We start from the raw sequence: 45,490 nt of genomic DNA, 5'->3' as shown, positions 1-45,490 counted from the left end.
GCTAAGTGCCCGTTTGAGAATGGTCATGGATGGGCGATGCGCCTGATGAGGAGCGCCCCCATGCTGACGTGGATCATGGCTTCGGAAACGTCACAGCGTCGTTCGTAGTCGCGGACCAGGCGGCGCCAGCGGGTCATCCAGCCGAAGGTCCTCTCCACCACCCAGCGGCGCGGCAGAACTTGAAAGCCTTGCTGGTCTGCTAGCTTGCGCACGACCTCGATGACGAAGTCATGGTAGGCTGCAGCACTCATCAGCTTGCCGCGGTCATAGGCGCCGTCAGCGAACAGGTGCTTTAGCCAGGGCCAGCGCTTGCGGATCGCCTTGACGATCTGCTCGGCCCCGGCTGCGTCCTGCACGTCGGCCGCTGTTAGGTTGACCATCAGCAGACGGCCATCGGTATCCACCGCGATGTGGCGCTTGCGGCCCTTGAGGCGCTTGGCGGCGTCAAAGCCACCACCGCCCGGCACATGGGGCGACTTGATTGTCTGGCTGTCCAGAACTCCGGCGGAAGGGCTGGCCTCGCGCCCGACCCGCTCACGATCCAGCATCAGCGCGATGTTGTGCAAAGTGGCGAACAGGAACCGCCGTGCCAGCCGCCGGAACCACCAGTAGATCGTCTGCCATGGCCCGAAATGGACCGGCAGCATGCGCCAGCCACACCCTGACCGTGCCAGGTAGCGGATCGCATTCAGGACCTCGCGCAGGTCAACGCCTGGCCGCCTGCCGCGGGCGCTGCTGGGCGGCAGCAGCGCCCGAATGACCTGCCATTCCTGATCGGTCAGGTCCGTCGGATAGCGGCGCCGCTCAAACCCTGCCTGCCGTGCGCGATGTTCCTTGGTCCACATCCAGCCCATCTGGGCACGCGAGGATGCACAAACACCTCACCCGGAGCATTCTCAAACGGGCTCTCAGCGCGGGATGCAAGGCGAGCGGACGCCTATGGAATGGCAAGTTCAGAGGAGTGGCCGAAGGGGCCGAGAAGCCGGTAATGAACTTTCGCAAGAAGAAGCGCCACGCCAAACCGGCGAACCCCCAGGGTAAAAGCGTGGCCGAGGTTCCCGAGGGAATGTTTTGCTCGGGCTGCCCGCACTACGCTTCCAATCCATTGAAGGCGCCGGACGAGGGTGGCTATTGTCAGCTGCTCAACGTCGGGGACTGGATGCAGGGCGAGTTCCCGCTGTTATGGGATCGCATCAAGATCTGCCACATCAAGACCTTGGATGCGACAGCAACAGAGAAGCGTCGCTACCGCGCCAAAGTCGATGCCTTCAACACCCGCTGGGGCGGCTGGTCGCTGGCTTACGCCAATGACGCGGTCTAGCGGCCCCGGCATGGCCGCCAAGCTGGTTGGAAGAACCGCTCCCCCCGGAAGCGGTAGGCCATGCCGGCCCTGTCTCGTTCGCTCTCAGTGGCTAAGGAAACCTTGTCCAGCCAACTGCCTCACATGCCAGGTGAGGGGGATGAGTCGCTCACGGTGATCAGCAAGGTGGCGCTGCTTGGTGGGGGCTGTATAGGCCGGCGGCTCCGCTTGGTCGTCACGGGAGTGCGGCATCAGAGGAGGGCGCCGCCTCGCATGGGCTGGATGATGCGGCCGGCCGGTGTGGCGCGCACCATGGCGACGCGCTCAACAGGCCGGGCGCAGACACCACATCGCAGCCGGTCAGCCATCGCTTGCAGGCTCTGGTCACCCCAGGCGGTCAGCAGTTCACCGACGCAGAGGAGGCGGTTGGGCGGGCAGGCAGGGTCGCCGTATCGTGTCTGCACCTGCCCAGCCCAGCCAGCGAGAGAGTGGGCTGTCCGGTGCGCCCGGGGGCACGGTGAACGGCTCGGCACGGGGCTACATAGCCGAATCTCCTCTCTTCCCTCCTTGGACGACCTCAACCCTGAACGCGACCCTACATAACGAACAAATATAGAACAAAAGTCATCTAATAGAGCATTAGAGACTGAAACTGAGCAGAGTCTATGTACATTCGGAAAAATATATGTGTATATGCTGCTATATATCTGCATAGGAGTACGCGCACATGCGCACGCTGGTGATTGCCAGCCAGAAGGGGGGCGTTGGCAAGACAACGCTGACCGGCCATCTGGCGGTAGAGGCAGAAAGGCAAGGCGAAGGCACGGTGGCCATGATGGACACCGACGAGCAGATGAGTCTTTCCGGGTGGTTTCGAGTTCGGGAAGCTGAGACCCCAATCCTGGCCCAGCCGATCGAAGGGAACTTGCGAAAGACCCTTGATGCGATGCGAAAGGCGGGCGTTGATCTGGTGATCATCGACACGCCGCCGGCCATCACAGCCTCGATCTCGCTGACTGTTGCATTGGCGGATTTGGTGGTCATTCCGGTGCGCCCCTCACCGCATGACCTGCGCGCTGTAGGGAGAACAGTCGACATCGTCGAGCAACATGGCAAGCCGATGGTGTTTGTGGTGAATCAGGCAAACCAGCGAGCCAGAATAACAGCTCAGGCCGCAATCTCTCTCAGTCAGCACGGTGCAGTCGCTGACACCATCGTCCATTCCAGAACTGATTTCGCGTCATCTATGGCCGACGGTCGGACTGTGACGGAACTCGATCCGACCGGCAAAAGCGCAGCGGAGATCGCGGGACTTTGGTCATTCATCAAGACGCGCTTCGATCGAAAGGAAAGGCGATGAGCCCAAAGGATAAGCCGATCCTCACCGGCGACTTTATTGTCCGGAAGGATTCCATCCCGCAACAGGTAAAGCCACCAGTCGATGCCGGACCCGCCCCAAGGGTTGTTACCTCGATGCGGCTGAAAGTGGAGGACAACGAGTGGTTGCGGGAGATTGGCCACAACCTGCGAATGACCAAGACCGAGTTGATCGATGAAGCGATCTCTCTGCTGAGAGAGCGACATAAGTGAGTATGCGTATATAGCAGCATATACGCGAACAAACATGTATATGTTGCTATATATAGACTGGAAAAACAAAGCTCTAGACGTCAGTGCTCTGCCGAGGAATCATGTGCTCGTCGCTCTATCGTGGGGCGGCGGAATCGAGAAAGAGGTCGCCCCAGCAGAGAACCGCCAGAACAACCCCTTCCTGAAATCATGCCTGTCCCGCCTGCCAGGGCGGAACGAGATCAAACGAGAAGCTCAGATCTCAAGATAGGCACGTGTGTTGAAAGCCGCAAGATTCGCGGAATGGGAAAGCTGTGCCCTGTTGGCGGCCCAGGAGAGTGGGCATGCCTGATGTACGACCGCGCCCGGCGCGGGCCGGATCCGTGCGCGTTGCCGCGTGGCAGCGGCAGATCCTGGGCGATGCGGACCGGCGCCGCATCATGGAGGCCGCGCGCCGTCTGGAGCGGCTGACGCACCGGCCAGGGCTGCATGGCGGCTGTCTGCGCCGCACCGGGATCACCCTCCTCTGGACCCTGCTCTATCGCGGTCCGTCGCGGCATGGCGTCTGCGATCCCAGCCTCGAGCAGCTGGCACGCTGGGCGGGCTGTGCCCGGTCGACCGTGCAACTCGCCCTGCAGCGGCTCGAAGCAGCCGGCATCCTGGGCCATGTCCGGCGCGGCCTGGTGGTCGGCGGCCGCTGGTCGCAATGGACCTCGGCCTATCTGTTCGCCACGCCGGACCGCTGGGCTCCAAGCGATACCGACGCTCGGTCAGTCGAAGTCTCTCCAGTGAAAAAGAAGCTCAGGAAGGCGCGAGAAGAGGAGGGACGAGACAGCCTGCCGGTCGCTGCGTTGCAAGGCTTGGCGGCGAAATGGGGATTGCTGCCAGAGGCGATCAGCACGGCCAATTGGGGCGACCGGCCGGCCTGGCCGGCAGCCTCGCGATAAGCGGACATTTTATCGACAGTACGTCCTGGCGACGTTCCGTGGAGGTGATCGTGCGTCAAGCCCGCATCATTGTCTTGGCTCGACGCTGTCGGATCTGGCGGCCATCAAACGTCGTGCTGCCGCGTATTCCGGGCCTGCTCCGCCTTGGGCCAGAAAGGCTTCCACGGCGAGCTCGGTCATGTGGCCTCCTGAGGATAGGTTGGCCTCGTGCCGCCCCAGGTATCGACCGGAAATCGGATCCTGGAGCAACTACCAAGTGTCGCCATTCGGGCTGCGATAAAGTAGATCAAATGGATCGCTCATGGCTTGGTCCTGATGCTGTGAGAGGCCGTCAGCGAAGCGCGGCACACGCCACGAAGGCGAGCGGAACGCCCCACCGACAGGACCACGATTGGACGGTGGGAGAGGCTCTGAATCCTCTCCCACCCTCGTCGCTTGGCTGCCGTTCAGATCTGCGGCACGCCATAATAGTCGGACACGCGCCTGCCATAGCCGGGCGTCGTCCAGGGTGTTTCGTCCGCCGCATAGCTTGGCGCCCCCTCAAGCTGCTCGCGGCTGACATTCACCACGTAGCCGCCCTGCTGCGGATCGTAGGTCAGGGATTTCCAGGGGTGGCGGATGGTAGCTCTCGCCAATGCCCAGAAAACCGCCGAAGCTCATCACTGTGTAGGACACCTGGCCCGAGTACTTATCGAGCATGACGGTGTGGATCGAGCCGAGCTTGTCGCCCTGTGGGTTGTACATCGAGGTGCCCTCGACCTTGTCCAAGGAAATCAGCCGGTCGGTCTCATCCGCGCCGGCATCGCTGACCTCGCCGGGGCCCGAAAGTGGTGTCTGATCCGACATGGTTATCTCCCTGCTGCTGCCGCCTGCTGAAGGCCGGGACCGACGGTTCGAGGGCTTGCCTGCGCCGTCGTCCTCAATGCGCACCCGGCGCAAGCTGGGCGGTGGGGAAGCGTGAGACGGCAGGACATTTCCGGGTCGATCCTGGCGGATAGGGAACGCCGGGCCCTGCCATTGTCTGCTGCCTTCCCTGGGCCCTGAGCGATAGATGCGACGGGCGGGCGGAGCGCCTCGCAGAAGCAGCCCCAGGCTTCTGCGAGGCGCTCCCAGGCCGGGCGCTGTTCAAGCCTATCCTGCGATAACATCGCCCGCCCTGGCTTGCTGCTCCGCGGAGAAGACCCGATCGCCTTCGCGCCGAAAACGCCGTTTGGCGGCTTCCCCTTCCGGTCCGTTGATCGCCTCGGCGGTGAGCAGCAGGGCACCAAAGATCACGGCGGTTTCTTCCTCGCCGAGCCCGGCCTTGATCACCAAGCCACCGAGCTGGATCTTATTGCGGGTGTCCTGCTTGCGAGCGTCCATGCGCAGACGGCTCAGCTGGCGGTCATGCCGGATCAACTGGCGCCGCAGCCGGCTCACCGGTCTGGCCCAGCCCGGCTCGGAAGAGGTCCCCGCGCAGGGCGAGAGCCTGCGCGCGGCGTTCCCTGCGACCGCGGCAGCGCCGGATCGGGGCGAGCAGCTGCGAGCGGCGTTCGCGCGGGAGCCAACCCGCGAAACCGGACAGGAGGCGGAAGCGCGCCGGCAGGCGCTGCGGCAGCCCGATCCGCCGGCGGTGGAACGCGGACAAGACCGGGACAGGGGGCCGGAGCGGTAGGGCGGGCTGGGCGAGCCATTCCGGAGTGCCTGTCGGCTGGCTGATCGCCGGGCTGGTTTTGGCAATGACGGCGCCATCATCGACGTCTGGACCCGATGCTCACTACATACGCGGCAACAGGATCTCCTCTTGCACCCGGGCACCGCAGGCCACAATATGACTACAGTGGTTACGGAGGCTCCTGTGCAGGAAATCCAGCTTCGCGATGCCAAGGCCACCCTGTCAGCCGTCGTGGATCAGGCGAAGGCCGGGCAGCCTTCGGTGATCACCCGGCATGGTCGCCCCGAGGCGGTGGTGGTGAGCTTCGAGGAGTGGCAGCGCCTGTCCCAGGTGCCTTCTTTCGGCCGTCTGCTGATGGCAGCACCGCTGGAGGAGGACGACCTGCCGTCCCGCCAGGGTGGCCTGCGCGATGCGGGGCTCTAACCCCTGTACCTCGTCGACACCAATGTTCTCTCGGCCGCGGCTCCGACCAAAGCGGTGGCCGCGCCAGACCTCGCAAGCTGGATGGACCGCAACAGCCCCTGCCTTTTCCTTTCGGTTATCACGGTGACCGAAGTGGAGGATGGCATCGCCAAGGCCCGCCGTCAGGGTGCCACCAGGAAAGCCGAGAGGCTGTCGGAGTGGCTCGAGACCGTGCTGCACCTTTATGGCGCCCGGATCCTTCCCGTAGATCTGCCAGTGGCAAGGTATATGGGACGGCTCGCCGATCTGGCCCGGGGCAAGGGCTATGACCCTGGCTTGGCAGACGTGACCATCGCCGCCACTGCCCTGCAGCACGGCTACACCGTTCTGACGCGGAATCTTCGAGACTTCGAACCTCTGGAAGTGCCGGCGCTGGATCCTTTCTCAGCACTGCCCTCAGACTTTTCATAAGTCAGGGTGCCCTGCTGCGATCCACGCCCTGCTACTGCTTCTGATTAGATCCGAGCAGCGGCTCACCACCAGGCCTAGCGTCTTCTTGTATAACAACTATTTTAAGTTGTGCAGTCTGTCGCCTCCAGGCCGTTTGCGCCACCTGCCTTGAGCTTGTCCGCAGGGGATGGCCATCGCCCGCCATCCTCCTCAGCTGGTGAGAGGAGAACCCATGCTGTCACGTCCCGACGAGAAATGGCTGCTGCCCGTGCTGGGGGGGTCGTTTGCGGGAGGGGGCGGAATCCTACGCTAAGGCTTTGGCCAGCGATATTCTCCGGTGAGATTGATGTGTTCCCATCCGAGCGGCGAAACATGGGCCAAGAGATCGGGCGATAGCAGCTTTCCATCGCGTTTCTGGTTTGCAACGACCTCGCCGAGCTTCATGGTGTTCCAGAAGATGATGATGGCGGCGAGCAGATTCATGCCGGCGATGCGGTAATGCTGGCCTTCGGCGGAACGGTCGCGGATTTCACCGCGGCGGTGGAAGCTGATTGCCCGCTTCAGCGCATGATGAGCTTCGCCTTTGTTGAGCCCGATCTGGGCACGCCGTTGGAGTTCGGCATCCAGAATCCAGTCGATCATGAACAGGGTGCGCTCGACGCGACCGACTTCCCGCAGGGCTGTCGCGAGCTCGTTCTGCCGCGGATAGGAGGCGAGTTTCCGCAGAATCTGGCTTGGCGCGACGGTCCCGGCAGCAATGGTGGCGGCGATGCGCAGGATGTCGGGCCAATTGCGCTCGATCATGGCTTGGTTGACCTTTCCGCCGATCAACGCTCGCAGGTGCGCCGGGGCGGCCGACGGATTGAACGCGTAGAGCCGTTTGGATGGCAGGTCGCGGATGCGCGGAGCGAACCGGTAGCCGAGAATGGCACATGCGGCAAAGACGTGATCGGTGAAGCCGCCCGTGTCGGTGAACTGCTCGCGGATATGGCGTCCAGCATCGTTCATCAGCAGGCCATCGAGGATGTAAGGCGCTTCGCTTGCCGTTGCAGGAATCACCTGGGTTGCGAACGGCGCATATTGGTCGGAGACGTGGCTATAGGCTTTCAGGCCCGGGGTATTGCCATATTTCGCGTTGACCAGGTTCATGGCCTCACCTTGCTCTGTAGCGACGAAGAACTGTCCGTCGCTCGAAGCCGACGTGCCCATGCCCCAGAACCGGGCCATGGGTAACGCTGCCTGTGCCTCGACCACCATGGCCAGCGCCCGGTCATAGGCTTCGCCCTCGACCTGCCACCGTCCAATGCGGATCAATTCCCAGAAGGTGTGGGTGTTTGTCGCATCCGCCATTTTGCGCAAGCCGAGGTTGATCCCTTCCGCCAAGATAACGTTCATTAGCCCGATCCGGTCAGCGCAGGGTGCTCCTGTGCGCAGATGGGTGAACGCTTCGGTGAAGCCGGTCGCCGCATCCACCTCCAGCAGGAGATCGGTGATGCGCGTGGGCGGGATCTGCTTGTAGAGATCGAGCACCAGATCTTCGGCGCCTGTCGGCGCGGCGGCTTCGAGTTTCTCGATATGCAGAACGCCGTTTTCAATCGACCCGCCCGGGATCGTGCCTGCGCGAGCGGCACGGCCAAGCTCGCGCAACCGCATGTCGAGGCGAGCTTGCCGGTCTGCCAGCCATTCCTCCGGCCGCAATGGCACAGCGAGACGACCGCCTTCCGCGATGGATTGTGCCGGAACGAGTGCGTGTTTCAGATCGCCATAGCGCCGGGACCTAGTAAGCCAGACATCTCCGGAGCGGAACGCATCGCGCAGATGGAACAGCACCGCGATCTCCCATAGGCGAGCGTCGCCAGCCCTCTGGGCCCGAAGGTGGCGATGCCATTTCGAGCTGGGCCGCAAGAAGCTGGTCATCGCGGCATCGTTCAAACCGGTACGAAGGGCCGTCACCGCTTCCAGAAGCGGCAGTGCAACGGGCGCAGCTCGCAGATCGAGCAGGCGCAACATGCGTGGAGCGTATCGGCGGAAGCGGTGATAACCGTCGAGCACATGATTGAGCGGATCGTCGGCCATGGTGGCGGTCAGCCTGGTTGCCATTGCAACAAGGGTTTTTAAGCCGTCCCACCCTGACCCACTCGCGATGACATCGCCCAGCGGCTGGCCATCATCCTGTGCATCGACCAGGGCGCCCCCGATCTCGGCGAAGGATTTCAGGGTGTCACGCACCACCCCCGCTTCGTCTGCGACCTTTGCATGGCAAATACGCTCCGAAGCACGGTAGAGACGGCCGACGATCCGGTCGTGGGTTTCGACCACTGCGTCGGCCAACATCGCCTGCCATTCCGAGACGCAAACAGCCAAGATCGCAAGCCGCCTGTCCTCCGGGAGATCGCGCATGCCGTCGGCATAATACCGTTCACCCTGCCTGCGCAGACGAGTCACCCGATGGGCAGGAACGCCGGCAAGCAGATCCTCGGGGAGATCGATGCGTTGCAGATATTCGAGCCGGTCGAGCAGCCGGTTGGCCGACGAAGAGTTCGAGCCAGGCTCGAACTGGCGCAGCCACACAAAACGGGTCACCCGATCATCAGCCGTCTCCTCGAGCAATGCCAGCAACTGTTCTCGGATCGACATAGGCAGCCGACTGGCGATCCTCGTCTCGATGCGTCGCTCGGCATCGACGAGAGCCGCGGCACAAAGCCGCTCGATCGTGGATGTCGCGGGAAGGACAGTGCGGGTGCGTCGGCACTCGGCTACGAAGCGACGGGCGATATCCTCGTTCGACACCGCCATCTCGGCTTCTCGGAACAACCATTCCTTCAGCTCGCTCGCACCACGTCCGGAGAAGGTGCGGAAGCCGTAGAGCCCCCGTAACTCGGCAAGATGCTCGTGCCGTGTTTCCTCGCGGGCAGCATAGTCTACGAGATCGTCGGCACCCAGGCCAAGCTGCGCTCCGATAAATTCGATGACCTCTGCAGGGATCAGTTCGCCTGGAGCCAGCACCCGGCCGGGATAGCGCAGGACACACAATTGCAGGGCGAAGCCGAACCTGTTGTGAGCGCGCCGACGCAGCCTGATATGCCCAAGGTCTTCATCACTCAGCGTATAGTGCTTGAGCAAATCCGTCTGTGAAGTCGGCAAGCGCAACAGCGCGTCTTTCTGCCGATCGGTTAGAGTGACGCGACGCGGCATACATGTTCCTTTTTCAAAATCTGATAGCGTTCAAGACGCTTTGTTTATGAAGCTGGTTGAGATACATTTCCAGAGGTCAATGCAATCGTGGCCGAAGCGCCGCCTCAAACCAACGTTTGTGATACATGCTGATCGGATATGCCCGCGTCTCCAAAGCCGATGGCTCGCAGTCTCTCGACCTGCAGCACGACGCCTTGCGCGCCGCAGGTGTCGAACGGGACAATATCTATGATGATCTTGCTTCCGGCGGTCGTGATGATCGCCCTGGCTTGACTGCCTGCCTCAAGTCATTGCGTGACGGCGATGTGCTGGTGGTCTGGAAGCTCGATCGCCTCGGACGATCGCTTGCCCATCTGGTCAACACGGTGAAGGAGCTGTCAGACCGCAAGATCGGCCTGCGGGTTCTGACTGGAAAGGGCGCTCAGATCGACACCACGACTGCGTCCGGTCGCATGGTGTTCGGAATCTTCGCCACCTTGGCCGAGTTCGAGCGGGATCTGATCCGAGAGCGCACCATGGCGGGTCTCGCCTCCGCGAGAGCGCGCGGTCGCAAGGGCGGACGAAAATTCGCGCTCACCAAAGCTCAGGTGCGTCTCGCGCAAGCCGCCATGGCCCAGCGCGATACTTCAGTTTCCGATCTCTGCAAGGAACTCGGCATCGAGCGCGTCACTCTCTACCGATATGTCGGTCCCAAAGGCGAGCTCAGAGACCATGGAAAGCATGTTCTCGGACTTACGTAGCAACTCGTTTCTTTTCGCAGGTTGAGCCACCTCCGCGCTTCATCAGAAAACTGAAGGAACCTCCATTGAATCGAACTAATATTTTTTTTGGTGAATCGCATTCTGACTGGTTGCCTGTCAGAGGCGGAGAATCTGGTGATTTTGTTTTTCGACGTGGTGACGGGCATGCCTTCGCGAAAATCGCACCTGCTTCCCGCCGCGGTGAGCTCGCTGGAGAGCGTGACCGCCTCATTTGGCTCAAAGGTCGAGGTGTGGCTTGCCCCGAGGTGATCAACTGGCAGGAGGAACAGGAGGGTGCATGCTTGGTGATAACGGCAATTCCGGGAGTACCGGCGGCTGATCTGTCTGGAGCGGATTTGCTCAAAGCGTGGCCGTCAATGGGGCAGCAACTTGGCGCTGTTCACAGCCTATCGGTTGATCAATGTCCGTTTGAGCGCAGGCTGTCGCGAATGTTCGGACGCGCCGTTGATGTGGTGTCCCGCAATGCCGTCAATCCCGACTTCTTACCGGACGAGGACAAGAGTACGCCGCAGCTCGATCTTTTGGCTCGTGTCGAACGAGAGCTACCGGTGCGGCTCGACCAAGAGCGCACCGATATGGTTGTTTGCCATGGTGATCCCTGCATGCCGAACTTCATGGTGGACCCTAAAACTCTTCAATGCACGGGTCTGATCGACCTTGGGCGGCTCGGAACAGCAGATCGCTATGCCGATTTGGCACTCATGATTGCTAACGCCGAAGAGAACTGGGCAGCGCCAGATGAAGCAGAGCGCGCCTTCGCTGTCCTATTCAATGTATTGGGGATCGAAGCCCCCGACCGCGAACGCCTTGCCTTCTATCTGCGATTGGACCCTCTGACTTGGGGTTGATGTTCATGCCGCCTGTTTTTCCTGCTCATTGGCACGTTTCGCAACCTGTTCTCATTGCGGACACCTTTTCCAGCCTCGTTTGGAAAGTTTCATTGCCAGACGGGACTCCTGCAATCGTCAAGGGATTGAAACCTATAGAAGACATTGCTGATGAACTGCGCGGGGCCGACTATCTGGTATGGCGCAATGGGAGGGGAGCAGTCCGGTTGCTCGGTCGTGAGAACAATCTGATGTTGCTCGAATATGCCGGGGAGCGAATGCTCTCTCACATCGTTGCCGAGCACGGCGACTACCAGGCGACCGAAATTGCAGCGGAACTAATGGCGAAGCTGTATGCCGCATCTGAGGAACCCCTGCCTTCTGCCCTTCTCCCGATCCGGGATCGCTTTGCAGCTTTGTTTCAGCGGGCGCGCGATGATCAAAACGCAGGTTGTCAAACTGACTACGTCCACGCGGCGATTATAGCCGATCAAATGATGAGCAATGCCTCGGAACTGCGTGGGCTACATGGCGATCTGCATCATGAAAACATCATGTTCTCCAGTCGCGGCTGGCTGGTGATAGATCCCGTCGGTCTGGTCGGTGAAGTGGGCTTTGGCGCCGCCAATATGTTCTACGATCCGGCTGACAGAGACGACCTTTGTCTCGATCCTAGACGCATTGCACAGATGGCGGACGCATTCTCTCGTGCGCTGGACGTCGATCCGCGTCGCCTGCTCGACCAGGCGTACGCTTATGGGTGCCTTTCCGCAGCTTGGAACGCGGATGGAGAAGAGGAGCAACGCGATCTAGCTATCGCGGCCGCGATCAAGCAGGTGCGACAGACGTCATACTAGATATCAAGCGACTTCTCCTATCCCCTGGGAACACATCAATCTTACCGGAGAATATCGTTGGCCAAAGCCTTAGCGTAGGATTTCGCCCTCTCCCGCAAACGACCCCCTGGGGCTCGTCGCCTGCGGCGGCGCGATGGTGCTGGCCTGGACCAAGGCCGCGTCGCAATTGATCCCGCCGGGCTATCGTCTGAACCTGTGGGATCTGGCCCGGGAACACTGGCGCTACACCAACAATTTGGCCGCCTATCTCGACTGGCGCTGGCCGCAGATGATCGAGGGCGGCTATCCGCAGGCCTTCCTCGCCGCGGCGCTGCCGGGAGCGCTGGCCATCGGGCTGCTGGTCGCGGTGACGCGCTGGACCTGGATCGCCATGGTGCAGGCGGCGCTGGGCTGGGCCGTCGGCGGGCTGCTGGGCCTGGGGCTGATGCGCTGGGCGCCGCTGCCGAGCGAGGCGCTGCGCGGCCTGGTCATGCCGGGGCTGGCGCTGCTGCTCGGGGTGCTGGCGCCGCTGTTGCTGCTGCCGCCGCGCGATCCGACGCCGCTGCGCGGCACCCGCATCATGCGGCATAAAGGCAAGAGCTGGCGCGCCGCCAGACAGGCGATACGCAAGGGGTAGACCGCCCTGGCCGGGGTGGTGCTGCATTCCTAGGCGGAGGTGCGGCACCTGGCGGTGATCGGTATCACCGGCAGCGGCAAGTCGGTGGCGCTGCAGGGGCTGATGCAGACCGCCTTCGCGCGCGGCGACCGGCACGTGGTCGCCGATCCGGATGGCAGCGCCCTGCGGCTGTTCCACCGCGAAGGCGACGTGATCCTGAACCCGGCCGATGCCCGCAGCGCGCGCTGGGACATGCTGGCCGAGATCGAGGAGCCGACCGATTACCGGCTGCTGGCCGAGACGGTGGTGCAGTCCGCGCAGGCGGAGGGGGGCAGCGAATGGGTCTCCTGCGCGCGCGAGGTGTTCGCCGCCTGCCTGGAAACATAGCACCGGCATGCGCTGGGTGACACCGAGGCGTTCGTCGCGGCAATGGCCACCGCCGGGCGGGACAAGCTGGCGCAGCTCTGCGAGGGTACCGCGGCGCAGCGCTACTTCGAGACCGGCAACGAGAAGATGCTGGCCGGCATCATGGGCACGCTGGCGCCCGCCCTGGGCAGCCTGCGGCCGCTCGCCGGTGTGCAGGGCGCGCCCTTCTCGGTGCGGCGCTGGATGCGGGAAGGCGGGGGCACGCTGTGGATGCCCTACCGGGCCAAGCAGATCCCGGCGCTGCGCGGGCTGATCTCCTGCTGGATGGGGCTGGCGATCTCCGAGGCGCTGTCGCTGCCGCCCTCGGCGACGCGGCGGATCTGGTTCCATGTCGACGAGCTGGACGCCTTTGCCGATCCGGCGGCGCCGGGGCTGATCCGCGCCTGGCGCGAATTCTCGCCGCGCGAGCTGTACCCCACCGGATATGCGCCAAGCCGCAACGTCCGCACGCTGGTGACGGTGGATGAGCGGGCGGATGGCTGGCACATCTGCTTCATGCAGGATTGGGGCACGCCAGGGCCCAGCGTCACCAACACCGTCGAGCTGCTGGCGACCGCCATGTATCGCGAGGCCTGCGCTATCGCTGAACAGCAGGCCGGCCGCGCTGGCGGCGTGCGTGGTCTGGTGGGGCGGGTCAGGAGCCGCCTGGGTCTGGCACAGCCCGATCCGGCGCGCTTCTGGTTCTACGAGCACACGCCGCCGCGTGGCGACGGCCTGCTGCGGGAAAGCTTCCGTCGCGTGGTGCTGCGCTTTGAGGGGGGCCAGTACCGGCAGTCGGAGTGGCAGTGCTACAAGGTCGTTCCCGCGCTGATCCAGTCGGCCCGGTACGATTGTGCGCGCGAGGCTTCTCAAGGGAAAGGCCAGACACTTCTGCCCAAGCAGAACTAAGGTGGGTCCATAGTAGGTACGCTGGCGCTCAGTCGTTGACGGCCGAAACCTTCTGCCGCACGCTGCTTCGCGGATCAGCGTAGCAAGGAATAGCGGGACCAAGTGGCGGATGAGGTGACATTCGGCGGGGCCGTGGCCGCTGCCCGCAAGACGCTCCGGCTGAGCCAGAAGGATCTCGCCGCACGCGTCCTGAAGGAGGACGGTTTCCCGATCACTCCGCAGTATCTCAACGATATCGAACACGACCGGCGGAGCCCGACGACGGACCACATGGTATCTGCCCTCGCCGAGGCGCTCGGCGCGGACCCGGAGTACTTCTTCATCCTTGCAGGGAAGGTGCATCCCGAGGACATCCGCAAGGCCGCGTCCGCGTCGCCGGAGCGTGTGCGAGAGGCGGTGCTCGCCTTCCGGAAGAGCCTCAGCAAGGGGAAGCGACGCTGATGGTCCGCTATATTCCGGACCCGACGGGACGCTTCCAGCAACGGCCATTCTATACGGAGGCTGAACTTGACCGGGAGTGCGAGAGCATCGTCATCCGGTTCCTGCGGAAGCATCGCGGGAAGGTCGAGTTCCCGATCGAGACCGAGGATCTCAAGACCCTGATCGAGGATGAGGTCCAGGACCTCGACCAGTATGCCGACCTGAGCGCCTACGGGTCAGATGTCGAGGGCGTCACCGTGTTCGAGCCGGGCCGAAAGCCCCGTGTCCGCATCGCAGCCTCCCTCGCCGAGGATGACCGGCGGGAGAACCGTCTGCGTACGACGCTGACCCACGAGTACGGCCACGTGCGATTCCATGGGTACCTCTTCGAGGCACACCCGAGGACAGCGGATCTCTTCGAACCGGTCCGCGCGAAGCCGCGAGTCGTGAGCTGCAAACGCGATGGGATGATCGACGCCCCGAAGGGTGACTGGATGGAATGGCAGGCGGGGCATGTGTGCGGCGCGCTGCTCATGCCGGTGTCGGCCGTGAGGAGGACGATCGTGCCCTTCCACGAGCGGCTGGGCTCGTCCGAGCCGGTGCGCGCCACAGGCGAGGTCGGGCAGGAGATGATCGAGGCCGTGGTAAAGGCCTACCAGGTCTCGCGGGACGCGGCGCGCGTGCGGCTCTCCTGCCTCGGCTACCTCGGCATCCCCTCAGGTTCCGGAACCCTCTTCGCGTCTCTTTGAGCGACTGAACGAATCGGTCTTGAAACCAGCCGAGGATCGCTCCACCTTTCAGTATACGCACATCTGCTGATTAGCGGTGTGGCGAGGAAAGGAGGTGATTCACATGGCAGGCAAGAACCAGCACGTCGTTCCCCACGAGGACGGCTGGGCGGTCCGCGGCGCGGGCTCCCAGCGGGCGACCGCGGTGTTCGACACGCAGCGCGAGGCAATCGACCGGGCGCGGGAGATCTCCCGCAACCAGGACTCGGAACTGCTGATCCATGGCCGCAATGGCCGCATCCGTGAGCGCGACAGCAACGGCAACGACCCCACCCCCCCACGGGGCTGACCTGGAGAGGGCCGTGTCCTTGGACAGGGTCCTTTCTCCCCTTCCCCACGAACGCAGTGCCAGAGGAGGCAGCATGGCGGACTACCGGATCGACTGCATCAACAGGCCTGATCACGATAGTCGACATGACCGGATCACGCACGCCGGCGGGTCGAAACCAGACGGTGCGGGTCGCTGGAAGGACACCGTCCCCAACATCGTCCGGTTCATCGAGACGAAACAGCACCGCTTCTATACGGGCAACGGCAATCATCGGACCTGGGTGGGCGTGCGCACCAGCGTCGCTGGCCACAAGTACATTCAGACCTACGCGAACGAGCAGTGGAACGACAACCTGCTTGCTCAGCCCGAGTGCTCGTAATCCTCAGCAACAGGAGCTAACCCTATGTTCAAGATTACGGGCCTCGACAAGCTGACGCGGGAGATGGACGAGCTTGCGAAATTCACGAAGGCGATCGATGGCAGACTCGTCAACGTGAGGTTTGATCCCAAAGATCCTGCAAGCATGCAAGCGGCCATCCGCCAGATGGAGGCGGCGGTGGACGCGAAGGCGGCGCCATACCGGTCCAACAAGCTGGTGATGGACCTTGCGGCCAAGAGCAAGGAACAGTTTCGCCGGGCAATTCGCTCGCGGAAGTCCCCCTCGGCCTCGTGCTGATCAGCCGGATGCGCGGTCCAGCACTCGCCTTACCTGCCACGGCCGCCATTCCGCCCCTCCCCGCGGCGTCCGCACGCCGCGGGCAGTGAGTGCGTCCGCGAGCTGCTGGAGCGTCGTTGCCCCCGCTCGACGCGCCGCCTCGACATAGGGCAGCACCTCTGCCGCGCGCCGGGCGGCCTGCCCCGACCACACCACGCGGGCGTTGGCGGCGGTGGTGGTATCGCCCGGCCGAAGCTGCGGGTTGCCGAGCCGGACTCCTCTCGCCTTCGCAGCAGCTAACGCTGCCTTTGTCCGCGTTGACGTCGCCCGGGCCTCCTCTTCCGCGACGAGGGCCATGACGCCGATGGTGAGACGGTTGGCGTAGGGCATATCGGCGGCGAGGAACTCGATGCCGGCTTTTTCCAGGCCGAGCAGGAAGTGGGCGTCGCGCGCCAAGCGGTCGAGCTTGGCAATGAGGAGGGTGCAGCGGCGCAGGCGGCACTCGGCCATGGCGAGCGCAAGCTGAGGGCGGTCGCGCTTTCTCCCGCTCTCGACCTCCTCGAAGGCGGCGACCACGGTTCCGCCGCAACCGACCACATGGCGGGCAACAGCCTCGCGCTGGGCCCCGAGGCCGAGACCGGAGCGTCCCTGCTTGTCGGTGGAGACGCGGTAATAGGCCACGAAGCGCAGGCCGGCGGGGGCGGTTTGGACGGTCATAAGGCTTCGATCCTGCCCTGCCGCGCCTCATTTCACAATCTGAAAGGTCCCTTTCTAACATGCATCCTGGCACTTAACTCCGCCCGTTTTTGACGGAACTGGTCAGTAAGACGCCTCCATCAACATGGAGACCTTCTCGTGAGCCGGACCAAGAGCCACGCTGATGCCGAACGCCTTCGCGCGACTGCCCTGCGCCACCTCGGCCTCGACCTGCCGCCCTCCGTCCGTGAGCCTGTCGCGGCCTCTGCCGTGCGCTGGCTCACGGCGTCGCCGTCCCGCACCCGTCCGACGACTCATGGGCATCTTCGCCTTTCGCCCACCGCGACCCGCACCCTCGACCGCGTCAAGCGCGCCCTTGCCTGGATGAGTGACCCGCGGCGCCATCACGGCGGGGAAACTTCTGCCATGGCCCGCAAGACGCTCCGCGCTGCGGAGGAGGAGCGCGTGGACTTCCCCGGCCTCATCGGCCTCTGCGACCTGTTTCAGCGTCAGCGCACCGCTGCAATCCGGGCAAGAGCGCTGCGTAAGCCGCGCACGACGACCCTCACGGTCGCCCTACCCCGCACGGAGGCGAGCGCGTCGCGGATCACCTCCGAGGCCGCGCTCGCCGCGCTTGGGCGCGAGGCGGGCAACTGCCTCGCCGACCTCGGCCCCGGCGACCGTCATCGGCGCGACCTGCGGGCCGGCGACGCCGAGTTCTGGCGCATCGCGGACGCGGACGGCCAACTCCTCGTCGTCGTCCGGACCGATCCCTCGGATGCCACGGTGGAGGAGGCGCACGGGCCCCGGAACGCCATCCCCACGCCCCGCGCCCGCGCGGCTCTTGTCGAGTTCATCGCCGCTCGAGGCCTGTCGGCAAGAAGCGGGATGTACCCCGCCGCGATCTCAACGGAACTCGTGGAGGCATTCGCGGCAGGAACCCTCCTGCAGCGGGAGGCCATCGTCGCGGGCGTGCCCTGCCAGATCGAGATTGCCGCGCTCACGGTCGCCGGCGTGGCGGGCAGTGGGGAGGGGTGCTGGATGCTGACGAGGGGCGCCGGCTGGTACAGCCCGTGGTCCTGGACCGCGAGGGCGTTCCCGCCGGTGCAGAGTGACAGGGAGGAAGAGGACGAAGAGATCCACGTTGCCGAGGCGATTGCGCGGGGGTGGCTCCGCGCCGCCTGCCGCGCTGACCCGGGCTTTGCCCTCGACCTCCACGCCGCCTTCGCCGAGGCCCCTGCTTGGTTCCGCGACGACTGGTTCGGGACGGCCCTGGAGGAGGGCGGCGCGCGGTGAGCATCCCCTCCGCCAAGGCCCCGCCCCCGGATGCGACCGTCTTTCTCGACTTTGAAGCCTCCTCGCTTGGGGGCTGGCCGGTCGAGGTCGGCCTCGCCTGGTTCGATCCCTCGGCCCCTGCCGAGGGCTTCCTGAGCGTCAGCTTTCTCCTTCGCCCCGAACCTGACTGGGACGAGGTGGACTGGGATCCGCTAGCGGCGGTGGTGCACGGCATCGCGCTCGACAACCTCCGCCGCGAAGGTACGCCTGCCCCCGAAGCCGCCCGCGCGGTTGCCCGCCTCGTGGCCGGCCGCACCCTCATGAGCGATGCCGCCGATTTCGATAGTGCCCTCCTCCTGCGCCTCTTCGAGGCGATGCCGGAGGCGGCACCGGACGTGCGTGTCCTCGACCTCGCAGGCCTTCTTCGCCGGCTCGAGCCGGAGGCAGTCGCGCTCTACGACGCCACCCTCGCCGCAACACCGACACCCCACCGGGCCGGCCCGGACGCGCTCCGACTTGCCCGCGCTTGGCACGCGGCGCTCACCGGGCCGCATGGGCCCTGACCCGTCGTCCGGCTCGACGCGGAAGCGGCGGGCGCGCAACAATGGCGTCCTCATGTGGGATATCTCGCCCCCGTCACGCCACGCTCAGGTGAGCGCGCTCCTCCGGCTCGCACTCGACATGGCGGGCACGCGCGAGGGGCTGTCGCTCGCCGACATCGCGGCTCGGGCCGGGGTGTCACGGCGCACCGCCGAACGCCACCTCGCCGTGCTGAAGGTCGTCTTCCCGGCGGTCGAGCCCGTTCTCGGCGATGGTCGGTCGCTCCGCTGGCGCCTCCCGTACGGCTACGTCTCCCCCTTCCTCGCACCCACCGCCATCGAGTTGGCCGAACTGGACGCCGCAGCCGCGCGACTGCAGCGCGAGGGCGCGCCGCCCGAACGCGCCGCCGCGCTCGAGAGTCTTGCCGCTCGCGTCCGCGCAGCGACGCGCTCGGGCCCTCTCCTCAGGGTGGCGCCAGACGTCGAGAGGCTCATGGAGGCCGAGGGCACGGCGGCTCGCCCGGGACCGCGGCCGGCACTCGTCCCCGGTCTGCTCGCGAAGGTCCGCCAAGCGATCCTCAGCGATCACGAGCTCGATATCACCTACGCCCGGCCGGGCGCGGAGCCCACTATGCGACGCCTCCGACCGTTCGGCGTGCTGCACGGCGCCCTGCCCTACCTCGTGGGCTCCGTCGCCGGCACCCCAGGCGACCCGACGCTCTTCCGGTTGGACCGCGTCCGGGGCGTCGCGATCCGACCGGAAACCTTCGTCCGCGATCCCGGCTTCGACCTCGCGGCCTGGGCGGAACGGTCCTTCGGCGTGTTTCAGGGTGACGAAGCGGACGACGTGGTGCTGCGCTTCTCGGCTGCGATCGCGGCCGACGCGCGGGCTTGGCGGTTCCATGGCACGCAGACGACAGAGGAGCTGCCCGACGGACGGCTCCTCGTCCGGTTCACCGCCTACGGCCGGCGCGAAATGGTCCACCACCTTGCAACCTGGGGCGAGCACGTTGAGGTGCTGGAGCCGGCCAGCCTGCGGCGGGAGCTAGCAGCGTGGGCGCGGGATCTCGCTCGGCATCACCGGCGCGCGAGCGCAATCGTCAGCAGGGACAAGGAGGAGGCGTGATGTCGTTCGTCCTATGCGGCAGTGACCGCACAGCCCAGGGGCTGCGCTCCTTTCTCGACTGCCTCGCTGTCCTCCGATCACCGGCCCGCGCCAAACCGATGTGCGGCCTCCTTCGCTTCCTGGAGCGTGCCGGTCCTCTTCTCCGCGAGCCGGCCTCCGTACCCACGCCTCCTCTCTCCACGCCATCGCTCGACCCTATGTGCCTGGAGGAGATCATGCACCGGCTCGCGGAGCCGATCCGGTCGGCGCGCACGGCGGGCGCATTCCTCAATGTCTGGTCCGTCGCTAGCTTAGGGCGAAACGAACTGCGCAACGCGGCGGTGCTCGCATGGTTCCTCGACCCACGCGGCTCCCACGGCCTCGGTCCCGCGGTGCTCCGGGACCTCCTTCGCCTCGCGGCTGATCGCGCCGGATGGCTATTCTTCGCCGCAAACCCCTCGCGAGCGGTGGTGCGCACAGAGGATTGGCCGCTCGGAAGCGAGACGGACCGCGTGGACATCGCGATCGACGGCGACGACTTCGTCGTCTTCATCGAGGTGAAGATCGACGCGATCGAAGGGTCGGAGCAGTTGGCTCGCTATGTGGAGCGCGCGAGGGAGAAGGCACGCGTCCTCCGGAGGCCGCATGCCCACGTCATCTACCTGAGTCCCCGCCCTCCCACGGCGAATTACTCTGGCCTTGCCACCGTGACGTGGCAGGACGTCGCGCGGCTGCTCGCGCGAAGGAAGCGCGATGGCCTTGCCGGTATCCTGGCCGATCAGTTCGCCCAGCACGTTCGCACCCTTTCCTGAGGAGTGACCATGTCAGAACCCGAACTCGATAGCCTCATCGTCCAACACCTCGCAGACCTCGATAGGACAACGCTTCGGATCGGCCTCATTCAGGGCCTGGTTCTTGAGGCCCTGTGTGAGATCGTAGCGGAGTGGGCGGAGGAGAACGGGTGGCACGCCGATTTCAAAATGGCGGAGGATGGGATTTGGTTTGCCGACTGCTGGCTCGCGCCGCGTGGTTGGCGGACAAAGGACTCCAAGAAGGAGGATGCGTATGACGCATGGTTTGAGCTGGACGCGGGAGCAGGGGACGATCAGGAGTGGAGGGAGGGTCAGGACACTTGGTTCCTTACTCGCCTTTGCCGAGTCGGCTTCGGTCAGGTCGGGCTCAAGTTCAAGACGGATCTGAGGAAAGGGCGGGCTTGGAAACAGGCTTTCGCGCAGATGGGGGAGATCGTGAAGGACACAAAATTTGCTCCCGACGCGGAGTACTCATTCTTCCTCCCCTTTAACCTTGAAGCGGCGGCGCTTGCTCGTGCCCTGGAGGAGGAGAATGTCGGGTCTGCGCTTGAACCTTTCAGCAGTATCCTGGAAGAGTTGAGGCGGGCACTGCCAGCCTTCGACAATGTCGTCCAGCATCTCCGGCCCGAAGTGACCTGAAAAGTCAGAGACAGGTGCTCAGCATCGCCCGCCGGACCTGGGCGGGCGACCAGCGCCGGCCGCCGCGTGACGCCGGCACGCCGCGGGCCATGAGGGCCTCCGCAACCTCTGCAAGCGTCGTAGCCCCCGCACGGCGCGCTCCCGCGATGTAGGGCAGCACTGCAGCCGCGCGCCGCCGAGCATTCTCCACCTGCACGGCGTTGCCCTTGGCGGAAGCAGCAGGATCGCCCGCGAGCACGCGAGGGTTGCCGAGCTGTACGCCACGCGCCCTTGCGGCAGCGAGCGCCGACTTGGTGCGCGCCGAGGTCATGCGTGCCTCCTCCTCGGCGACGGCGGCCAGGATGTGCACGGTGAGGCGGTTCACCGCCGACATGTCGGCGGCGACGAACTCGACGTCGCTCTCCATGAGATTTGACACGAAGGCGACGTTGCGGGCGAGGCGGTCGAGCTTGGCGATGACGAGGGTGGCGCGTCCGGTGCGGCAGGCGGCGAGGGCTGCGGCGAGTTGCGGCCGGTCCTTCTTCCGCCCGCTCTCCACCTCGACGAACTCGGTCGTGATGACGCCCCCCGTGCCGATGACGTGGCGGGCGACGGCCTCACGCTGCGCCTCGAGGCCGAGGCCAGAGCGGCCCTGTCCCTCGGTCGAGACGCGGAGGTAGGCGATGAAGTGGGGTGGCGTCTCGGGGTCGTCCATGGCGCGATCGAAGCCGGGCCGGGCCTATTTTTCAACCCCAAACGACCGTTTGAGGAATTGTGACACCTCGCCACGCAGTACAACTTCCCCATCATACGTAATGGCCGGAACCCGCTTCAGAGCAGAAAGTGCTCCAGTCGCTGCTTGCGCTCCTCCCAGTCCGCCATGTAGCGCACCAGGAGTTGCCAGAACGCCGGCCCATGGTGTGGCTCAAACCGATGGCACAGTTCGTGGCAGATCACGTAATCTATGCACGGGGTTGGCGCCTTAATCAGGTTCCGGTTCAGCACTAGCCGCCCTCCGGGCGTCATCGAGCCCCAACGTCCCTCCAGCTTTCGAATGATTAGCCCAGTAGGCCGCGCTCGATCCGGTTCGCGGAAACCAGCTACGGTCTGTTCAATCCGCTCCAAGAATTTCTTCTTGGCACGATCCATGTACCACGCTTCGACCAACTCACGTGTCGCCTCGCGGTCCCGCGGTCGATGGCTATCGACGAGGAGAAATCCGCGCGTCAGCCGGACGCCTGCCTGGATGCCCAGCCTTACCTTCAGGCGGTACTGCCTTCCTAGGTAGAGGTGGGTTTCTCCCGAGACGTATTCCCGCGGCGGAGTTCTCTCGGCGAAGCTGACAAAAAAGCGTCGCTGCCGTGCAATCCATGCGGCTCTCTTGCGGACGACCTCCGTCACCTTCTCGATCGAGGCACCAGCCGGCGCTACGACATGAACGTCGCCACCCGGTAGAACGCTTATCTCGACCGTCTTCCGGTTCCGCCGCTCGACACGGAATTCGATGGCGTCCAAGCCGTACTCCAAGCGATGAACCGTAGTCGGGATCATGTGGTCCGCGCCCGTGCGACCCGAAGGATCTCCTCGGTCAGCTCGTCCAGTTGCGCCAGCGGCAGCTCGATCCCCTGGGGCTTTAGGCTGTCCCAGAAGTAATCGTCGATCGCATTGATCAGGCCTTTCTGAGCCTCGTCGTTGTTCCAGAAATCGACGATAAGGTGGCCGGCAATGAGGACGGCGATGTCCTTGGCGGTCTGGGCAGCTACTGTCTCACGGGCTGGGTCGCCCTCTCCGTTCGCGAATGCACCCTGCAAGATGCGGTAGTAGGCCTGAGCGTCAGGGTTGTTCGCGATTACCCCAGAAACATCGGCTTTCCCTTTGCCCTGCGCGACATCGCCTGCCACCGCGGTCACCTTGGCCAGGTAGTCCTTCTCCGAAAGTCGCTTCTCCCGATAGGCGGCGATTGTCTCTTCCAGCATCCTGGAGAAGGCCTTGTACAACACAGGGTCCTCGCCGATTTTCTCGGAAATGGTCCTCTTGGTAGCGCTGGCGATGCGATCTGCCTTGGACGCCGCCGAAGTCTTGGTCTCCGCAAGAACGCTCTCGATCGCCTTCGTGTCGGAAATGTTGACGCTCTCGATGATGACCGTGGCCGGGTCGGCGATCACGTGCTTGTCCAGCAGGCCTCGGATCTTCGACTCATAGGCGCTCATGTCGACAGCCTCCTGGTAGCGGATCCGCACCGAGCGCCGTAGCGCGTCGAACCGCTTCCAGTCCTTCGAGAAGGTCCCGAGCTGCTTGTCGCTGAAGACGTCGAAGGTCTTGTCCGAACCGAGCGCGATATGCAGGGATCGGCCGAAGGCCCGCAGCGCATCGTAGAAGACGTCGCGCAGAGCATCGTCGGCGAGGTGGACCTCCATCGCTTCCTGGTCGTACTTGTTCGCCACTCCCTGGAAGCAGTCCCAGACGTCCCCATGCCGCTCGGGCAGCTTGCGGATCTCGCCGCGGACGTCGCGGACGGTATCGTCCAGGTCCTTGTCCTCGAAGCCCTGCAGGGAGCCGTAGGCGGTCAGGGCCTGATCGAGCTCGCCTAGCAGCCCCTCGTAGTCGACAATGAAGCCGAACGGCTTCGGCTTGGCGTCATCCCCGTCAAAAAGCCGGTTCACCCGGGCTACCGCCTGAAGCAGGTTGTGCTCCCTCAGCGACTTGCAGATGTAGAGCACAGTGTTCCGCGGTGCGTCGAAGCCGGTCAGCAGCTTGGACACGACGATCAGGATCTCCGGATCCCCGCTGCCCTTGAAGGCCTCGATGATGGCACGGTTGTATTCCTCCTCCGTGCCATAGGCCTTCATCATCTTGTCCCAGAACTTGCGAACGCTGTCGTTGGAGGCCTCGTCGACGGCGTCGTTGCCCTCCCTGTCGTCGGGCGGCGAGATGACCACCGCGGAGGAGACATGGCCGATGTCGTCCAGGATCTCCTTCATCCGGATTGCCGCGGCCTTGGAAGGCGCGACCAGCTGGGCCTTGAAGCCGGTGCCCTGCCAGGACTTCCGGAAGTGCTCGGAGACGTCGACCGCCTTGGCGTAGAGCGCCTGCTCCGTCTGGGAGAGCAGCTGCATGCGGCTGAACTTCGATCGGAGATCCGCCTTCTGCTGCTCGTTCAGCCCCTCGGACAGCTTGTCGAACCACCCGTCGATGGTCTTGCCCGTCACCTTCTGGTCCACCAGGCGCCCCTCGTAAAGGAGGGGGACGACCGCCCCGTCCTGCACGGCCTGGTTGATCGTGTAGGTGTGGATCATGCCGCCGAACTGAGTGAAGGTGTTTCGCTCCTTCTTCAGCAGCGGCGTCCCGGTGAAGGCGATAAAGCATGCGCGCGAGAGCAGCTGGCGCATGCGGGCGGCGAAGCTCCCGCTCTGGGAGCGGTGGCTCTCATCCACCAGGACGAACAGATCCTCCTCCGTCATGCGCAAGTCGGTCGCCCGGGCCGCGATCTTGAACTTGTTGATGATCGCCGTGATCAGGCGTTCCCCGGCTATCAGCCTGTCGGCCAGGTCCTTACCACTGGCGGCGCGGACCGGCGCCATGTCGCAGGCCCTGAAGGTGGCAGCGATCTGCTTGTCGAGGTCGTCACGGTCCGTGACGATCAACAGCCGCGGTGCTTGGACGGCCCGGTCGAACACCAGCGCCTTGCCGAGCATGACCATGGTCAGGGACTTGCCCGAGCCCTGGGTGTGCCAGATCACGCCGCCGCGGCGGCGCCCCTCCCCATCGCGCTCCCTGATCCGGGCGAGGGTCCTGCGGATGCCGAAGAACTGCTGGTAGCGCGCCACCTTGCGGATGCCGGCGTCGAACACCGTGAAGACCCGGACGAGTTGCAGCAGCCGGTCCGGCCGGCAGAGGGCATACAGGGTCCGGTCCTGCTCGGTCGCCAGGCGCGGTCCCGCGGCGGCGGCCTTCTCGAAATGCGTCCGGAGCCCCGCGAAAGGCCCCGAGAACAGGGCTTTCAGCTGCGCCGCCGGCAGGGGGGTGTTGGCGGCCGCGGTCACCTCGGCCTCGCTGTCCTCCTCGTCCGTCCAGCTCAGCCAGAACTTCTTCGGCGTGCCCGTGGTGGCGTAGCGGGCCTCGCCCGGCTTCGTCGCGATGAGGATCTGGGCGTAGTGGAACAGGGTCGGGATGTTCTCAGGCTTCTGGTAGCCGATGAGCTGGCTGACGCCCTGAGCGACGTCCTCCGTCTGGCCCTTGTTCTCAATGATGACGAAGGGAATGCCGTTGACGAAAAGGACGATGTCGCAGCGGCGCATCTCGGTGGAGGCCGTGCGCTCCACCCGGAACTCGGCCGAGGCGTGGTAGCGGTTGCTGGCGGGATCGTCCCAGTCGATGAAGCGGATCGTGTGGCTCTTGGCGTCGCCGTCAACGACCTTCTGGACTGAGACGCCGAGAATGAGCGTGTCGTAGAGGTCCTGGTTGGTGCCGATGAGGCCCTTCAGCTTGTCGGGCGCGGGCTTCAGCGCGCGGATCGCCTCCTCGGCGTCGGCCGCGTTGAAGCGGTGCTCCACGCCGTAGCGGGTGAAGGCGTTGATCGCCAGGATGCGTTCTGCCAGCACGTCCTCCAGCAGCACGCGCGACAGCTTCCCGCGGCGGGCCTCGACGTCCTGCTGGGCCAGGATCTCGAAGCCGAGCGCAGCCAGAAGCTGGAGGGCCGGGACTTGGCTGGCGGCCTTCTCGGTGGGATCGAAGCCTTCCATGACGCGGCCTAGACCTTCACCCGCCATTCGCCGGTCAGCAGCTTCTGCATCAGGCCACGCTTCTGACGCTTAAGCGCCTCGATTTCCGTTACGATGCCGGTCAACTCGGCCCGTGAGATCTCGATTACGGCGGCAATGGCAGCTTGTTCCGCGGCCTCGGTTGGCAGGGTCAGCTTACCTTGCAGGAAGCGGTCATTGGTGATCGCAATCGTGTTCTTGGCACCCTTCTGAACAAGAGGATGAAGGTAATTGGACGCGGCGATAGGCGCCTCGAAGAGCGTATCGAGAATGGTGCCAAGAGCGTAGGTTGCTGGCGTAAAAACCCCATACAAAGGAGACACGATGACGGGCTTGTCGACCCGACTCTGCTTGATGATGCCGAGGGGGAAATCGCCTGTAGGGCTCTTGGTGTAGACGATGTCGCCCGGCAAAACACGGTTGTAGTGCGCCGTCTGCGCTGCTGCGAAGGAGCGCCCAAGGTGCTCGACCTGGTTCACCAATCCCTTGTGGACCGAGACTGAATACACTTCCTCGGTGCCCGAGCTCACCTGGGCATGTTCATGCAACACCTCGGCGAGGCGCATCTCGCGCCATGGACTCGTATGTCCGGCTAGTCGCGCTCTGCCCGTAAGCAGACGCGTCCGAAGCCATATGCGTCGACGCTGGTTCGCCGCCCGCAAGACCTCCAGCTTCTCAATCGCCTCGTCCCAGGTTCGCAGGATTTCAGCGATCTTTTGCTGCTCAGCAACTGGAGGTAGAGGTACGCGTAGGCTCTTCAGATCCTTCCAATATATCGCAGCCACACTGGTGCTTCCAACGGCGAGATTTTGAACATCTTGTTTTCCGGTGCCTGAACTGAGATAGGCACCGTAAAATGTGGGAACACATTCTTCAGTAAGAGTGATCCTGTTTATATTGTTATCAAACGCAGCGACCCCATATCTTCCACTCCAAACGGCACATTTTCCTACTAGATTAAGCGAGTTTCTTGTGTTGAATAATACGTCTCCATCTCGAACGAGTACACCCTTCTCTCTCGCGGTGCGCTCAGATATTTCTTCTGTACTGCGAAGATCAAATCCACCCCACGTAATATTTCCCATCTTAATAAGGGGCAAGTTGTTTCCTTCTAGATCTATTTCGCGGTCTGCAGTGCCCAACTGAGTTTTCAATACGATAGTCTCTAGCAGCACTTCCGGCCAAGTATTCGCGTTGATTGGCCTAGAAGGCTCTTGAGACCGTGGGGCCAAGAAAGTGTCAGGCATCGACACCAAGCTCCCGCAGATAGCCAGCCATCCTGGTCCGCACCTCCGCCAGACCCTGCTCAATGCGCACTATGTCCCGCTGGACCGCGGCTATGTCGATCTCCTCCTCGGCCTCAAAGGTATCGACGTAACGAGGGATGTTCAGGTTGAAGTCGTTCCCGGCGATCTCGTCGCGGCTGGCGCGGTGGGCGTAGCGGGCCTCCTCCCTCCGCTGGGCGTAGGTTTCCAGCACTCGCGCGACATGCCCCTCCTCCATCACGTTCTGCGTTTTGCCGGGCGTGAAGTCGCGGCTGGCGTCAATGAACAGCACGTCCTTGCGCGCCGCGTTCGCCCCGCCCTGCTCGCGCGACCGGTCGAAGACCAGGATGGCAACGGGGATGCCGGTGGTGGTGAACAGATTGGCCGGCAGGCCGATCACGGCATCAAGTAGGTTCTCCTCGATCAGCTTCTGACGGATGGTGCCCTCGGCCCCGCCGCGGAACAGCACGCCATGTGGCACGATCACCGCCACGCGCCCGCTCTGCCGCTTCGCGATTTCCACCATGTGCGTAATGAAGGCGTAGTCGCCCTTTGACTTCGGCGGGATGCCGCGCCAGTAGCGCTTGAAGACGTCTTCGCCGGCCGACTCCGCGCCCCACTTGTCCAGGCTGAAGGGCGGGTTAGCGACCACCACGTCGAACTTCATGAGCCGGTCGTCCTCGACCAGCGTCGGGTTATTCAGCGTGTCGCACCACTCGATCCGCGCGCTGTCCACGCCGTGGAGGAACATATTCATCCGCGCCAGCGCCCAGGTCGCGCCGTTGGCCTCCTGCCCATAGAGGGAGAAGTTGTTGGAGCCGACTTGCTCCGCCACGCGGATCAGCAGGGAGCCTGAGCCGCAGGCGGGGTCGCAGATGCGATCGCCCGCCTTCGGAGCCGCCAGCGAGGCCAGCAGCTTCGACACGGTGCCCGGCGTGTAGAACTCGCCGGCCTTCTTCCCGGCGTCGGAGGCGAAGCGCGAGATCAGGTAGATGTAGGCCTCGCCGATGGCATCCTCGCTGACGCGGCTGGGCCGCAGGTCGAGCTCGGGCTTGGCGAAGTCCTCCAGCAGGTTGACCAGGCGCCGGTTGCGATCTTTCGTGCGGCCGAGGTTGGGTTCCGAGTTGAAGTCGATATTGCGGAAGACGCCCTCGAGCTTCTTGCGGTTGGTCTCCTCAATCGCCTCCAGGGCGACGTTGATCAGCTCGCCGATGTTCGCTGCGGTGCGGTTCTTGTGGAGGTCATAGAAGCTGTGGCCCACCGGCAGGACGAAGCGCTCGCGGTCCATGCGGCGGCGGATGCGGACCTCCCGGTCCTCGGCGGGAAGGTCCTTGAACTCCTGGCGGTAGGCCTCGGCGTGGTCGTTCCAGACATCGGAGATGTACTTCAGGAACAACATCACCAGGATGTAGTCCTTGTAGTTCGCGGCATCGACAGCGCCCCGGAAGGTGTCGCAGGCTGCCCAGACCGCGTTGTTGATCTGGCTCTGCTTGATCGGATCCGTGCTCACGTCCCTACTCCCCCTGTGGCGAATTCTCGCCGTCAATATGTTCGAAGAAGCTGTCCAGTGCGCGGCGCCGAAGCACCGAAAGCCGGGCATGAAGTTGTCGCTCCTGGTCCGCCATCGCGGCATAGGTCACAGTCGCGCGTTGCCGCGGCGCTGGAGGCACGGGGATGTCGATGTCCTCGACCTCTGCCTTGCCCAGGAACTGGATGGACGATCCGCGTGCCTCGGCCTTCAGCCGCGACCGCACCGGGCCGGTGTTGAGGGCTAGGGCCAGAAAGGCAGGGTCCAGAGCCGGTTCGCGCACTTTGATGATCAGGATCGGCGCCATCACCGCCACCCGCGGCCCGCCGGCAAAATGCACGGCCCGGAACTGACCCCGGCACCGGAAGGCGACATTACCTGGCTGGAGGATGAAGCGGTCAGGCAGGTCGTCGAGATCGGCGCGATGAAGCGCCTCGAAGTCGACGATGCCCTCATCCGACAGGTCGCCAGCCTGGAGGGCGCGGGTCGACGCTGCGTCGTTCGCAGGCAAGGAGCCGCGGAGCGTGTAGCCCGTAGAGATATCGGCGAGTTCACGAAGCCGAGGCATAAATCACTCTGTTTGGTCACAACAGCAGCCTTACCCTGATCACGGTTTCCCTGGAAGCGGCAGACGAAGGCTGGCCCGAACAACCGGGCCTCGCCTTGGTCTTGTCGGCTAGGCCGCGTCGCGCAGCGCGCGCTCCGCAGGCGTCAGCAGCCCGTCATAGACGCAAGCCTCAGTGGGCAGCGGGGCCCGCCCGCCCATCGCACCCATCCTGACGTAAGACCGCAGCGGCAGTGCGATGGCCTGCACCTGCCACCGGCCCGGCGTCGTGGTGTCGGTGACGATGTTGCCGGCGGTGTCGACCTTGGCCATGCCGAGCTGGGGGTCGAGGTGGCCGCCAGACGGGCCCTGCCCCTGCTTCTGGCCGCGACCGAGGCCGCGGCCGCTGGTGCCGCCACGGCCGACCGCATCGACGGGGCGGAAGGTGAAGTGTACCTTGTCCTTGTCGTCGCGGAGGAAACCCACCGTCGTCCGGGTCTCAGCACCGGTCCGGGGGTCACGACTGATCCGTTCGACGGCGTCACGAGGCTTGGCCGCCAACACGATGTCCTCCGGCGCGATATCGGGCAGCAGGGCGGCGCGCCGAACCGGGTCGGCCAGCGCGATCTCCACTTCGGCGAAGCCCGAGCCGGTGTAGATTGCGCCACGGCGGCCGCCCTTGCTGGCACGCCGGGGGCGCATGATGGGTCCGTCGGGGATGAGGCCGGCCACAACCTGCGTGTCGAGATCACTGAAGAAGGTGGCGTCGAGCACGGGGTCCACGCCGCGGCGCAGGACTACCTGGTCGGTGGTGCGGATCCCCGCCCGCGCGTCGACCAGCTTGACGTGCGTGGCCGGTTTCAGCGCCCATGGCATTCCCGCGGCGATCGCCCGGGCGTAAGCCGTGTTCTCCTCTGACATCACCACCAGGGTGTCCTTGCCATAGCCGCAGGCGCGGCCCAGCAGCCCCTGGAGCAGGGCATTCTGCGTGCTGCTCTTCTGCGTCAGGTCGACGAAGTATCGGACCTGCCGCGGGAAGGCGTCGCCCATACGGGCTTTCGACGTCACCGGGATCAGGAAGCTCCTGTCCGGGTGGGCGCGGCGCCGAATCGCGTCGCGCACGGTCATGCCCTTGTTCTCGTCGCCGAACCAGCCGATCTGCTCGATGCTGGCCTGGGGCAGGTTCATCGCGCGCAGCAGCGTCTCGGTCGCGGTATTGTCGTTCAGGCCGCGGAGGCAGATGCCGACGGGACCGATGTTCTGGGCCTCGCCGACCTGCACCAGGTGCAGCACGAGGTCACGCAAGGCCGTGGCACAGGCGGCTTGGTAGTCGGCATGCTGGCCGACATAGCCGACCTTCGCGGCATAACGGCGGAAGCGGTCCACCCGTGAATACGCATCGAGCCGGACGTGCTGCAGGAAAGCGTTGCCCGCCGGCCCTGCCATTTCACTGAACGAGTGCATCTGCGGCGGGCGGATGGTCGCCGTGTGATCGATCCTGTGCCCGTTGAACCAGTTGAAGCCCCGATAAGTCGGGCCAAGCTTCTGGTGGACCTGCCAGACCTCGGACACGCCGCCGAGCTCGTAAGGGGTGGCCGACATCCCGACGAACCGCGGGAAATCATCCGGCCGCATGCCCTTGATTTCCCGGCGCAGCACCTTGACGAGCTGCAGCAGCACGCAGTCCTTCAATTTGGGAAGCTGGCCGGGCTTCTTCTCCACCCGGTTGCCCGCGCCCCACTGGGGCTCGTCGATGATGAAGATTGGCGCGAAGCCCTGCTTGTGCATGCGCTTGCACATGCCGACGATCTCGTTGAGGACCGAACCCCGGATGCGCTTCTTCACCAGTTCGTCCACCGTCGGCGCCTTCCAGTGGACTTCGCGGGCCGGGAGGAGCACCTGGTTGCGGTAGGTCGCGAGGTTCGGCGACAGCTCAAAGGCGGCGTCCAGGGTAGCGCCGGACCGCATCTGCCGGAGGGTGCAGGCGCGCTCGTCAAACCTGAACTGAAGGTCCTGGTAGTAGGACAGGAAGGTTGTGAACTCGTCCCGCGCCTGGTTCTCGTGCGCGTTCTGCGAGGTGGTCAGATAGACCGGGAAGAGTTTGATCCCGTTCACCACGTAGTTCACCGGGCCCATGAAGTTCAGGGCCAGCGAGGTCGTGGTCTTTCCCGACTGCATCGCGCCGATGATGAGGCCGGCTTGGTCTGGGTTTTCGATGATACGATGCATGGCCTCGACGGCCGTGCAGATCTGCTCGGCGTGGAGAACGCCGCTGCGGTCATCCAGGTCCGCGAAGCGGATGGCTCGCCCGATGTCCCCGCCCTTGCGGACACTGTCGATGGCGGGGCCGGCATCGACGGCGATGCCCATGCCGAGGCGCACGAACTGGGCGGTCAGTGTGGCGGCGACCTGCTCCAGGTGATCACAGAAGTCGTCGATCTTCGCGGCGAGCGCCAGCTGCTCAGGGGTCCGCGGCCGCACCTTTGCCTTTAGCGAAACGGCTTCGGCGACTGGAGCAACTCTGCCCGGACAGCGACCTTCCACGCTCACCTCCTCGGGCTCCGCATTAAGGTGTTCGAACTGACCCTCGCCCTGGGCCGTGATCGGATGATCATCAGGTCTGTCCATGCCTTCCACTTCCGTGCCTCCCACTGTGAACAAGGGCCAATAGCCACATTACCCTGTCATTAAAAAATGCTGTTACCGCCTAACAGCATTATGAAGTCATACTTAGCAGAGGATAACAATGAAAATCTGTTTCCGTAAAACAGCTTAATTTAAAGGCCTGGGGCTGTGGATTTCGGTGGTGTTCAGCGCTGCTCCCTGCCGTGCCGCTGGAGGTTCGTGAGAGATGTCATGGGGGTGGAGCGCGGATCGCCAGGCCGCAGCTGTCGAGTGTGTGTCGAACCGTTCGTGATATGCCGTGTGCTGACGGTCGGCTGCCCTCCTCCGCTCGTGACTAGCTGCCTGGTTGTGAGACGGCCTTGGCGCCCTCGACGATGAGGCGGGCCTTGGCGATGTCTGCTGGCCCAGCCAGTCCTTCAGGCTCGCCACGAGCGAGCCGACGGCAGGCTTTCAGGTCCTTAGCGACGACTTGGTCAGGTGTTTTGCCGTCGAAGACCCGCTGGCGGTGGGCATGGTAGGTAGCATTAAAGCCTCGCAGCAGCTGCTCCAGCCGCTGATGGGAGGAGATGATAATGCCGAGCACCTCGCTGCCGACCCGGCCATTAAACCGCTCGGCCATCCCGTTATCCGGCATGATGCGCTTGGTGCCTCGATGTTTCTGCTGATCCTGAGCAGACCAGCATTATGGTGAGCCCATCCGGGACATGGGGCACCGGGAGCACGCAAGTGCGGGCAGGCCGTCGCATAGACCATGGGCTGAGAGCCCGATCCATTATCTGGCCGCCCCTGCGGCTCGCCCGGATGCGCTGCGAGCGCGGATTTGTAGTTGCCGTGCCGCCCGCCGGCTCCCGTGACGTAGAACAGGATGGCAAGGAGGCAGGCCGATGAGAGTCGTGGGACTGGATATCCACCCTGTCTTCGCCGAGGCGGTGATGCTGGATGACGGTAAGGTCGTCCGGCTCGGGCGGGTTGGACAAAGGCATCACCAATGCCATCACGACGGAACCACAACGCAACACAGCGTCATGCGGAAGTCTAAGCGGGCCAAGCATCGAGGTTAGGAGCCCGGTGCCGGGCCTGACCACCGCAGTTCGATCGAGGAACCGACGATAGCGATCAGCACCACCATACCCGCGGAAACTTTTCAAAAGTTTTCTCTTGAGTATCTTTTAAGATTACTTCAACGATGCTCCATCAACAGAGCGTTTCCGGAGGATTTTATGGCGCTTGGAGCAATCTCTCAGGAAAGGCGGGATGGCCCTTTAACAGAACAGGTTCGGGACCGCCTGCAGGTAGTCCGGAGGACTAGGCACTGGACGCTCAAGGAGTTGGGGGCGGCCTTCGGGCTGAGCGGCCCGTTCATGAGCAACCTCTTGCGCGATCCGCTGCCCGCGAACATTCGCAGCAGCCGCATGCCGGCCTTCATGCACCGCTTGGCGGAACTGGAGGCGGAAGATCGGGGCGAGCCGCCTGTCCAAGGGCTGTTCGACAAGCAGCCGTCGCCGGCAGCAGAGCAGGATAGCGGCGAAGGCTGGTTGGAGGCGATGGTGCGTGAGGCGCACCGGCGCGGCTTTGAAATCGTCGTCCGCCCCTTGAAGAAGGATTGAGACGAAATGGAGATTGGGGGGGCGGTCATCCGCTCTCCCCTTTCTCATTATTGCCAGGTCGCCTTCTTCGCCTCAGAATTGCCTGCGGTAATCCCGGCTTTTCAGATCACGCGACGTGCTGCCGGGCCATCTTGACCACACTGATGCTGGACGGCGTGCTCTACCGTCTGTCGGTCTTGGAGAATGGGCAGCGGTATACAAACTGCGCTAACCGGTTGAGCCAAACACCCTTCGAAGCAGCCTGCGTTCAGCGGAGCGGCCCAGCCTCTCTGAGGAAGCTGGCAAAATGCTCTATTCTAAATGGGCGAGCAAAAGGACAGGTCGCTATCCCCGCTATCCGTCTATCCCCATTTCCCTCTTGCCCTCGCTATGTCCCTATCCCCCAAGTCGCGGCTATGGGGGTAGCTGCCGTCTAAGGGGGTAGATGGCTATGGGGAATATTCTAACTGTTGCCTCAGGCAAGGGCGGCTGTGCCAAGACAACCACCGTGATGATTCTGGCGGCCAGTCTGGCGGCCCAGGGCTTCAAGGTGGCCGTGGTCGACGCGGACCGGAACCAGAGCTTCGCCGGGTGGCATGCCGCGGCCTACGAGGGCCCTCCCCTCACCTGCCGCAGTGAGGTGGACCACATTAAGGTGGTCGACCTAGCGGCCGAGCTGGCGGAGAACCACGACGTGGTCCTGGTGGATACGGCCGGCTTCGAGAACCTGACCGCCGCCTCCGCCATCGGCATGGCTGACCACGTCCTTATCCCCTGCATGCCCGACCGCGGCAGTGTCCTAGAGACGATGCGGACCAGCCAGCAGGTTGGTAGCCTCTCTAGGGCGGCTAGACGGTCTATCCCCTATAGCGTGGTCCTCACCCGTTGGAAGCCGCGGGGCCTCTCAGAGCGTGCCACGCTGGAGAGCCTCCAGGAGGAGAAGATCAGCCCCCTTCAGCAATCCTTCGGGGACCTGGCCGACTTCGCGAAGATGTCCTTCAGCGGCATGGTGCCGATCTCCGGCAAGGTGGGGCAACAGGCCGCTAGCCTGATAGCTGAGCTAGCCACCAAAGGGGCTATCCCCCGTACTCCTGCTAAGGGCCTATCCGCATGAGCAGCTTCAAGCCCAAGCGTGTGAGCGGCGCAGATCTGGCGGCGCAGATCTCCGACGCCACCCGGAACACGCCTGCCGCAGTCGTCACCCACATCCGTCCTGAACCGTCGCCTGCGTCTCCTGCGGTCGAGGCCGCCAATACCCAGGTCAACTTCAAGGTCACGGCAGCCTTCGCGGATCTGATCGCGGAGGAGGCCGCCAAGGCGGGCAGCACGCGGCGTTTCTTCGCCCGTCTCATGCGGGACGCGGGGTATGCGGTTCCGGAAGCGGACGTGAACCCGCCGGAAGGGCGGCGTAGGGGGCGTAGAGGGGACTAGGCGGGAAGAGGGTATAGACGGATACTCCGCTGCTTCCACTAGTGGCCCATAGCTGGCGCGTGGAGTCGCTCGACCCAACTGTGCCTTCTTGCGAGCGGGATGGTTCACTAGCCCACAGCCGAAGTGTGGCTTCTTGCGATGAAAGCGTGCCTTCTTGCGAGGGGTGCTCATCCAGAATCAAACGCTTCGGGAGTTATCCCGTGGCTTCTTGCGAGCAAACTAATAGAAATATCTATCCAATAGTCTCATCGCAAAACCGCACAGGGACGGCGCGGCTCCGGCTGTGGCAATAACGGAGGAGGCTGGCGAACGGCGACAGGGGCAGCCTTGCCATGGGCACAGTGCACGAGTTGCTGGAGACGAAGGGAAAGACCGGCGCCATCCAAGCTGGGGTAGACCGGACCATCGTTGAGGCCGCAAGCGTCTACATGGCGGACGAGGACGGCAGCCTCGGCTTTGCCTTCAGTGGGTGGGCCCAGTGCGCCCTACCGCATCGTCGCCTTGGGCCAAGCGATCGCTGGGAGATTGCTGGGGAGCGGGTGAGGCTCGTCGTTGAGCCCGGCCTCCGCCCGTCCGAGAATGATGGCCCTATGGAGCACGTGGGCGTGCCCTACGGCTCGGTCGCCCGACTGATCCTGCTGTTCCTGCAAACGGAGGCGCTTCGGACTGGCTCGCGAGAGATCGAGTTGGGAGGCAGCCTGCGGCAGTGGCTCTCTCGGCTGGGTGCCAGCATCGGGGGCTCGAATGCGCGTGCCGTTCGTGACCAAGCCGAGCGCATCAGCCGGTGCCGCCTGACCTTCCACATCCAGGGTTCGGGCAAAGTCGGGCTAGTTAACCAGAGCATCGTCGACCGGGCGCTGTTCATCGACGACGAGGTGGCTGGACGCCAGGGGCGACTCTCGCTGGAGACAGCGAAGCTGAGCGAGGGGTTCTTCGAGCAGCTCCAAAAGCATCCTGTGCCGCTGGAGGAGGCCGCAATCCGGGCGATCAGCAACAACCCGGCCGCTCTCGACGCATATCTCTGGCTGGCCTACCGGCTGCATGTGCTTTCTGGCGATAAGCTCATCACGTGGAAGGCGCTCAAGGCGCAGTTCGGCGCTGGCTATAAGGAGCTGTTCCACTTCAAACCGCGCTTCACGCACGCACTGAACCTCGCCGCCGCGGTCTACCCCAAGGCCAAGATCGAGGTGGTGGACCAAGGGGTCATCCTGAAGCCGTCGCCGCCACCAGTGCCTTATAAGCACGCCGCGATCCGCTAGCAGATGGGCATCACAAAAAGGCACACCTGAGCCTCGTTCGTGTCCTGCCCGCAAGACAGGCTGGTTTACCTAGAGCGTGATCTTATCCACCCTACGCTACACGCCCGTGGGCCATCCATTGCGAGAACTGGCCGGAGACTGATGAAGCGGCCGAACACATTGGAGTAGATCCTGCGGGGCCATGGGAGATCAGAAGGCCTGCCACAGGCGCTGCCGTGGAGGGGGAGGGGAGGGCTGCTCATGGAGCCGCCCGGTGCTCCCAACAGTATCTTGAATCCAGTCCTTCTTAGACCAAGCACACAAGACATTACGCACAGGTCGCGCTTCAAGCCCAGCCCGGCCCGAACGTTGCCATTTTGGGCTTGCCCTTAAGATATCCGGTAAGCGCTGATTATCAGATCGAAGAAAGCTGAAGGCAGGGTGGGGGTAGGGGGCTCTCCCTGGTCCTGGCCATAGAGGCGCTGGCCGTAGCATTATCACGTCGTTGAGCGCTAGCTGTTCAGTCGCGGAACATTGTTGGAACCCTGTCGGGCTGGCCATTGTAGATTACGCCTACCGCTTCGAGCGCTTGAAGAGCGTCGTTTAGGGAGGAGTCCTCGGGCGTGCTGGCCCGGCGCTTCGGGGTGAGCAGCAAGACCATCCGCAAGTGGCGCAAGCGAGGACCTTCGGACTGCCTGGATCATTTTGCCCGGCCTCATAAGCTGCCCTGGAAGGCGACGTATGAGGAGCGCGCAGTGGTCTGCGCCCTGCGGCGGGCCACTAACTTCGCCCTCGACGACCTCACCTTCGTCGTGACCCACTTCTTGCCCCACCTGAACCGCGACAGCATCTGGCGGATCCTCTGGGCCGAGAGCTTGAACCGCCGTCCACCACCCACCTCCGGCAGGCCGGTGCGTGGCAAGGGCACTTTCCGGGACTACGATCTCGGCTTCGTCCACATCGACATCAAGCACCTGCCCAAGCTGCAGACCGCCAATGGCGAGCGCCGCAAGCGCTACCTCTATGTCGCCATTGACCGCAGGTCCCGCTCCGTCCACCTGGCCGTCAAGGATGATGAGACCGAACGCAGCGCCATCGCCTTTCTCCGCGAGGCGGCCAAGGCCTTCCCGTTCCGCCTCACACACGTCCTGACCGACAACGGCAGCTGCTTCACACCAGCCTTCGCCCGCGTCTGCGCCGAACTCGGCGCCGAGTATCGTCACACGCGGCCCTACTCACCGCAGACGAATGGCACGGTAGAAAAGTTCAACGGCCGGATTGGCAGCGAGGTGCTGGGCATCACCATCTGGTCGCACGCCCAACTCGAGCAGCTGCTCCGCGGCTTCAACGCCGCTTACAATGCCCGCCGCCAGCGCGTACTCGACGGCAAGACACCCGACCAAGTCGTCAGGGAGCGCCTCCGGGCCCGACGAAAGCTCGCCCGACCCAAATCCGAAACACCTGAGTGCCGCGCCGGGCCAGAGGACGTCGCCCGCGCACGCCTTATTGCTGAGGATGCCAAGGAGATCTCACAACCGGACAGTTAGCCATGGTGCACCTGCGATGAAGGCGCCGGTTTCAAACTGTTCGGTTCCATCGCCGCATTAATGTTGCCGAAACGAACAAGTTTCGATTTTATAATGAAGGGGCTAACCTGATTGAGGCTTTTGAGGCCGGAGCCATCCGGTTCGAGGAGGCTACCTGCACACTAGCTCCTCGGAACTTTATACCGGTCATGATCCCTATGTCTAAGCTGGAGATAGCCGATGTCTAGCTCTCAGTACCAGAAGAACTCTACGCAAAGCATCTCGTTGCTGGGGATCGTTAAGAGCGTTGATCCGGACGATTGGGCTTTTACTCTGCGCTGCCGTAGCGGCGACACCTACAAGTTGCAGGTGAATGTCGAGACCAGCTTCTCGGTAGTGCGCAACATGGACGATCTCGACCTTGACCGTGTCCAGAGCCCACCGAACTATGATGCTGCCAACGTCGCGGCCAGGATCGGCAAATACATCAAAACCAACACGCTCATCGCCGTGCAGGGCATCGAGATCAAGGCGGAGGGGACCGTCTGGTTTCACGCTCGCACCGTCACCCTGATGAGCAGCCAGGAAGGTGAGTTTGTCTTTGAAAGCACGCACTGGTGGCTGACTCAGATCGCAACCTTCGCCGACGAATGGCTTGACGACCTCTTCGGCGATCGGCGGACCTATGAGTGGGACGATTTCGCCGCACTGTACCGCACAAACCTTAACATCCTGGGCCAGCCGCTCGACGACACAATCCAAGAATGCGCGACCCTGTCGCGTCTTATTTACGGCCTTTCTTCCTGTTACTTGCTCACGGGCGGCGAACGCTATCTTTTGGCGGCCAAGGCCGGGGTTAAATATCAACGCCAGACCTTTCGCAGCCTCAGCCACGACGGCCGCTACTGCTTCTGGCATTTCGGCAAGCGCAAGCGCGACCGCGGCGCCGTCATGATCATGCCGTCCGAAAATCCCGACGACCGGGGATCGATCCCGCTTTATGAGCAGATATATGCACTTGCCGGCATGTGCCAATACTATCGGATCACGCAGGATTGGGAGGTGCTGGAGGACGTTGCTCGGACGATCCGCACGTTTCAGGACTATTATCTTGACGACCCGAAATTTGGCTACACCGGCGCAGGCGGATATTTCTCGCACATCGACTATGCCACGCGTCGCCCTAACGCCGATTCTCTCGGCAACAACAAGATGCGCAAGAACTGGAATTCGATCGGCGATCACATTCCAGCCTATCTGATCAACCTGATCCTGGCGCTGGATCCTCTACCGGAAGGTAGCAAGGACCGCGCCATGTGCGAGGAGCTACTGGAAACCTGCCGATCGATACTCGACACGACGACCAATTTCATTCTGACCAAATTTCCCGACCCGAACAGCAAATTCGTCAACGAGCGCTTCCACGCCAATTGGGATGTGGATGACAAATGGGGGTGGCAGCAGAATCGGGGCATCGTCGGGCACAATTTCAAGATCGCCTGGAACATGACCCGCGTGGCGAACTTCTACCGGGCAGAGGCGGCACGTCTGGCTGCCAAAAGACCAAGTGAGGCGCAGGCGCTTGTCGACCGCGCATTGGAGTTCGAAAAGCTTGCCCTGACGCTTGCCAAGAACATGACCGATGCCGGGATCGATCAGCTGCGTGGCGGCTGCTTCGATGCGGTGGAACGCAGTCCCGCGGGCGGGCTGCCCATCGATTTCGCCTGGGGCAATACCAAGGATTTCTGGCAGCAGGAGCAGGCGATCCTCGCCTATCTGATTGTCTATGGTACCACCAAGGACCCGGAACATTTGGCGCTGGCACGCGAGATGATGAGCTTCTGGAACCTCTATTTCCTCGACCACGACAATCGCGGCGTCTTCTTCCGCACTACCGATGCCGGCGTGCCCGTAATCCAGGGCAACTATTCGCAAAAGGCCGCTCACGCCGTCGCTGGCTATCACAGCTTCGAGCTCAACTACCTCGCTCACGTTTATCTGAGAGTCTATGCGCGCCCCCACGCCAAGCCTCGCACGCTCACCGGGAAAGCCGGGTTTCCGGTCGACGACCAGAATTTCTGCCTCTATTTCCAGCCGGACCTGAGCAGCGGCCGCCGGACCCTCAATGTGCTGCCCGACTTTCTGCCGCCAAATGCCGTGAAGGTCAGCCGCATCACCATCGGCGGCGTGCCGCGTGCCAGCATCGACGAGGACAATTTCCAGATCGAGCTCGATGCGGACGAACTGGGCCTGCAGATTGTCGTCGAATTTCAACCGCAATCACCGGGATCTTGAGATGGCCCATTTCACCACGGCCGCCGCTCTCAAGGACGTACCGCGCATCAATGGGGCCCGTGTGGCCGTCGTCCTGGAGCATAAGTTCATCCCCGACGAGGTCGCCGCCTATCTGAGCGGCTTCGCGCTGCTCGGCGCCGAGGTCGAGCTCGTCTCGCGGATCTGGTGGGGCGACTTCAAGCCGGAGAAGACGCTATTCTACGGCGACATCGATCCTAACGACAACGAGCCCTGGCAGGCGCCGGACACGGTGAACGTGAGCCGCGATGTCTCGCAGACGACACCCGCCGACTATGACGCTGTGATCATGGCAGCGAACTATACGAGCGTTCGCCTTCGCTATGTGGCCCTGAAGCCATTTCACGAGCTGACCCCGGCAGATATCAACGCTTTCGACTACCACGCGCATGTCAAGCAGGCGCCGATGGTCCAGTTCTTCGCTGACGCGATGGCGAACAAGAAGGTGGTCAAGGGCCTGCTCTGCCACGGCCTGTGGATTCTCACGCCCAATCCCAGGCTCCTGCGCGGCCGCAAGGTCATCTGCCACACGGTGGTGATGGCGGACATCGTCAATTGCGGTGCGCACATCACGCTGACCAATGATGGCGTGGTCGTCGATGAAGATCTCGTTACCGGCTTCAGCAGGTACGAAACGCTCCCGTTCATCGCGGCCATCGCGCGGCAGGTCGCCGCACGCCGGCCCTGAAAGGCATTACCAGCAAAGGAGGACGTCCATGCGCAAAATTCTGATCGCGCTGTCGGAATGGGGTTTCTGGGGGGAGGAACTGATCGGTCCGCTCGAAACGTTCGACGATCAGGGATATGAGTCGATCTTCTGCACGCCGACTGGCCTTAGGCCCCGCGCGCTGCCGCCCAGCATGGACCCGAACTATATCGATCCGCCGCTCGGTAAGTCCGTTACCTCGGCGGAAATGGCCGACAAGGTCAAGGCCATCGACAACCCGTCGAACCAGCGGCTCGAGGAACCCGTCTCACTCGCCACTTGGTTTCCGGAGCGTCCCTATTGGAGCGGCCGCACCGACGACGGCACGGGTCGCGCCACGACGGACAATGGCTCGAGCGAGATCCTAGCGTTGTGGGAGGAATATTACCGCGAACGCGCACGGGCGCAGAAGAACGCGACCGACGCCCATGACGCCCTGCTGCTCGTCGGCGGCAGCGGGCCAATGATAGACATGGTGAACAACTACCGCGTCCACGACCTCATCCTTGGCTTCCTCGATGCAGGGAAGCCGATCGGCGCAGAATGCTATGGCGTCGCCTGCCTTGCGCAGGCGCGCGAATATTCGCTGCGTAAAAGCATCATCTGGGGGAAGCACGTCACCGGACATGCAATCGAGTACGACTATCGCAACAATACCGGCGTGCTGCGGCAAGGGACCAACGAAGTACTGCTCGATCGCGAGGGCGGGTTCGTCAACCTCGGTCCGCCCTTTTACACGCTCGAGTATATCCTGCGTGACGCAGTCGGACCTGATGGCCAGTTCCACGGCAATGTCGGCAGGGAGACATCGGTCATCGTGGACTATCCGTTCATCACCGGCCGCTCGACACCGGATTCCTACATGACCGGCGCGAAGATGGTGGAGGCGCTGGAGAATGGGCTGAAGCGCTTTGGCTGGTAGCCAGCGGGAACCGAGGGGATGAGCAGCACCAGCGGTCGCCTCGCAATTCTGCGCCAGCTGAAGGCCGGAGGCATCGTATGCCTGTTCGGCAATCTGCGGACGTTGGGGCAAAACCTAGTCGATGGTCTCCAGGATTCCGAGTTCACCGAGCTGCTTGATGGCCCCTAGTTTCGTCCCAGTTCCTAACTGCTCGTCAATTCCGATTACAATAGGCTCTGCGCCTGGCGCACGGTTGCTGGTGTGGGCGGAACGGCCGCTCCTCTAGGGCTACTGTGGCGATACGTTCGGTGAGCGAGGAAGACCTATACACGCCGAGCGACCGGAAGAAATTACGCCTGCCCTCGACTCTGGGCTCCTGAACATGAACGAGCGTTTCCTGATCGATTTCGTTCTGACCGGTGAGTCATATTCGCCCAGCCATCGCCAATCCATGAAAGGACTACAAGATGGCCACCACTTCTGTCCGGTTCATGTATTCCAGCGGCGTGATCGGCGATGTGTTGCCTGGAACACGGGCACGGCTGCACGGCAGTTGGGACGGCGCGGGACTTTACTCCGACCACTGGTCAATCATCGATATGGCCCGCGGCAGTACTGACGGCTCTGTCTCGTTCCACGCCGTCGTCGCCCTCGATATTGTTGGGCAAGGCACTTGGTTCCGTTGGGGCGTCTCATTTGTCCATCCGGATGGAAGCGAGACATGGGCGATCGTTACTGAGGTCAAGGATCAGACATCGCGCGAGCGTGTCCGGATCTTTCAATTGTCCGATCAGCCGCAGACGGAGGCTTATTACCTAACGCATTGCACGCGCCTGGGCGCCAACAGGGTCTGTGGAGCGGCCGGACGCGATGGCATCCGCTTCGCCGTGTGGGCGCCCAATGCCCTGTCCGTCGAACTGGTGTTCGGGACGGTCTGGGATCGCAAGGATCCTGCGCGCGCGCCGGCGAGCGATAGCCTGCCATTCGCCGACATCGCCGGCGGCTATATCGCTAACGACGGCACCGGGCTCAGCCCGGACATTGGCCCCATCTCGATGCGGTCGATCGGAGAAGGCGTGTGGGAAACCGCACTGGACGATCCCGCCCTCGGCGACTTCGCCGCGCTCGACCACAAGCCCTACATGTATCGCATCACGCGCGATGACGGATCGGTCGCCTATTGCACCGATCTCTATTCACGCTGCCAGATCGGATATGGCGCCTTCAACCCGCAGGGCGCTCGCTATGCCGGCCTGCTGTCGGATCTGGACGGCACGGTCAGTTGCTCGGTCGTCATCGATCCGACGCGCGTCACGCGCTATTTTACCGAGGAGCCACCCTATTTGGTCGAGCCGCCCGGTGTGGAGCGCGTCTGGCCCGAGCGTCACTTCATTCCGCAGACCGACTTCTGGCAGGACGAGTTCGGTCCGTTAAAGCCGCCATCGCGGGTCGAGGATTTAATCATCTACCAGCTTCATCTTGGGGCGCTGGGTTTCGGCAGCGCGCGGCCGGGCACGCTTCAAGACGCCATAGACCAGCTCGATCATTTAGTCTACGCGGGCTTCAATGCCGTTGAACTGTTGCCTATGTCAGAGTTTGGGGGACGAGGGGAGAATTGGGGCTATGCCACGTCCCACTATTTTGCGATCGAGTACAGTGGCGGCGGCCGCGACCAGTTCAAGTTTTTCGTTAAGGAGGCGCACAGACGCGGTGTCGCCGTGATCATGGATGTCGTCTTCAACCACTTCGTGCACGATGCAGGTCGCGCGCAGTGGCTGTTCGACACGGCTTCACACAATCACAACTGCTATTACTGGTACGAAGGAACTCCCTCTCAATATGCCAGCCCAGACGGCGGTTATGTCGACAATCTATCGACAGCCTTCGCCCCTCGCTACCACGAGGAGATGGTGCGCAAGCTATTCATCAGCGGCGCGGCAGCCCTCATCCACGAATTCCATGTCGACGGCCTACGCGTAGACCAGACTACCTCGATCCACGAATATAATCATCTGCACGAGGCTGCCATTTCGGGTTCGTGGGTGACCGTGCCAGCGGCGAATGCTTTTGGGGCTAAGTTGCTGCGTGAGCTCGGGTGCACACTGCGAATGCTGAAGCCCAATGTCATCCTTATGGCCGAGGACCACTCCATCCGAGAGGACGTGACTATGCCGGTCGAGGCTGGGGGCATGGGCTTCGATGCACGTTGGTACGCCGATTTTTGCCACCATCTCGCCGGCGATACGAACAAAGGCAATGATTACGCCAAACTTATTTGGAGTGCGAGCCAGTCGCTGAGCGGCCAGCCTCTTAGGATGGACTATTTTGCGGATGCGATACGGACCACGGGTGCGAGGAAGGTCGTTTACGTCGACTCCCATGATGAGGCGGGGAATAGCAAGGGGCCGCTGTTCGATCCAGAATGGGACCAAGTCCGTGACCCGGAGAAGCAATTTACATCCCATCGTGGGATCGTCGTTGGTGCTGGCGGTGCGCCTCTGTTCGGCGATACGCGCCTTTATGCCGAAGCGCGCTGCCGTTTCGCCTACGGACTCACGGCGCTATCTGCTGGAACACCGATGGTATTCTTCGGCGAGGAGGTAGGTGCTGAGAAACGCTTCAAATATAATGATGTGCTTGCTAGCCGGGAAGATATAGACCTGCTTCGCTATACGAGCGGGGCCGCTTTGTTTCGCTTCTATCGCGGCGTAAATCGTCTACGGCTTGGGTCGCCTGCGCTCAGGAGCAGGAACATCGCGGTCATCCATAGCTCAAATGAGAATAGGGTGACCGCCTTCTGTCGTTGGCAGGAGCAAGAGGTTTATTTAATTGTGGCAAGCCTCCGCGATCTGCCTTTTGATAATGGCTATGTGCTCTCGGACTGGCGCTTAGGTGGGCGATGGCGGGAGGTACTGAATAGCGATTCCGCTGATTATGGCGGTCGCAACATTGGCAATGCCAGTGGTGTCATCAAAGGCATCGACGGGAATCTAAACCTTCGCCTACCCGCTGTCGGCATTATCGTTCTTAAGCTTGAATAAACCTAAGCCGTGACTTTTGCGGTGAGGGGAAGGGATAGTGCTATGCGCGGATTCGCCTAAGTGCGCCTAAGTGCCCGTTTGAGAATGGTCATGGATGGGCGATGCGCCTGATGAGGAGCGCCCCCATGCTGACGTGGATCATGGCTTCGGAAACGTCACAGCGTCGTTCGTAGTCGCGGACCAGGCGGCGCCAGCGGGTCATCCAGCCGAAGGTCCTCTCCACCACCCAGCGGCGCGGCAGAACTTGAAAGCCTTGCTGGTCTGCTAGCTTGCGCACGACCTCGATGACGAAGTCATGGTAGGCTGCAGCACTCATCAGCTTGCCGCGGTCATAGGCGCCGTCAGCGAACAGGTGCTTTAGCCAGGGCCAGCGCTTGCGGATCGCCTTGACGATCTGCTCGGCCCCGGCTGCGTCCTGCACGTCGGCCGCTGTTAGGTTGACCATCAGCAGACGGCCATCGGTATCCACCGCGATGTGGCGCTTGCGGCCCTTGAGGCGCTTGGCGGCGTCAAAGCCACCACCGCCCGGCACATGGGGCGACTTGATTGTCTGGCTGTCCAGAACTCCGGCGGAAGGGCTGGCCTCGCGCCCGACCCGCTCACGATCCAGCATCAGCGCGATGTTGTGCAAAGTGGCGAACAGGAACCGCCGTGCCAGCCGCCGGAACCACCAGTAGATCGTCTGCCATGGCCCGAAATGGACCGGCAGCATGCGCCAGCCACACCCTGACCGTGCCAGGTAGCGGATCGCATTCAGGACCTCGCGCAGGTCAACGCCTGGCCGCCTGCCGCGGGCGCTGCTGGGCGGCAGCAGCGCCCGAATGACCTGCCATTCCTGATCGGTCAGGTCCGTCGGATAGCGGCGCCGCTCAAACCCTGCCTGCCGTGCGCGATGTTCCTTGGTCCACATCCAGCCCATCTGGGCACGCGAGGATGCACAAACACCTCACCCGGAGCATTCTCAAACGGGCTCTAA

44 protein-coding genes and 3 pseudogenes are annotated in these 45,490 nt (G+C 63.2%); 31 read left to right on the top strand and 16 right to left on the bottom strand.

The window, feature by feature from the left end:
* Positions 1 to 23: 23 nt before the first annotated feature.
* A complete protein-coding gene (locus ACVMLK_RS07910) occupies positions 24 to 845 on the bottom strand; it encodes an IS5 family transposase (protein WP_457486061.1) in 822 nt (273 codons plus the stop codon).
* Positions 846 to 868: 23 nt separating this feature from the next.
* Between ACVMLK_RS07910 and ACVMLK_RS07905 the strand changes: the two genes are divergently transcribed.
* Positions 869 to 1,321, top strand: coding sequence for a hypothetical protein (locus ACVMLK_RS07905; RefSeq protein ID WP_457486097.1), 453 nt, complete (start codon positions 869 to 871; stop codon positions 1,319 to 1,321).
* A 230-nt stretch (positions 1,322 to 1,551) separates the two neighbouring features.
* On the opposite strand, the gene ACVMLK_RS07900 is transcribed toward ACVMLK_RS07905, so the two are convergent.
* Complete coding sequence (locus tag ACVMLK_RS07900) at positions 1,552 to 1,764, bottom strand: hypothetical protein (protein ID WP_457486096.1); 213 nt, start codon at positions 1,762 to 1,764, stop codon at positions 1,552 to 1,554.
* A 263-nt stretch (positions 1,765 to 2,027) separates the two neighbouring features.
* On the opposite strand from ACVMLK_RS07900, the gene ACVMLK_RS07895 reads away from it, so the two are divergent.
* From ACVMLK_RS07895 to ACVMLK_RS07885, 3 genes are all read left to right on the top strand, one after another.
* The gene (locus ACVMLK_RS07895; protein ID WP_457486095.1) at positions 2,028 to 2,660 is read left to right on the top strand and encodes an AAA family ATPase; all 633 of its coding nucleotides are present in this window, start codon (positions 2,028 to 2,030) and stop codon (positions 2,658 to 2,660) included.
* A complete protein-coding gene (locus ACVMLK_RS07890) occupies positions 2,657 to 2,890 on the top strand; it encodes a hypothetical protein (RefSeq protein ID WP_457486094.1) in 234 nt (77 codons plus the stop codon). The genes ACVMLK_RS07895 and ACVMLK_RS07890 overlap by 4 nt, the downstream gene beginning before the upstream one ends.
* 362 nt (positions 2,891 to 3,252) lie before the next feature.
* On the top strand, positions 3,253 to 3,816 hold the full coding sequence (locus ACVMLK_RS07885; protein ID WP_457486093.1) for a helix-turn-helix domain-containing protein: 564 nt from the start codon (positions 3,253 to 3,255) through the stop codon (positions 3,814 to 3,816).
* 540 nt (positions 3,817 to 4,356) lie between these two features.
* Here the strand turns inward: ACVMLK_RS07885 and ACVMLK_RS07880 are convergent.
* Together ACVMLK_RS07880 and ACVMLK_RS07875 are read right to left on the bottom strand one after the other, a co-directional pair.
* Entirely contained in the window at positions 4,357 to 4,662 is a 306-nt protein-coding gene (locus ACVMLK_RS07880; protein WP_457486092.1) for a PRC-barrel domain-containing protein, read from the bottom strand.
* A gap of 285 nt (positions 4,663 to 4,947) precedes the next feature.
* On the bottom strand, positions 4,948 to 5,235 hold the full coding sequence (locus tag ACVMLK_RS07875; RefSeq protein WP_457486091.1) for a conjugal transfer protein TraD: 288 nt from the start codon (positions 5,233 to 5,235) through the stop codon (positions 4,948 to 4,950).
* A gap of 418 nt (positions 5,236 to 5,653) precedes the next feature.
* Between ACVMLK_RS07875 and ACVMLK_RS07870 the strand changes: the two genes are divergently transcribed.
* Together ACVMLK_RS07870 and ACVMLK_RS07865 are read left to right on the top strand one after the other, a co-directional pair.
* The gene (locus ACVMLK_RS07870; RefSeq protein ID WP_457486090.1) at positions 5,654 to 5,893 is read left to right on the top strand and encodes a type II toxin-antitoxin system Phd/YefM family antitoxin; all 240 of its coding nucleotides are present in this window, start codon (positions 5,654 to 5,656) and stop codon (positions 5,891 to 5,893) included.
* 3 nt (positions 5,894 to 5,896) lie between these two features.
* Positions 5,897 to 6,343: a PIN domain-containing protein gene (locus ACVMLK_RS07865; protein ID WP_457486098.1), complete on the top strand. Its 447-nt coding sequence runs from the start codon at positions 5,897 to 5,899 to the stop codon at positions 6,341 to 6,343.
* 288 nt (positions 6,344 to 6,631) lie between these two features.
* Here the strand turns inward: ACVMLK_RS07865 and ACVMLK_RS07860 are convergent, their stop codons facing one another.
* Positions 6,632 to 9,517 carry a Tn3 family transposase gene (locus ACVMLK_RS07860; protein WP_209228710.1) on the bottom strand — a complete coding sequence of 962 codons (2,886 nt, stop codon included), beginning with the start codon at positions 9,515 to 9,517 and terminating at the stop codon, positions 6,632 to 6,634.
* 125 nt (positions 9,518 to 9,642) lie between these two features.
* Between ACVMLK_RS07860 and ACVMLK_RS07855 the strand changes: the two genes are divergently transcribed.
* The 10 genes and pseudogenes from ACVMLK_RS07855 to ACVMLK_RS07810 all read left to right on the top strand — a co-directional run bounded on the left by ACVMLK_RS07855 (position 9,643) and on the right by ACVMLK_RS07810 (position 16,026).
* Entirely contained in the window at positions 9,643 to 10,257 is a 615-nt protein-coding gene (locus tag ACVMLK_RS07855) for a recombinase family protein (RefSeq protein WP_000904906.1), read from the top strand.
* A 65-nt stretch (positions 10,258 to 10,322) separates the two neighbouring features.
* Entirely contained in the window at positions 10,323 to 11,126 is an 804-nt protein-coding gene (gene aph(3'')-Ib / locus ACVMLK_RS07850) for an aminoglycoside O-phosphotransferase APH(3'')-Ib (RefSeq protein WP_001082319.1), read from the top strand.
* On the top strand, positions 11,126 to 11,962 hold the full coding sequence (locus tag ACVMLK_RS07845; protein ID WP_000480968.1) for an aminoglycoside O-phosphotransferase APH(6)-Id: 837 nt from the start codon (positions 11,126 to 11,128) through the stop codon (positions 11,960 to 11,962). Before aph(3'')-Ib ends, ACVMLK_RS07845 begins: the two co-directional genes overlap by 1 nt.
* Positions 11,963 to 12,095: 133 nt before the next feature.
* Positions 12,096 to 12,578 carry a hypothetical protein gene (locus ACVMLK_RS07840; RefSeq protein WP_457486089.1) on the top strand — a complete coding sequence of 161 codons (483 nt, stop codon included), beginning with the start codon at positions 12,096 to 12,098 and terminating at the stop codon, positions 12,576 to 12,578.
* A 39-nt stretch (positions 12,579 to 12,617) separates the two neighbouring features.
* A pseudogene (locus ACVMLK_RS07835) lies at positions 12,618 to 13,871 on the top strand (type IV secretion system DNA-binding domain-containing protein).
* 102 nt (positions 13,872 to 13,973) lie between these two features.
* The gene (locus ACVMLK_RS07830; RefSeq protein ID WP_457486088.1) at positions 13,974 to 14,312 is read left to right on the top strand and encodes a helix-turn-helix domain-containing protein; all 339 of its coding nucleotides are present in this window, start codon (positions 13,974 to 13,976) and stop codon (positions 14,310 to 14,312) included.
* On the top strand, positions 14,312 to 15,040 hold the full coding sequence (locus ACVMLK_RS07825; protein WP_457486087.1) for an ImmA/IrrE family metallo-endopeptidase: 729 nt from the start codon (positions 14,312 to 14,314) through the stop codon (positions 15,038 to 15,040). Before ACVMLK_RS07830 ends, ACVMLK_RS07825 begins: the two co-directional genes overlap by 1 nt.
* Positions 15,041 to 15,143: 103 nt before the next feature.
* Entirely contained in the window at positions 15,144 to 15,368 is a 225-nt protein-coding gene (locus tag ACVMLK_RS07820) for a DUF2188 domain-containing protein (RefSeq protein ID WP_457486086.1), read from the top strand.
* A gap of 73 nt (positions 15,369 to 15,441) precedes the next feature.
* Positions 15,442 to 15,729, top strand: coding sequence for a DUF3892 domain-containing protein (locus ACVMLK_RS07815; RefSeq protein ID WP_457486085.1), 288 nt, complete (start codon positions 15,442 to 15,444; stop codon positions 15,727 to 15,729).
* A gap of 24 nt (positions 15,730 to 15,753) precedes the next feature.
* Positions 15,754 to 16,026: a hypothetical protein gene (locus ACVMLK_RS07810; RefSeq protein WP_457486084.1), complete on the top strand. Its 273-nt coding sequence runs from the start codon at positions 15,754 to 15,756 to the stop codon at positions 16,024 to 16,026.
* Here the strand turns inward: ACVMLK_RS07810 and ACVMLK_RS07805 are convergent, their stop codons facing one another.
* Positions 16,027 to 16,722 carry a recombinase family protein gene (locus ACVMLK_RS07805; RefSeq protein WP_457486083.1) on the bottom strand — a complete coding sequence of 232 codons (696 nt, stop codon included), beginning with the start codon at positions 16,720 to 16,722 and terminating at the stop codon, positions 16,027 to 16,029.
* 405 nt (positions 16,723 to 17,127) lie between these two features.
* On the opposite strand from ACVMLK_RS07805, the gene ACVMLK_RS07800 reads away from it, so the two are divergent.
* The 5 genes from ACVMLK_RS07800 to ACVMLK_RS07780 all read left to right on the top strand — a co-directional run bounded on the left by ACVMLK_RS07800 (position 17,128) and on the right by ACVMLK_RS07780 (position 21,071).
* Positions 17,128 to 17,997: a hypothetical protein gene (locus ACVMLK_RS07800; RefSeq protein WP_457486082.1), complete on the top strand. Its 870-nt coding sequence runs from the start codon at positions 17,128 to 17,130 to the stop codon at positions 17,995 to 17,997.
* Positions 17,994 to 18,539 (top strand): hypothetical protein, encoded by a 546-nt coding sequence (locus tag ACVMLK_RS07795; RefSeq protein WP_457486081.1) that lies wholly within the window; start codon positions 17,994 to 17,996, stop codon positions 18,537 to 18,539. Before ACVMLK_RS07800 ends, ACVMLK_RS07795 begins: the two co-directional genes overlap by 4 nt.
* 88 nt (positions 18,540 to 18,627) lie before the next feature.
* Positions 18,628 to 19,641, top strand: a complete 1,014-nt coding sequence (locus ACVMLK_RS07790) for a helix-turn-helix transcriptional regulator (RefSeq protein ID WP_457486080.1) — start codon at positions 18,628 to 18,630, stop codon at positions 19,639 to 19,641.
* Positions 19,641 to 20,432 carry a PDDEXK-like family protein gene (locus ACVMLK_RS07785; protein ID WP_457486079.1) on the top strand — a complete coding sequence of 264 codons (792 nt, stop codon included), beginning with the start codon at positions 19,641 to 19,643 and terminating at the stop codon, positions 20,430 to 20,432. The genes ACVMLK_RS07790 and ACVMLK_RS07785 overlap by 1 nt, the downstream gene beginning before the upstream one ends.
* A gap of 9 nt (positions 20,433 to 20,441) precedes the next feature.
* On the top strand, positions 20,442 to 21,071 hold the full coding sequence (locus ACVMLK_RS07780) for a hypothetical protein (protein WP_457486078.1): 630 nt from the start codon (positions 20,442 to 20,444) through the stop codon (positions 21,069 to 21,071).
* A 4-nt stretch (positions 21,072 to 21,075) separates the two neighbouring features.
* On the opposite strand, the gene ACVMLK_RS07775 is transcribed toward ACVMLK_RS07780, so the two are convergent.
* From ACVMLK_RS07775 to ACVMLK_RS07735, 9 genes and pseudogenes are all read right to left on the bottom strand, one after another.
* Entirely contained in the window at positions 21,076 to 21,765 is a 690-nt protein-coding gene (locus ACVMLK_RS07775; protein ID WP_457486077.1) for a recombinase family protein, read from the bottom strand.
* Positions 21,766 to 21,881: 116 nt separating this feature from the next.
* Complete coding sequence (locus tag ACVMLK_RS07770; protein ID WP_457486076.1) at positions 21,882 to 22,565, bottom strand: M48 family metallopeptidase; 684 nt, start codon at positions 22,563 to 22,565, stop codon at positions 21,882 to 21,884.
* 32 nt (positions 22,566 to 22,597) lie between these two features.
* Positions 22,598 to 25,792, bottom strand: a complete 3,195-nt coding sequence (locus tag ACVMLK_RS07765; protein ID WP_457486075.1) for a type I restriction endonuclease subunit R — start codon at positions 25,790 to 25,792, stop codon at positions 22,598 to 22,600.
* Between the two features lie 8 nt (positions 25,793 to 25,800).
* Entirely contained in the window at positions 25,801 to 26,376 is a 576-nt protein-coding gene (locus ACVMLK_RS07760) for a restriction endonuclease subunit S (RefSeq protein ID WP_457486099.1), read from the bottom strand.
* Positions 26,377 to 26,493: 117 nt separating this feature from the next.
* A pseudogene (locus tag ACVMLK_RS07755) lies at positions 26,494 to 26,895 on the bottom strand (restriction endonuclease subunit S); the annotation flags it as partial.
* A 154-nt stretch (positions 26,896 to 27,049) separates the two neighbouring features.
* The gene (locus ACVMLK_RS07750) at positions 27,050 to 28,585 is read right to left on the bottom strand and encodes a type I restriction-modification system subunit M (RefSeq protein WP_457486074.1); all 1,536 of its coding nucleotides are present in this window, start codon (positions 28,583 to 28,585) and stop codon (positions 27,050 to 27,052) included.
* A 4-nt stretch (positions 28,586 to 28,589) separates the two neighbouring features.
* Positions 28,590 to 29,114 carry a hypothetical protein gene (locus ACVMLK_RS07745; protein WP_457486073.1) on the bottom strand — a complete coding sequence of 175 codons (525 nt, stop codon included), beginning with the start codon at positions 29,112 to 29,114 and terminating at the stop codon, positions 28,590 to 28,592.
* 165 nt (positions 29,115 to 29,279) lie between these two features.
* Entirely contained in the window at positions 29,280 to 31,775 is a 2,496-nt protein-coding gene (locus ACVMLK_RS07740; protein WP_457486072.1) for a hypothetical protein, read from the bottom strand.
* A gap of 331 nt (positions 31,776 to 32,106) precedes the next feature.
* Positions 32,107 to 32,391, bottom strand: a complete 285-nt coding sequence (locus ACVMLK_RS07735; RefSeq protein ID WP_457486071.1) for a hypothetical protein — start codon at positions 32,389 to 32,391, stop codon at positions 32,107 to 32,109.
* A gap of 742 nt (positions 32,392 to 33,133) precedes the next feature.
* On the opposite strand from ACVMLK_RS07735, the gene ACVMLK_RS07730 reads away from it, so the two are divergent.
* The 10 genes and pseudogenes from ACVMLK_RS07730 to ACVMLK_RS07685 all read left to right on the top strand — a co-directional run bounded on the left by ACVMLK_RS07730 (position 33,134) and on the right by ACVMLK_RS07685 (position 44,514).
* Positions 33,134 to 33,379: a hypothetical protein gene (locus tag ACVMLK_RS07730; protein ID WP_457486070.1), complete on the top strand. Its 246-nt coding sequence runs from the start codon at positions 33,134 to 33,136 to the stop codon at positions 33,377 to 33,379.
* A 424-nt stretch (positions 33,380 to 33,803) separates the two neighbouring features.
* Complete coding sequence (locus ACVMLK_RS07725) at positions 33,804 to 34,472, top strand: ParA family protein (protein ID WP_457486069.1); 669 nt, start codon at positions 33,804 to 33,806, stop codon at positions 34,470 to 34,472.
* On the top strand, positions 34,469 to 34,789 hold the full coding sequence (locus ACVMLK_RS07720; RefSeq protein WP_457486068.1) for a hypothetical protein: 321 nt from the start codon (positions 34,469 to 34,471) through the stop codon (positions 34,787 to 34,789). Before ACVMLK_RS07725 ends, ACVMLK_RS07720 begins: the two co-directional genes overlap by 4 nt.
* Positions 34,790 to 35,121: 332 nt before the next feature.
* Entirely contained in the window at positions 35,122 to 36,048 is a 927-nt protein-coding gene (locus ACVMLK_RS07715; RefSeq protein WP_457486067.1) for a replication protein RepA, read from the top strand.
* Between the two features lie 590 nt (positions 36,049 to 36,638).
* Positions 36,639 to 37,574: pseudogene (locus ACVMLK_RS07710) on the top strand (DDE-type integrase/transposase/recombinase); the annotation flags it as partial.
* A 219-nt stretch (positions 37,575 to 37,793) separates the two neighbouring features.
* Positions 37,794 to 39,848 (top strand): AGE family epimerase/isomerase, encoded by a 2,055-nt coding sequence (locus ACVMLK_RS07705; protein ID WP_457486066.1) that lies wholly within the window; start codon positions 37,794 to 37,796, stop codon positions 39,846 to 39,848.
* A gap of 1 nt (position 39,849) precedes the next feature.
* On the top strand, positions 39,850 to 40,554 hold the full coding sequence (locus ACVMLK_RS07700) for a DJ-1/PfpI family protein (protein WP_457486065.1): 705 nt from the start codon (positions 39,850 to 39,852) through the stop codon (positions 40,552 to 40,554).
* A gap of 28 nt (positions 40,555 to 40,582) precedes the next feature.
* Complete coding sequence (locus ACVMLK_RS07695; protein WP_457486064.1) at positions 40,583 to 41,494, top strand: type 1 glutamine amidotransferase domain-containing protein; 912 nt, start codon at positions 40,583 to 40,585, stop codon at positions 41,492 to 41,494.
* Between the two features lie 18 nt (positions 41,495 to 41,512).
* Positions 41,513 to 41,662: a hypothetical protein gene (locus tag ACVMLK_RS07690; RefSeq protein ID WP_457486063.1), complete on the top strand. Its 150-nt coding sequence runs from the start codon at positions 41,513 to 41,515 to the stop codon at positions 41,660 to 41,662.
* Positions 41,663 to 41,940: 278 nt separating this feature from the next.
* Positions 41,941 to 44,514: an alpha-amylase family glycosyl hydrolase gene (locus ACVMLK_RS07685; protein WP_457486062.1), complete on the top strand. Its 2,574-nt coding sequence runs from the start codon at positions 41,941 to 41,943 to the stop codon at positions 44,512 to 44,514.
* An 88-nt stretch (positions 44,515 to 44,602) separates the two neighbouring features.
* On the opposite strand, the gene ACVMLK_RS07680 is transcribed toward ACVMLK_RS07685, so the two are convergent.
* Positions 44,603 to 45,424 (bottom strand): IS5 family transposase, encoded by an 822-nt coding sequence (locus ACVMLK_RS07680; protein WP_457486061.1) that lies wholly within the window; start codon positions 45,422 to 45,424, stop codon positions 44,603 to 44,605.
* Positions 45,425 to 45,490: the final 66 nt, after the last annotated feature.

Source organism: Teichococcus aerofrigidensis, assembly GCF_054073225.1.
Note: the sequence above shows the minus strand (reverse complement) of the source record. Positions and strands in the feature narration are given on the sequence as shown.

Excerpts from the sequence above, each read along its gene's own strand:
- ACVMLK_RS07695 (WP_457486064.1), top strand. The coding sequence starts at position 40,583 with ATGCGCAAAATTCTGATCGCGCTGTCGGAATGGGGTTTCTGGGGGGAG.
- ACVMLK_RS07910 (WP_457486061.1), bottom strand. The coding sequence starts at position 845 with ATGTGGACCAAGGAACATCGCGCACGGCAGGCAGGGTTTGAGCGGCGC.
- ACVMLK_RS07690 (WP_457486063.1), top strand. The coding sequence starts at position 41,513 with ATGAGCAGCACCAGCGGTCGCCTCGCAATTCTGCGCCAGCTGAAGGCC.
- ACVMLK_RS07680 (WP_457486061.1), bottom strand. The coding sequence starts at position 45,424 with ATGTGGACCAAGGAACATCGCGCACGGCAGGCAGGGTTTGAGCGGCGC.
- ACVMLK_RS07715 (WP_457486067.1), top strand. The coding sequence starts at position 35,122 with ATGGGCACAGTGCACGAGTTGCTGGAGACGAAGGGAAAGACCGGCGCC.
- ACVMLK_RS07810 (WP_457486084.1), top strand. The coding sequence starts at position 15,754 with ATGTTCAAGATTACGGGCCTCGACAAGCTGACGCGGGAGATGGACGAG.
- ACVMLK_RS07720 (WP_457486068.1), top strand. The coding sequence starts at position 34,469 with ATGAGCAGCTTCAAGCCCAAGCGTGTGAGCGGCGCAGATCTGGCGGCG.
- ACVMLK_RS07700 (WP_457486065.1), top strand. The coding sequence starts at position 39,850 with ATGGCCCATTTCACCACGGCCGCCGCTCTCAAGGACGTACCGCGCATC.
- ACVMLK_RS07730 (WP_457486070.1), top strand. The coding sequence starts at position 33,134 with ATGAGCAACCTCTTGCGCGATCCGCTGCCCGCGAACATTCGCAGCAGC.
- ACVMLK_RS07845 (WP_000480968.1), top strand. The coding sequence starts at position 11,126 with ATGTTCATGCCGCCTGTTTTTCCTGCTCATTGGCACGTTTCGCAACCT.
- ACVMLK_RS07805 (WP_457486083.1), bottom strand. The coding sequence starts at position 16,722 with ATGACCGTCCAAACCGCCCCCGCCGGCCTGCGCTTCGTGGCCTATTAC.
- ACVMLK_RS07860 (WP_209228710.1), bottom strand. The coding sequence starts at position 9,517 with ATGCCGCGTCGCGTCACTCTAACCGATCGGCAGAAAGACGCGCTGTTG.
- ACVMLK_RS07855 (WP_000904906.1), top strand. The coding sequence starts at position 9,643 with ATGCTGATCGGATATGCCCGCGTCTCCAAAGCCGATGGCTCGCAGTCT.
- ACVMLK_RS07890 (WP_457486094.1), top strand. The coding sequence starts at position 2,657 with ATGAGCCCAAAGGATAAGCCGATCCTCACCGGCGACTTTATTGTCCGG.
- ACVMLK_RS07760 (WP_457486099.1), bottom strand. The coding sequence starts at position 26,376 with ATGCGCCTCGCCGAGGTGTTGCATGAACATGCCCAGGTGAGCTCGGGC.
- ACVMLK_RS07820 (WP_457486086.1), top strand. The coding sequence starts at position 15,144 with ATGGCAGGCAAGAACCAGCACGTCGTTCCCCACGAGGACGGCTGGGCG.
- ACVMLK_RS07785 (WP_457486079.1), top strand. The coding sequence starts at position 19,641 with ATGTCGTTCGTCCTATGCGGCAGTGACCGCACAGCCCAGGGGCTGCGC.
- ACVMLK_RS07800 (WP_457486082.1), top strand. The coding sequence starts at position 17,128 with ATGGCCCGCAAGACGCTCCGCGCTGCGGAGGAGGAGCGCGTGGACTTC.
- ACVMLK_RS07895 (WP_457486095.1), top strand. The coding sequence starts at position 2,028 with ATGCGCACGCTGGTGATTGCCAGCCAGAAGGGGGGCGTTGGCAAGACA.
- ACVMLK_RS07685 (WP_457486062.1), top strand. The coding sequence starts at position 41,941 with ATGGCCACCACTTCTGTCCGGTTCATGTATTCCAGCGGCGTGATCGGC.
- ACVMLK_RS07905 (WP_457486097.1), top strand. The coding sequence starts at position 869 with ATGCACAAACACCTCACCCGGAGCATTCTCAAACGGGCTCTCAGCGCG.
- ACVMLK_RS07775 (WP_457486077.1), bottom strand. The coding sequence starts at position 21,765 with ATGGACGACCCCGAGACGCCACCCCACTTCATCGCCTACCTCCGCGTC.
- ACVMLK_RS07725 (WP_457486069.1), top strand. The coding sequence starts at position 33,804 with ATGGCTATGGGGAATATTCTAACTGTTGCCTCAGGCAAGGGCGGCTGT.
- ACVMLK_RS07765 (WP_457486075.1), bottom strand. The coding sequence starts at position 25,792 with ATGGAAGGCTTCGATCCCACCGAGAAGGCCGCCAGCCAAGTCCCGGCC.
- ACVMLK_RS07705 (WP_457486066.1), top strand. The coding sequence starts at position 37,794 with ATGTCTAGCTCTCAGTACCAGAAGAACTCTACGCAAAGCATCTCGTTG.
- ACVMLK_RS07815 (WP_457486085.1), top strand. The coding sequence starts at position 15,442 with ATGGCGGACTACCGGATCGACTGCATCAACAGGCCTGATCACGATAGT.
- ACVMLK_RS07780 (WP_457486078.1), top strand. The coding sequence starts at position 20,442 with ATGTCAGAACCCGAACTCGATAGCCTCATCGTCCAACACCTCGCAGAC.
- ACVMLK_RS07880 (WP_457486092.1), bottom strand. The coding sequence starts at position 4,662 with ATGTCGGATCAGACACCACTTTCGGGCCCCGGCGAGGTCAGCGATGCC.
- ACVMLK_RS07735 (WP_457486071.1), bottom strand. The coding sequence starts at position 32,391 with ATGGCCGAGCGGTTTAATGGCCGGGTCGGCAGCGAGGTGCTCGGCATT.
- ACVMLK_RS07840 (WP_457486089.1), top strand. The coding sequence starts at position 12,096 with ATGGTGCTGGCCTGGACCAAGGCCGCGTCGCAATTGATCCCGCCGGGC.
- ACVMLK_RS07740 (WP_457486072.1), bottom strand. The coding sequence starts at position 31,775 with ATGGACAGACCTGATGATCATCCGATCACGGCCCAGGGCGAGGGTCAG.
- ACVMLK_RS07825 (WP_457486087.1), top strand. The coding sequence starts at position 14,312 with ATGGTCCGCTATATTCCGGACCCGACGGGACGCTTCCAGCAACGGCCA.